Origin of the sequence: Marinobacterium sp. xm-a-127 (genome assembly GCF_013283425.1) — a bacterium.
Taxonomy (GTDB): domain Bacteria; phylum Pseudomonadota; class Gammaproteobacteria; order Pseudomonadales; family Balneatricaceae; genus Marinobacterium_E.
This window is the reverse complement of the sequence record NZ_WBYH01000003.1, coordinates 115,131-172,801: the sequence shown is the minus strand read 5'-3', so window position 1 is coordinate 172,801 and position 57,671 is coordinate 115,131. Positions and strand designations below refer to the sequence as shown.

Sequence of the window (57,671 nt, the reverse complement as noted above, 5' to 3'; positions counted from 1 at the left end):
TCTCTTTGAGATAGACCCGATTAATGAAAAAGTGCGACCATCTCCAACCTTACGAGAGATACTAGAGTTACCGGTTAGTGAATTTATCTCTATTAAGGGATTTTTAGGCCTCTTCGACGAAGGGAAGGATAGCGAATTTAAATCGACACTTTTGAATTTGTATACATTCAATGGTTCTAAACATTTTCACGTCACAATAGATAGTCAAAATGGTAAACGCTATTTTGATATTACAATGACCAGTCAGGGGCTATTGTCAGTTGACCGACAAATCCTAGGTAGCATGATCGAAACAACGGATCGACAGAGACTCATAGAGGAGTCAAAAGATCTCTTGCACCAATCAAACCTGTCGTTTGTTCAACTTCAGGAGCGCTTTGACAGTGAAAAACGGCTATTTGGCATTATTGCACATGAGATTAGAACCCCCGTCTCAGCCATAAAAATGATGCTTGAAGATGATAACGACCATAGTCTAGAGATCAATCAGAGTGTAAACCATCTATTGAATCTAATAGATGATCTTCGAAATGTTGTTAAACCTGAACAGCAAACTGCAAGACAGAGAAAAACCGGTCACATTTCGCAAACTTTGTTAGAAGTGTGTAACTCAATGCAAATCGCAGCCAAAGAGGCTCAAATTGATCTAGTTGTGTCAGAGTTGGACTGGGAAGACCCTGAAACCTATTTTGACACGACCTCTCTTAAACAGATGCTGATCAACTTTTTGCGCAACGCTTTTATTCATAGCGGTGCTAGTCAGGTCTCTGTTGATCTCTACAGACCGACGATCGACACCAACATCGTCAACTACACCATTAAAATAAGTGATAACGGACAGGGGATACCGAAGGAGTTTCAAGCCAATATATTTAATGCCTACTATCGCGGCGACTCAAAAGCGGATGGCAGTGGTATTGGCCTGTATCTCTGTATGCAAATTGCCCATGAATTGAGCGGCACTGTCCAATACGAAGATACCCCTGGTGGTGGCGCTACCTTCTTGATCAATCTAGCCGTGGATCTTATCTCAACGGACCCTAGCACTAGCGAGCCCGATTCACAGAAAACTTCAGAGCCAAACGAGTCAGCTCAATCAACTAAGGATTTGGACCTTACCAATAAGCGTGTTCTGGTCGCTGAAGACAATCTAATGATTCGCACGCTTACCAAAAAAATGATTGAGGGTCTTGGAGCCGAGGTGGTTGCTCAGGAAGATGGTCAGTTAGCTCTTGAGGCCGCTAAAGAGAACGACTTTGACCTAGTAGTGACGGATATTTTCATGCCAAACCTCGATGGATATGGCTTAGCATCAGCGCTTCGTGAGATCGGTTTCACCGGACCTATTGTCGGTGTGTCGGCTGCCACAATCGGTGAGGAGTGTGATCGATTAATCGAAGCCGGTGCTTCTGTGGCACTGGCAAAACCTATCTCTGTAGAAAAATTGACGGAAGCATTACAATCCATAGATCAACAAAACCAGAGTCTATGACATGTCGGACAGTTATCTATTTACGCCTCGCCCAGTCACCGCTTTAACGATTCGCGGTGACGAACGTCAATTTCCTGTGAATCGCATCTTTTGCGTTGGCCGAAGCTATCAAGCGCATGCGGCCGAGATGGGCGATAAGATTGATAAAACCACACAAGAGCCCTTCTACTTCATTAAAGACCTTAACGCCATTCAGGTGTCAGGAACCGATCTACCCTACCCTCCAGGAACCGAAGATCTACACTACGAGATGGAGTGGGTCGTCGCCATCGATCAGCCGGGCTTTGAGGTTGATGAATCCACAGCCGAATCAATGATCTTTGGCTACGCCTGTGGGTTAGATATGACACGCCGTGATCTGCAGCAGAAAGGCAAAGACAAACGTCGCCCTTGGGATCTAGGTAAAAACTTTGAAGGCGGTGCCATCATTACCGACCTGGTACCAAAATCGGTCACAGGAGTGCTTGAACGTGGCAGGATCGAACTGCGTGTGAATGGTGAAACCAAGCAGTCAGCTGACATCTCTGATCTGATCTGGTCACCCGCAGAGTTGGTCATGCACCTCTCTAAATATTACCACTTACAGCCGGGTGATCTTATCTACACGGGTACCCCTGAAGGAGTGGGCCCCGTTGTAAAAGGTGACCGTATCGAAGGCAGTATTGAAGCGGTGGGCTCAATTTCACTTAACATCGTATAACGAATTATTAAAACCCTCTCAAAAGGAGATAGTGATATGAAATGTAATGTCGGTGGAATGGATCGCGCTCTGCGCATTATTGTCGGTTTAATCCTGATTGGACTGGCCTTCACTGAGACAGTGGGTAGCTGGGGTTACATTGGTGTAATACCGCTGTTAACCGGTGTGTTTGGATTTTGTGGTGCTTACACACTGTTCGGACTGAACAGCTGTAAAACTAAGTAACACTTCATGGGTTGGAGCGGTCTTTCAAAGGCCGCGAATCTACTCCACGCAATCGCCTCATCTTCGATAAGGCTCCAACATCAATTCAAAGCTTTAAGCGTTGGAGCGGTCTTACAAAGGCCGCGATTATCGCCTCATCTTCGATAAGGCTCCAACATCAATTCAAAGCTTTAAGCGTTGGAGCGGTCTTTCAAAGGCCGCGATTATCGCCTCATCTTCGATAAGGCTCCAACAATTGAACTTAACTTGCCTAAACAACTTCGCCGGCGGCATTTCCCGATGCCCACGCCCACTGGAAATTATGCCCGCCCAAGTGCCCTGTCACATCCAACGATTCACCGATAAAGTAGAGACCTGGGACACTTTTTACTTCCATGGTTTTTTGCGAGATGGCTTGAGTGTCTACCCCGCCAATGGTCACTTCGGCTGTTCGATAGCCTTCGGTTCCAGAGGGTTTCACCCGCCATTGAGTCAGTTGCTTGGTGAGCGCTTCAATTTTCTCATTGGAGAAGTCACCCACTGCCCCAGCAAAGCCCCAGATTGAGCACAATACCTGAGCCAATCGCTTACTCATGTATTCACTGAGCACACGCTCAATGCTCTGTTTTGGAGTCGCTTGTCGAGCCTCTTTAAGTTGCTCGTCAATATCAATACCGGGAAGCAGATCAATTTCAACACTTTGACCTGGCTGCCAATAGCTCGAGATCTGAAGAACCCCAGGGCCGCTTATGCCTCGATGAGTAAACAGAATAGGTTCCAAAAAGCTCATACCCGCACAACTGACACGCGCATTTTGTGCAGTCCCAGAGAGCTCTTTGAGTGGTGTTAAAATGTCAGGCTGCAGCGTAAATGGGACCAGTGCGGCGCGGCGAGGGGTAACCGGTAGGTCAAACTGTTCGGCCACATCATAAGCAAAGCCGGTCGCACCACCATTAGGGATGGAGAGTCCGCCTGTTGCAATAACCAACGACTCACATTGAATTGAATCAGCCGAGGTTTCTACGAGAAAACCATGCTCATTTTGTGTAAGCGAATGGACACTCACCTCTGTCTCAATCTTTACACCCGCCCAATCGCACTCAGTGGTGAGCATCGTCAGAATCTCTTTACTGGATTCATTACAGAAGAGCTGGCCTGGGGTCTTCTCGTGGTACTCAATCCCATGACGATCGACCATATCGACAAAGTGTTGCGGTGTATAACGACTCAATGCCGATTTACAGAAGTGCGGGTTATTCGATAGAAAATTGGCCGGTGTTGAGTGAAGGTGGGTGAAGTTACAACGCCCTCCTCCAGACATTAAAATCTTACGGCCCACTTTTTTAGTGTGTTCCAACACCAGAACAGAACGGCCACGATAGCCAGCCGTTAATGCACACATCAGACCGGACGCACCGGCACCTATAATTAGGACATCAACCCTGCGTTTACTCATTCGCTGTCGCTGGTCTGCTCGCGGCTGTTATCGGCTTTTTCAGCGCTCTCTTTGTCAGCGTTGTATTGACGGATCTTATCCGCTAAGCGGCCACCCTTGCGCTCACCACGACGGCCGGCCTCGGTATCACGCTCAATTGCTGATTTAGTCGGTTTCGCATTAATACGTTTCTGATCAACCGACACATGCTTTTTCTTCTGTTTTTGCGCACGCTGTTTTCGGCTCTCATAGCTGTCGGGGTCGGCTAGACGCTCCTGCTTACGGGGCGTTTTATCCAGCACGATTTTGTTAGCCATGCGCTTCTGCTTTTTTAAACGGGTCACTTAGAACTCTCCTCTGCCTTGGCCGCTTCTTCGGCCTCTTGGGCAGCTAATTCAGCGGCAATACGATCTTTCTCTTGCCACTCTTCCACTGTTTCAAAACTGATGCGCCCTAGCTTACCACCGCGCATCTCGTTCATTAGTATCTCGGCCGCCTTGTGTATATCGACCACACCACCGGGTCGCAAGCAGCCTCGTTTACGGCCTATTTGATCCAATAAGCCTTCACCTAACTCCGGCAGCTCTTTCAGTTTATAACGCTCTACTAGTCGCTCAGGGTAAGCATTAAGGATGAAGTTAGCACCATAGACGGCCACCTGATCATAATCGATCGCAGTATCTTTAATTGCACCGCTGACCGCCAACCGGTATCCAGAGTCTTGGTCTTCAATTTTTGGCCACAAGATACCGGGAGTATCCGACAGAGCCATCCCCTGAAATACACTGTAGCGTTTATTCGCTTTAGTCACGGCAGGTTCATTACCCACTTTGGCAATGCGTCGGCCTAAAAGAGCATTGATCAGAGTCGACTTACCCACATTAGGAATGCCCATGATCATGGCACGCACTGGGCGATCTTTGTTAGCACGGGCAGGCACGGCATCTTTACAGATTTGCGGAATCGACTTGATGGTTCTCTTATCACTTGTCGTTAACTCGATGGCCGTAATGCCCTCTTGCGCATTGAACTCCTGCAACCAAGCCTTGGTTTTGTCGGGATCTGCCAGATCGGATTTATTCAGAATTTTAAGAACAGGTTTGCCTCGACGTAACGAGGTCACCAAGGGGTTCTCGCTTGAGCGAGGCAAGCGTGCATCCAACACTTCAATAACAATGTCGACCTCATCCATAAGTTGCGCAATCTCTTTACGCGCTTTGTGCATGTGACCGGGAAACCAGTTAATACGTTCCATAATGACCTATGCCTTTAAGTTGGGCGCATTATACCTGTTTATTAAGAATGAATCAGAGACAAAAAAACCGGAGCCCCTTTCGGTGACTCCGGTTTTTTACAAAAGAGTGATTACTCTTGTGGGAAAGCCTTAAGCGTACAATTAGTTATCTCACGCGCTAGACGGATAACCTGACAGCTGTAGCCGTACTCGTTATCGTACCAAACGTAGAGAACACAGCTCTTACCGCTTGAGATAGTGGCCAATGCATCGACAACACCTGCAGCACGTGAGCCGACAAAGTCGCTCGAAACCGCTTCAGGTGAGTTAGAGTAGTCAACCTGCTTCTGAAGATCAGAGTGCAACGCCACTTCACGAAGGTAGTCATTCAAAGACTCACGCTCAGTCTCTTTCTCTAGGTTCAGGTTAAGGATCGCCATAGAGACGTTCGGTGTCGGAACACGGATCGCGTTACCAGTTAGCTTACCTTCCAATTGTGGAAGCGCTTTAGAGACCGCCTTTGCTGCACCCGTTTCAGAGATAACCATGTTAAGCGCTGCTGCGCGGCCACGGCGATCACCTTTGTGGTAGTTATCGATCAAGTTCTGGTCGTTAGTGTATGAGTGAACGGTCTCAACGTGACCATTAGCAACACCGTACTTGTCATCAATCGCTTTAAGGACAGGCGTAATGGCGTTAGTGGTACACGAAGCAGCCGATAAGATTTTATCCGATGCATCGATGTCACCATGGTTAACACCCATAACGATGTTTTTGATGCCTTTACCTGGTGCTGTAAGGATAACGCGATCAACACCTTTAGATTGAAGGTGAAGCGCTAAGCCTTTGTCATCACGCCAGATACCGGTGTTATCAATCACAAGAGCGTTATTAATACCGTACTGCGTGTAATCAACTTGATCTGGGCCATCGGCGAAGATCACTTTGATCGCATTACCGTTAACGATCAGGGAGTTCGTTGCTTCATCAACTTGGATAGTGCCTTTGAACGAACCGTGAACTGAGTCACGACGCAACAAACTTGCACGCTTCTCTAGGTCGTTATCGGCTTTGCCCTTACGTACAACAATCGCGCGCAGACGCAGCGTGTGACCTGCACCCGAGCGGTTCAACATGAATCGAGCCAGTAGACGACCAATGCGACCGAAGCCGTATAGGACGACGTCTTGACCACCAGTATCTTCTGTTGATGCGCCAGCAAGTTCAGACTCTAAATAATCATTCAAATCCGCTGCACCCGATTTACGGAAATTAACAGCCAATTTACCGATGTCGATGTGTGCGTTGCGGATGCCCATTTGAGACACCTTCTCAAGTACTGGGAAGGTATCTACGACTGAAAGCTCTTCACCCTCAACCTGACGAACGTAACGGTGATCTTTAAGTAGATCGATCACAGATTTACGAACAGACAGTTGGCCGAAAACAGAAATTTCAACGTTTGATTCACGGTACAAACGACCAACCACAGGGACCATCGCTTCGGCGATCGATTCACGAGCATTCCACTCTGCTAGCATCAGTTCTTGAGACACAGCACACTCCTTTATAAAGGTTAAGTAACCCGTTAATTATGACACAGATTGAAATAAAGGATATACAACTTACTGTTCATAAGTTATTGATATAACTTGTAAAAAACCAACAAATGTCGACTACAAAACTACAAAACCCCTATTTTTTTGTGAAAATTACGTAACTATTACAAAAGTTAATTTTTACTTATTATTGAGTTAAAAAATCGTCATCAATTGATACTAAACCACCCCTGATATCGATGTGAGTTAGCTGAGTTACTCAATCAACTCTCCAGCGACTGAATGGCGGCCTGTATTACAGAGCTACTAAAGGGTTTTTCAACAACAGGAACATTTGCATGCTTCTTCTTAAAGCCATCTTTAACGGAGCTATAGCCAGTGGCAAAGATGAAAGGCACACTCTTATTCCGAAGACAATCTGCGACCGTTTCACTCGACTCATCGCCCAAGTTGATATCCAAAACCGCCAAACCTGGAATCTTTTTATTGATCGATTCATGCGCCTCTTGAACGGTTGCAGCTAACTCAATATTTTTGTAACCCATTGCCTGCAGCATTCTCTCCAACTCAAATCCGATGATCATATTATCTTCGACTATGAGAACACTCTCCTTATCCGGTTGCCCCTTGTGAATGATAGATACTGCCTCACTCGATGTAGAGTCGCTCTTATGCTCTGCTTCTGCAGTCTCAAAATGCATCGCAGGTATGACAAATTCTGCAACCACACCGGATCGTTGATACTCAATCTTGGCTACCCCGCCCAAATCATGAGGAATAGATCGATTGATAATGACCGACCCGAATCCAAACTGTGAGGGTGACTGTTCGATCGTTACACCTGATTCGCGCCAATATAAATGCAGTTCCCCTTGGTGAATCTGCCAGTTCAAATTTATTTGACCATTTTCAGATTTAGCCGCGCCGTATTTAACGGCATTGGTTAAAAGCTCATGAATCACCATGGTCATAGTCGTGAAGGCCTTAGGACTCAGTTTGACCTCAGGACCTGATCGTTTCATGAGATTAGTCTTCGCCACTAAAGCTCTCTCTTCATTGTCGAGAATCATTGTGAGCGGAGCGAAATTCCAATTTTTTTCAGTTAAATGCGTCTGTGCAATGGCTAAAGATTGCACACGTCCCCCTAAAATCGATTGAAAATCCTTAATTGATAAATCTTGTGTCGATGTCTGCGAGACAATCCCTGATATCAACCCAAGAATATTACGAACTCGGTGATTAAGTTCGTGTATGAGCATATCTTTTTGACTTTGCGCTTCACTGGCTATGCGGTTGTAATCATCTAAGTTACGTACAATTATTTCCAACAGTACGGTCTTGATCTGTTCAGCCAAGGCAATTTGTTGATCTGTCCAAGGGGCTGAATACCCCTTTCTCATTTCGATCCAAGCTTCGAAACTTTTTCTTGGTGTTAAACGAATACCGTTTGGGCCTAGCTCAACTGGCTTCTCAGGATTGCCAGCCCAGCTCACCTTTTGCGGCTCCTCTTTTCGAAGAAAAATAAGGAGATCCTTAGGCCTTCTAGACATCGGAACCACTAACATACCAGCAAAACGATCAGCGATTGTGAGATCATCATTGAGCCACTCTTGCAGTGACTCCACACTAAAAATACCGCTTTGTGATGAATGATTGAGTCGTTTTACAAGCAGTTGGATATCTTCAGAACTAATCGGATCTCCGGCCACTTGGTATTCACCTCCGACCACCAGCACCATGGAATCGGAGGGAATGAGTTTATGAATAAAATTGACATGCGATTTAAGGTTATCAAAGAGTGACAGATCATTGTTTAAGCTTGTCACCAATTTCATATGCAGCTGTCGGGAGAGCTCAGTATCACTGTGACTTTGGCTGTTAAGCTTTACTCTTAGCTCCAATGCCAAGGACTCAACATAGAGCTCTGCAATTGTTCTATCACACAGCGATACGTATTTATTTGAATAGTGGTGACACGCGAATAACCCCCAAAGTTCACCGTCAACAAGAATGCTAATAGACATAGACGCTGCAACACCCATGTTTTTTAGATACTCAAGGTGAACAGGCGATACAGAACGAGTTGAACTGATCGAAAGATCAATGGTGGCGTGTTGCGGATGGATCGGCACGCCCGTGTCATGTACATCAGCAATCAAACGGGTGAGGTTTCTTTTGTAAAGCGCTCTGGCTTGTCGTGGTATGTCCGATGCTGGGTATCTAAGACCCATAAAGGAATCGACGGATGCATTGCGATGCTCAGCGACAACCTCTCCGCTACCATCTCCATGGAATCGGTAGACCATGACTCTATCAAAGCCCGTTAACGTTGAGACGTGTTCGGCCGAAATTGAGAGCAAATCCTCTAAATTATCAGTGTCTGTTACTTTTCTGATCATCTGCTTGAGGACCTGAAGTTGATCTGAAGAACTATCAACACTCTTTTCAAGCTCAACCACTATGGTGCTGCCCGATAAATGGATCGCCAGATCGTATAGCTGACCTGTTTTAAACAGATCAATGTTTGTGAGTCTCTCAGAATGATCAGAGCCATTTATGCCGAGGAATGTGGCTTTAATCCTATTCACTTCAGTCTTATCGAATAGAGTCTCTAAATTTCGACCCAGCATCTTATCCACGGGTACCTTAAACAGCTCTGTGACATTTTCGGAAGCGGCAATGATGCCCCAATCTGAGTTGAACGCGATAAAATAACCAAAGCTCTGTACGCGTCCCAACAGGTGAATGGGTTCTTTTTCACAGGTACTCAAATCGTATTGTGTATTCAGTTTGACGACGTTAGACATAATGTTTTTGCTCGTTTTCATTAATCACGGGTTGGTATTGATTCAGGCGAACCTTATTAAGAACGGCTTCAATGGCAGTCATTCCCGCGGGTTTATTGAGTATCTCGTTAAATAGATGCGCCGTATTGGTGAGCTCAATAGATGAAGAATCCAGTGCCGTTAGACCAATAATGGGAAGGTCATACCCCTTATCCCTAAGTTGTTTAGTGGCTTCAGGTCCATCTAATATCGGCATATTGAAATCCATAAACACTAGGTGAAAGTCTTTCTCTGATTCCACTTTATCAACAGCCTCAGCACCATTTTTGGCCAAAACCACATCGACCTTTCCGATCTTTAATAACTGTGATTTAAGAAGGATTAGATTGGTCATGCTGTCGTCTACAACAAGCACCTTCAACATCAACTCTTGAGGGGGGCTCTCTGCTTTTAATTTAACCTGTTGAGCAACTGAATCACTTAAACCACTTTTTGCAAAAAAGTCGTGTAACAGGCTTGGCAAAATAGGCTCAAAAATTTCATCCGTTCGATCGACCAAGCCTGGTGGAAAAGCACTATTCTCAGATCGAATGATCGCTATTCGTCCCTCAAGGATTTTTAACGTCCAATCCCTACAGAGATGATTCTCTTGAATCGCAATTTTCTCTGAGACGACCAACGCATCAATGTTTGTCTTGGTTAGCTGTTTGAAAGACTGGACTCTGATGACCGAGGCACCCCAATCCCTTAAGAAGGTCTCAATGATTTCAAACTTAACTGATTTATCAGCAACAACCGCCACGATCGGGTCTGATCTAAATTTAAGGGGCGCTGAACCAGCTATTGACTGAGAGACAGGTAGCCTCAATTGAAAAGAGGCCTTAGTCCCCTTTCCTAAATCAGATCTCAGAACCAGGCTTCCACCCATTTTTTGGACTATGTCTAAACATATGCCCAAACCCAACCCTGAACCTAACGGCCTCCCCTTTTGAACATCAACCACTTGACCAAAGGGCGAAAGAATTTTTTGTATATCTTTTTGATCAATACCAATTCCGGTATCAATGACCGAGAAATGGATCTCTACTTCTGATCCAATCTGCCCCTTTAGTGCAGCCCAAAACTCAATCGAACCGCTATCGGTAAATTTGATCGCATTACCGATCAAATTGTTTAAAACTTGCTGAAGGTGAACACCATCGACCTCAACATTTTGTCTGAATAATTTCGGATCAATCATCAAACCGAGTTCAATTCCCTTACCCTCAGCAGCAATTGAGAAAGTCTTAACGGTCCTTTCAATAAGGTCCGTTATATCGGTTGTGACGGGATTGATGACAACAGCACCCGATTCACTTTTTGCCGCTTCGATCGCCTTGTTCAGTGAGTCAAGAAGCCCGTTCGACGCCACACTTATTTTATCAACATGCCGTTTCGCCATTGGAGACATCTGTTCCGATTGCAAGAGTTCAGCTAGGCCCATGATGGCATGCAGCGGCGTCCGTAGTTCATGACTTAATGTTGCTATGACTTTTAACTGTTCAGTACGTGATTGGCTTAGCTCTGATTCATTCAATTCTGTAGCAATTTCAGGCTCGACTTTAACGGTCTTTTTTTGACTAGCCATTTGCCACCTCATCCAATTTAAAATATGAGTGACTGACAATATCTAGAGAGTCACTCATGCTTAAAAATAGTTTTTTAGCTGATTCAACTGCCGTCTCAATTTGCTGGGGTTCAATGAGCTGAGAATCGAGTTCATATTGCGTCGCTTTCCAAAGCGCGAAGGTGTTATCTCTGTACCCGTTATAAAAGTGGGTCACATCATGTCTATTCATACTCCGCTCTATGAGCGGTGCTAACACCCTCCCCCCTAATGAAGCGCCTTCAAAGACATAAATCGCGCCTAGCACCTCAGATAGAGAGTTGTGATGAGTTTCAAAAGGTTCAGATTCAATAATGCAATCCAACGCATTCAGAGACTTAAGATCTTGAATTAACCAAGAGTAACGCTCAGAAACACGCTGTTTTAACGCTTCATTGGAATGATTCAAAAAGAGAGGTAGATGTTTTTTAATCCAATGTTCCAGTGCAACTAGAGCGAGAGTATATTCTCGCTCATTCAGAGTAGGTCGCACTAAAGATCTAAGGATAGGGTGAGCATCTAAGGATCTGTGAGATGCATTCGTAGACTGTTTCAAACATTCTGACGCATTAACATGGAGCATTGCTAAAGTCCTTCTGTTTTATATGTTACTTAAAGTTCCTGTACTGCTCGAAACTATTTTTATTGTCTGACTTAACCATAGATCAAAAATTTGCAAAGCCAGGTTTTTGTTGTTTATAAGCAAATTCGATGCCAAGTTTTCACATGCGGATTGATTTTTTAATAGAACAATCTGGCTAACAACTATCGACGTAAATGCTGAAATGAAATCTCTCTTTGCACCCTTACTGATGACTTTAAGCCTAACTAGCTGGGCTTCTAATATTCCTATTTTCGATACGCACGTTCACCACAACGATAAAACACAGGATGAATTTGATGATCGGAGAGTCGTCTCTCTTCTTCGTCAGTACGATATCCAGAAGGCCCTTGTTTCAAGCAGCGGTGATGACAACACTCAACGATTAAAGAGCTTGGCGCCTGATCTTGTGCTGCCAGCACTTCGCCCCTTTCGAAAAAGTGGTGAATTAAGAACCTGGATGCATGATGAGTCGGTCACTGAATATTTAGAGACACAGCTCAAACAGAACCATTACTTCGCCATTGGTGAGTTTCATGCGTTTGGCGATGAGATGCAGACACCCGTGTCAAAACGGTTAGTGGCTTTAGCCAAAGAGTACAACTTAGTGTTGCACCTGCATGGCGATCGTCAGGCGATGCAACAGATCTTTCTGCAGTGGCCCGAGGCTAAGGTACTCTGGGCACACGCTGGGTTTGAAGCCCCTAGTGATCTGGCTGGACTATTTGATCAATACCCAAACCTCTGGGCTGATCTATCCTTTAGACCAGAGATTGTTACCTGGGGAGGCTTCAACCCTGAGTGGGAAAAGGCTCTACTGGCTAACCCTAATCGATTCACCTTAGGAGCTGATACATTCAACCTGGATCAGTGGCAGAAGATGCCGCTTTACACTCTGGATACACGAGATTGGTTAAGTACACTGCCTTCAGAGGTGGCTAAAAAAATTGCTTACGAAAATGCGGAGAGGCTATTTGATGTTTCCATTTCAGATTAGACAACCGCGTTATCACTCACTGATACCTCTTATCACACTGGGACTAAGTTGCTCTTTATCTTCGCAAGCATTATTCGCCGATGTCACCACCGGTGTCATGTTGAATCAATTTCAGAGTCAATTTCCAACCATCTACCTACCCTCTGTCGGTGAGGTAGATCGTCGTCGTTTTAAGTTGCCAGATGCTACCTCAGGTGATCCCAGCTTGTACGTCAAAGGGTTTGAGTTTACCGGCGTAAGCAGCATCGATATCAAGTATCTGCATCAAGCATTCTCGCCCTTTGAGGAGAGAGCGTTCACCCCTAAGCAACTGCTTGAGCTGACGGATCTGATCACCGACACCTATCGTCAACATGACATTGCGGCTATGGCGCGCATCCCTCCACAGGATGCTAAAAACGGAACGATTGTTTTTGAGATACACGAGTCAAATTTTGTCGGGGCAATACTAGATCATGGTTTTGAAGATCATTTTAATGTCTCACTTGAGCGTGTCGAAGCAGTCGCCTCTCTTCCAGGGTCTGAAGGGGCACCGCTGATACTCTCTGAACGAGAGCGTCAGCAGTTACTGACCATAGATATGCATGGCATCAGCGTATCAGGCGGACTGCAAGCAAACGATGACGGGGATCAGGAGCTAGAACTCTGGATAGAAAACAGTGACAGATTCTCTGGATCCATTGATCTAAACAACCAGGGTCTGAATGGAACGGGTGAAGAGCAAGCCGTTTTAACATCGATGCTATCTAGCCCATTTCAACGGGGTGGTGCTGGCTACCTGAACGCCATTAATAGTACCCAGTCTCAATTTCTTAGTATGGCTTATAGAGGGCCCATTGGGCTTCGAGGAACGACGTTAGACCTGCAAGCAGGAAGGCTTTCGGCCGATACAGACAGCAAACGACATCAATCAATCTCCTACTCTTTAGGCGTTCGTCACCCACTGATTAGAACCCTTGGCAGCAATCTATTCCTATCAGGCATCGCAGAACAACGCTTGCTTGAGGAGAGCTCAATAATCAACAACTCTTCACTGACAGACAGCGATTACGAAGTAAACACATTGAGACTGACGCTCGATGGAAACCGCGCCTTACACAAAGATAGGCTCACGTATCGACTTCAAACCACCTTGGGTAACACTGACCTTGAGGGCTCACCCAACCGCGGTCATGACCTAGCAAATGCTAATACTGCGGGTGCATTCAAAACATTCAGTGGATTCTTAACCTATCGAAAACGGTTAGCCGATAACTGGCAAGTATTGACCCATTTACAAGGCCAAATGAGCCCTAACAACTTAGATGACAGTCAACGATTAATTGCAGGCGGGTCTCAGGGACTTCGGGGTTTCAGTGCTGACGAGTTGATTGTCGATCAAGGCGCGCTGGTTCGTGTAGATATTATTAAACGGCTGAACGATCATTGGCGATTTGGTGGTTTTATCGACTGGGCAAAACTGGAGAGACGCAGCAACAATACCGACATCAATGGTAGCCCATTGGAGTCCCATAACCGAATATCTGCTTATGATTGGGGCGTCGCCTCCAGCTATAGAGTCCATGAGTCACTTCAATTCGACTTATCTGTCGCTCAAGCACTATCGAATACTCAAGGGGTGAACACCGAACAGGGCGATTTAACCACACTACTGAATTTGAAATGGGAGTTTTAAAGCGTCACTCCCACTCCATCTCTTCAAAGACACGCTGTGCATTGCGCCCGTGGATCTCTTCGTAGACGTTCAAATAACTGAATGCACTCTGGTCAATGGATGACACACTCTGCATATCACCACCCTCTTCAATCAACTCACCCACTTGTTCACGCAGAAACCTGAGGTAATCAAGGGTATCAGCCTTAGCTTTTTCCAAGGTTGTTGGTGCTCCATGGCCCGGAACAATCACCTTAGGATTTAACAACTCAATCACCTCAAACGCCTCTATCCAGGTTAGATGTTGTGATTGGGAGGCCACACCAAGCATCCGATCAACAAACACCGTATCGCCTGTATAGAGAGCGGATACTTCAGGTAACCAGACAAAGTTTTCACCCGGAGTATGAGTATGACCGACCGGAATAAACTGAACCGATCGATCACCCAGTGTGAGGGTACTCTCTGAGTCTAAAAGCGTATTGGCGTAGACAGGTTTTGTGCCTTGATAGGCGTCACCAATCAAGTTAGTAATTCGCATGACCTGCTGAGCTTCACGAGCCCTCTGATCGGTTTGGGTCGCAGTGCTACTGATCAATTCAGCGCCCTGTTGCGCAAAATAGTCGTTGCCAAACCAGCGGTGATCTTGGCCACCGGTATTAATCACTTTAATGACCGGTTGATCGGTGACTGTTTTGATCGTAGCTTCGATTTTCTCAGCCCCTCTCCAGCTACCACCTGAGTCAATCAACAGAACCCCCTGGTCAGAGACTACAAAACCAAAGGTGGCATTGTTTCCGAAATTTTCGGGAGATCGATCGGTCAGCGGCCCCACAATAGAATAGGTATTTGGAGCCACCTCTATGACCTGTAACTCATCAGCTTGAACCAGAGATGTTATTGCTAAGGTTAAAATAGCGAGGAGTGGTTTAATCATTTAGGAACCCATTGGATTGAGTGGTTGGGGCCTTATCGTAGATGAGGCGATTTCCCATGGAGTGAGGGTCAGGCTGAAGGCCAGACCCTGATAAGGGTTTATGTGATCAGTTTGCAGCGGCTCGACAGATCGTCGCGAAGCTGTCAGCTTTAAGGGATGCACCACCGACCAATCCACCGTCAACGTCAGCCATAGCAAGTAGCTCTGCAGCATTTTTGTCGTTCATGCTACCACCGTAAAGAATGGTCACGCGATCAGCGATATCAGTGTTGTGTTTGGCTATCAAACTGCGAACAAAGGCATGAGCATCCTGAGCTTGTTGTGGTGTCGCAGTTTCGCCGGTACCAATCGCCCAGACTGGCTCATAGGCAATCACAATTTGTGCAAAAGTGTCTGCACCACATAGATCGACAACCGCATTGACCTGCTCTTCTAATACAGCATTCATTTGACCCGATTGACGCTCTTCCAGTGTTTCACCGATACAGAGAACCGGTACAAGGCCGAGCTCTAGTGCTTTAAGCGTTTTTTCTGCCACCAATTGACTGGTTTCACCATAGAGAGAGCGACGCTCAGAGTGCCCCGTCAGTACATAAGCACAGCCAAGATCACGGATCATTTCACCACTCACTTCACCGGTGAAAGCGCCTTTCTCTTGATCACTTAGGTTTTGCGCACCCACTTTTATGGCGGTGTCGGCGGTTAACTCCAGTGCTTGAGGAATATAAATGAAGGATGGACAGACCGCGATATCAACACCTTTTAGAGAAGCGACCTGATCGGCCAAACCAGTCAATAGAGATTCGTTGGTCATCAACGATCCATTCATTTTCCAGTTACCCATAATTAGGGGGCGTCTCATCACGTAACTCCTTAGATCCAAACAAAAAAGACAGCTTAATAAGCCTAGAGAGCCGGATCAACCATTAGTTGCCTAGAAGAGCATTTTATATCAATCTATCTTTCTTATAATTAAGAGTTTCTTTGCGGACCATTAAACAGGTTGGAGCTCTTTGTCGTAGTGCTTAATAAGATTAATGATTAAACAGGCAATCACTCAATGGGACTTCTAATCGACGGTCAGTGGTATGATCAGTGGTATGACACTAAATCATCCAATGGAAAATTTATTCGAACAGAGGCGCAATATCGAAACTGGGTTACCCCTGATGGTGCCGAAGGCCCAACGGGTGATGCAGGTTTTAAAGCTGAACCGGGTCGATACCACCTCTATGTCTCATTAGCCTGCCCCTGGGCACACCGAACTCTAATCGTCAGAGCACTCAAGGGTCTACAAGACCAGATCTCATTTGATGTGGTGCACCCCTTGATGCTTGAGCAAGGCTGGACTTTTGATTCAGACTTTCCAGCTGCAACCAGTGATCGTGTCAATCAGAAGCAGTTTATGCACCAGATCTATACCCAGTGCGATCCAGAGTACACCGGTCGGGTAACAGTTCCAGTACTTTGGGATAAACAGAATCAGACCATTGTTAGCAATGAGTCCTCAGAAATTATTCGTATGCTCAACTCAGGTTTTAACGAGATTGGCGCAAATGATCTGGATCTCTACCCTGAATCGCTCCAAGCGGAGATTGATCAGTGGAATGAGTTCATCTACGAACCCGTTAACAATGGTGTCTATAAAGCAGGCTTTGCAACGACTCAAGAAGCTTACGATGAAGCGGTGGTGAATCTCTTTAAGCATCTGGACAGACTGGAAGAGAGGCTAACCACTCGTCGTTACTTAGTGGGTCATCAGTTAACCGAGGCTGATATCAGACTCTTCACGACTTTGATTCGCTTTGACCCAGTATATGTTCAACACTTTAAGTGTGACCGTAAACGAATCGCAGAGTACCCGGCACTATCGAACTATATGCGTGACATCTACCAGCAGCTCGGAGTAGCAGAGACCTGTGACCTTGATCATATCAGACACCACTACTACCGCAGCCACCCGACTATAAATCCGCATGGCATCATCTCCTACGGTCCAGAGTTTGATCTGATGGCGCCACACGGACGCGAGTTTTTGTAGTTGTTGGAGCCTTATCTTAGATGAGGCGATTGGTTTGAAGTGCATCGCGGCCTTTTCAAGACCGCTCCAACAGCAAGCAGCTAACCATGTTGGAGCCTTATCGCAGATGAGGCGATTTTAAAGAGCATCGCGGCCTTTCAAGACCGCTCCAACATGCTGTCGGGTTAGGGAGCCCAGTAGATATCGACAGGGGTTTTGCTTTGGCGTAGAACAGCGCGCACAGGCATCTCTTCGGTGTCGCCCTCACCCATCGCTTGCTCAAGTACCGGCAGTTTTGAATCGCCACAAAGGTGAATAAAGATACGTTTAGCGTGCAACAACCTTTGCAAGGTCAATGTCATACGCAAATGGGGAGCGACGGGCGGAGTCACACCCATACAGGCTTTAAAACCATAAGGGTTTAACGCTGCCGTTAGCTCTGGTGCATTGGGAAAGAATGATGCGGTATGACCATCCTCGCCCATGCCTAAAATCACGGCATCAAACTCTTTTGGAAGTTCACTCAGAACCTCTTCTAGCTTGGTTTGACCAGAACAGGGATACTCAGCGTCATTAAAGTGAGGAATAAAATGCGCAGCCGCCGCTCGATTCTGTAGCAAGTGTGTTTTTACAGATAGAGCATTGCTGTCTTCATGGGTATCGGGAACCCAACGCTCATCAGCCAGAGTAATCCAAACCTTAGACCAATCGAGTTCTTGTACAGAGAGCGATTGGAATAGTGCCGCCGGTGTCCGACCACCCGATACGACCAGTGTCGCACGGCCACGCTCTTCAATTCCGGCTTTTAATAGCGCGACTATCTCTTCCGTTAAACGACATTCAAGTGACTCTCGTGTATCAAATTGAAACATATTGGACATCATTAAACCTCACTCGTGCCAAGAACGACCATCACGCTCGATCAGAGCGATTGAACCAATAGGTCCCCAGGTACCGGCGTTGTAAGGTTTCACTTCGTCACCGACATCTTTCCATGCCTGAATCAACTCGTCACACCAAGTCCAAGAGGCTTCAATCTCATCACGACGAACGAACAGTGACTGATCACCGACCATCGATTCTAGAAGCAGACGCTCGTAAGCATCCGGAGTTCGTTGGTTAGGATCACTTTCGCTGAAGTCCAGGTTGAGCGCACGGTTTTGTAGATCCATGCCTTGGTGCATGCCCAGCTGTTTAGTGACCACGTGAAGACGAATCCCCTCATCTGGCTGAAGACGAATAACCAGACGATTGTTGACGATGTCACGCTGCTTAGGATCAAAAATAAAGTGTGGGTTATTTTTATAAACCACCACGATCTCGGTCATCTTTTGCGGCATACGTTTACCGGTACGCAGGTAGAAGGGTACGCCGGCCCAACGCCAGTTATCGACATTGACTCGTAGAGAGACAAAGGTTTCAGTGTTGGACTTAGTCGCAGCACTGCCCTCCTCTTCACCATAGCCAACCACCGCTTGACCACCGATAGACCCGGCTGTGTATTGACCACGCACGGCACGTTTAGTGACATTGGAAGAGTTAATTGGGTGGAGGGCTTTCAAAATTCTGACTTTCTCATCGCGAATCGAGTCTGCATCCAGCTTGCTCGGCGGGTTCATTGCGACCATGCAGAGAAGTTGCAACAGGTGGTTTTGAACCATGTCACGCATCTGCCCCACTTTATCGTAGTAACTCCAACGCCCTTCAAGACCAACGGTTTCAGAAACCGTAATCTGAACGTGATCGATTGCCGAGTTGTTCCACTGTGAACCAAACAGGTTGTTGGCAAAGCGCAGGGCAATAAGGTTTTGAACCGTATCTTTACCTAGGTAGTGGTCAATGCGGTAGATACGGTTCTCATTAAAGTATTGAGCAACCGTATCGTTGATCACCTTAGAGCTCGCCAAATCGTGACCAATCGGCTTTTCCAATACGATACGCGTCGTCTCATTGATTAACTCTGCACTGCTGAGGTTTTTACAGATGTCGCCAAACACAGCAGGCGGTGTTGCAAGGTAGTTAACCATGATTCGACTGTCATCAAGTTTAGCTTTGATCTTCTTGAAATCATCGGCGGAGGTCATATCGACCTGAACGTAATCAAGACGCGCTGAGAAACGTTGCCACTCTTCAGAGCTCATCTCACCAGGCGCTAAAAATCGAACCAGTGTCGCTTCCACCGCTTCAACAAAGGCAGCCTGGTCCCAATCCGCACGTGCAACGCCGATGATCTTAGACTCAGGGTTCAGTAGCTTCGCTTTGTCGAGCTGGAATAGCGCAGGAAATAGCTTACGCATTGCCAGGTCACCCTTGGCACCGAACAGAACAAAATCACAGGCTTGATGCATTGCATCGTTCATGAGCTACACTCCTTTGGAGGTGGAAAGAGTAAATGTAAAAAATTTATGTAATTTTAGTACATTTTGTAGCAAATGATCTACAAAAGTGATGAGCTAATTTTATATTTAAATGCACTATACCCCTTTCATTTTGGTGATTAGAGCAGTAAAACCTACTATTTTCCTTGAAACTGATACACTTAACAGACTGTTAACTTTTTTGTAATTTTTATACGTAATCCAATATGAGCATCGATATTACCCGTTTCAAAGAGCAGCTAGACGCTGTTCAACTGACTTTCAAGAGTGACCTTGCCATCATCTCCCTTTCAGGAGGGCACATACTAAGCTATCAATCCAATGGCGAGGAGCGGCTCTGGATGAGCCCTAAAGCCAACTTAGAGGCGGGCAAGTCGATACGCGGTGGCATCCCAGTCTGTTGGCCTTGGTTTGGTGCACACCTAAGCGATGAGAGTAAACCAGCCCACGGCTTTGCGCGCACGTCAATCTGGACTCTGGTTGATGCTCAAGATCACGAGGAGTTTGCCTCTGTCACGCTTGGACTTGAGAACAGCGTTGCGAATCCCCTATTCCCATACGACTGCAGCCTAGCGATAAAGGTCACTCTGACCGACAAACTCAGCGTTGAACTGATTACTACCAATCTTGGCAATCAACCGATAGAGATCACACAGGCACTGCATACCTACCTCCCTATCTCTGATCTAGACAATGCCAGCATTGCGGGTCTGAAGGGAGTGGACTATGCCGATAAGCTAAAAGATTTCGTACGTGCAACGGAAGATCGAGATTCAGTCGATCTAAAAGAGCCAACGGATAGAGTCTATTTTGACGATTCAAATTGCCTGGTCTTGAATGACAAGAACCAAGAAACGCGAATATACAAACAGAACAGCGGTACCACAGTGGTTTGGAACCCGGGAAAAGAGACGGCTAACAATATGGCGGATATAGGCGCCGAGCACTACCGTGGCTTTTTATGTATTGAAGCGGCCAATGCGATGGAAGATAAGGTCCGCATCGAACCGGGTGAAAGTTTTACCCTAAGGCAAGGGATTTACGCAGCGTAGGAGCGGTATTGCAAAGGCCGCGATGATTTTCATAAGATAGTTGCTAACGGAACTGGTGTCTGGCTTTAGCCTGACATCCACTCTTTCCGCGTTTTCCAGATAGACTATAAAGTTGACCCGCGGATGACAGGCTGAAGGCCTGTCACCTTAGATCGCCTCATCTACGATAAGGCTCCAACGCCTGCTCCTTTCCATCCGTGGAACCGCAGGATACCGTCCGTCCTGGACATGCCCTGCTCCTGCGCGTCCTGCGCTCGCAGGATACCGTCCGTCCTGGACATAAAAAAGCCGCCCGGGATGGGGCGGCGAAAGGAGTGCAGATGCACTCAGTTTCCACGACCTTTAGGAAACAGGAGGTCTACAGTGCAGAGGCCTTAGCCACTGCGTCTGAAGCTAGTTTGGTAATACCGTCCCAATCTTTTGCATCGATCAGATCGGTTGGTACTACCCATGAACCGCCAACCACGTTAACGCTGGGCAGGCTCAAGTAATCGGTAAAGTTGTTTTCATTAATGCCACCCGTTGGGCAGAAACGAACCTGTGGGAATGGACCCGAAATCGCTTTAAGCATCTTAGGCCCACCCGCAGCTTCCGCTGGGAAGAACTTGAACGCCTCAAAACCAAATTCCATACCACGCATCATCTCGGCAACCGAGCTGATTGCTGGTAGGTAGGGCATATCAGATTCCAAGCCCGCCTTAAACAGAGCATCAGTTGCACCAGGGCTAATGGCAAACATGCCGCCAGCCTCTTGAACCTGTTGAAACTCTTCCGGTTTAGTCACCGTGCCCGCACCGACAATGACATCGTCGACTTTGTCAGCAATCTCTTTGATCACTTCAATCGCTGAATCGGTGCGCAAAGTCACTTCAAGAACCTTTAAACCACCCGCTTTTAATGCTTCTGCCAAGGGCACAGCATCTTCCACGCGTTCAATGACAAGAACGGGCATGACCGGAGAGGTGGTTAACAACGCATCAACATTAATGCTCATTATTCGAAATCCTTTTACTGTTTAGTTCCGAAGAAGATAGAGGCACCCTCTTCCGCACCTGATACTAGAGAACGCATGCCTGCAAACATCTCACGCCCCATACCGAACTGGTGGGCCGATAGATCCTGAGTCGCGCATTCACGTGCCGCCAACTCAGCCTCATCAACCAGCAGCGTCAGCTCACCGGTATGCGCATCAAGACGAATCAGGTCACCGTCTTGGATCTTAGCAATAGCACCACCGTGCAGAGCTTCTGGTGTTAGGTGAATCGCCGCTGGAATCTTGCCAGATGCACCTGACATGCGGCCATCTGTCACCAGAGCAACCTTGTACCCCTTGTCTTGCAGAGATCCTAAGAAGGGCGTCAGCTTGTGCAGTTCAGGCATACCGATAGCCGCAGGCCCCTGGAAGCGAACAACCACTACACAATCTTTATTGAGCTCACCCGCTTCATAGAGGGCTTTAAGATCATCCTGCTCGTGAAGCACCACAGCAGGCGCTTCCACGACGTAATTCTCTGTCGGTACTGCCGAAACCTTAATCACTGAGCGACCAAGGTTACCGCGCATCACTTTAACCCCACCGTTATTGGAGAACGGCGCTTTTGCAGTTGAGATAACCTCTGCATCCAAAGAGGCTTCAGGGCCTGATCGCCAAACCAATTTACCCTCTTCTAGGAAAGGCTCTTGGGTGTAGTCTTTTAGGCCATTACCCGTCACTGTCAGAACATCCTCGTGCAACAGACCTGCACTAAGCAGCTCACGGAATAGAAGAGACATGCCACCGGCCGCTTGGAAGTGGTTGATATCAGCAGAGCCGTTGGGATAGATACGGGTTAATAGAGGCACTACATCAGATAGATCAGACATATCGTCCCAGTTCACAATGACACCGGCTGCACGAGCCATCGCAATGATGTGCATGGTGTGGTTGGTAGATCCACCGGTAGCCAGTAGTGCCACAATACCGTTTACAATCGCCTTCTCATCAATCACCTGATAGAGCGGACGGTAATCAGAACCCAAAGAGGTAATACGACAGACCTGTTCAGCAGCGGCTTTCGTCAACTCGTCACGGAGCGGTGTGTAAGGGTTTATGAATGATGAACCCGGCAGATGAAGACCCATCGCCTCCATCAATAGCTGGTTTGAGTTCGCTGTACCATAGAATGTACAGGTGCCCGCACTGTGGTAAGAGTCTGATTCACACTGCAACAACGCATCTCGACCTACCTTACCCTCTGCATACTCCTGACGAATACGCGCTTTCTCTTTGTTAGGCAAACCACTCGGCATAGGACCTGCCGGTACAAAAATAACAGGAAGATGCCCAAAGCTAAGCGCACCAATCAACAGACCCGGTACAATCTTGTCACACACCCCTAAGCAAAGGGCAGCATCAAACATGTTGTGTGATAGACCAACCGCGGTAGCCATGGCGATGGTATCGCGACTGAATAGACTCAACTCCATGCCATCTTGACCCTGAGTCACACCATCACACATTGCAGGCACAGCACCCGCCACCTGTGCAACGCCACCCATGCCATTGACCGCTTGTTTAATCAGTTCAGGAAAGTGCTGGAAAGGCTGATGCGCCGAAACCATGTCGTTGTAAGCAGAGATAATGCCGACGTTGGCACTCTCCATCATCTTTAGGGTGTTTTTATCTTGCTCACCACAGGCGGCAAAGCCATGAGCAAGGTTGCCACAAGCGAGTGTAGAGCGAGTGACTTTAGAGCTTTTTGCTGCCTCCATACGAGCGACATAGTCAGCACGTGAAGCACGGCTCCTTTCAACTATACGTTCAGTAACTTCAGCTAACTTAGGATGTACCACTTCCCACTCCTCTGCACCTAAAGGCGTTCTTATATGTAATTTAATTACATTTTAGAGTGGAAGCATCTATCTAACAAGAAAAAATTAAATAAATTACGTAATAAAAATAAAAAGAGTCGCGGATGCGGCTATCAATACCCTATGATATTAGGCTTTCACGTAACGAAACCGAACAACGACACCTATCACTCCGATTAGAGTCAAAAGACCTGAGCCGGTCATGAGAGTATCTGCTAAGCGAGTTTCAGTGAGCTGTTCTGACAAAATGGAGATTGGCAGAACTTGAAAGGCTAGCAACACCCATAAGTAAACATCATTGGCCAGCTTAAGCGGCGTTTCACAGGATGGACAGTCAAATGCTGTTAGGTAGGATTGGCGCTTTCGTGAGTACTCAGGTCCTCTAAGGGACGTTTGGCAGACAGGACAACGGCGATTCATTATGACTCCTAGAAACCAGTATAGCGGCCCGGTTTATGATTGGTGGTCAGGACGAAATTCAATACGATGGCACCGAGTACAGAGACCGCCAAAAGCCATGGGGTGACTAACCACACACCAGCAATCACGATCAGTGAATCCAGTACCATCTGTAATTTACCAGCACGAATACCGTAGCGTTCTTGAATGAAGAGCACGAGAACATTCAATCCACCCAAGCTGGCTTGGTGTCTGAAGACTATCAGAAGGCCAATTCCAATTAGGAGGCCGCCACCGATACTGGCAAATAGAGGATCGATTCCCTCTATGACCAACCAGTTTGGAACCAATTCTGTCAGTAAGGAGACCAGTGCAACAGAGAGCATGGTTTTTAAGGTGAAAGCCCACCCCATCTGAACGATGGCCAGCAGGTAAAATGGCAGATTGGTTAGAAACAGTGTCAACCCAAAATTAAAACCGGTTGAGTAGTGAATTAAGATCGCTAACCCCGTGGTTCCCCCTGTTAATAGGCCCGCCTCTTTAAGAAAAAGAACACCCATGGCTACAGCAAGAGTACCCGTCACTATGGCTTGCAGATCTTCAAACAGTGTGTGCTTGGTCGGTTCTAATTTGAGTTTTTCCAAGGTTTCATCCCTGTAACTAAGGCACAATCGCCATCGGATCGTTTAATTCGTAGCGAAGATTGTACCTTAGGAATGGGTTGAGAGTTACTGGGTATACTGATCGATGAAACGCCAAGTTTCATCGAGTATCGTCTTGAGTTCTTCGATTAATAGATCAACATCTCCAAGACTTGGTGAGTTGTAGACATCCATCAACGCTTTAGCCTTGTGACTGATTGCTGGTAAACCCAATACCGCTGACGCCCCTTTTAACTTGTGTGCTAACTGTTCAGCTGCAACAGGGTCCAGTGTTTTTAGTTGTTCATCAACCGATTGATATTCCGATTGAAACCTAACCAAATAGCTCTTCAGTTTGGCCTCTGTTTTCCAGTATGAGAGTGCCTGCTCTCGGTTGAAAAATTCAGAATCAAACTCTTCAGCAGCGTTTGATTGTTCTGTAGAGATGTTTGCACTCTCTATTGAAAGCTCATCGACCTTTGATACATTTGACACCCATTTGTTAATAACTTCGATCGACCTATCGATATCAAAAGGTTTAGCGATAAAGTCGTTCATTCCAGAATCCAGAGCTGCCTGCTTATGCTGTTCAAAAGCGCCCGCAGTCAAAGCCACAATTGGAATATCCAGTTTCAACTCTTTGCGGATCGCCTCTGTTGCTTGATAACCATCCATGATGGGCATCTGCACATCCATTAAGATAAGATCGACTTCAGACGCATGACTCCTCAGCCAATTTACTGCCTCTTGCCCATCATTTAGGGTTATGACACTTGCCCCTTCAGATTCAAAAGAGAGAACCGCCACCTCACGGTTAAACTCATTATCGTCCACCACCAACAGTCGAATGTCTTGCAACGAGTGGGCCGCATGGCCTTTGTATTGAATTGCGTTAGGTTGAATCGTTTTTTGGTAGGCATCGTATAGATCTGATGCTGTGATCGGTTTTTCAAGAATTAGATCCACGTATTGACTGTCAGATGAGCTTTTAACTTGATCCATTCCGTAAGCGGTCACCATGACGATGATTGGCGTTTTATCGCTAGGCAAATGAGTTTTCAACTGCTTCGCAACCGTTAATCCATCCACATCCGGCATATCCCAATCTAACAGGATAATGTCTTTAATTTCTGCCCCCTTGATCACTTTATCAATGACCATAGCGCCACCATTGACCACATCTGAGCGCCAGCCAATCGAGTCGACAATGGATCGAATCGCTTCACGCGCCACCTCATGATCGTCTGCGATTAATACATCCAGTGAGCGGCTCTGGTGTCTAACGGACGCATCACCCAAAGGCATGATTAGAACAAATGAGAAAGCACTGCCCTTACCCTGCTGACTCTCAACTTTAAGTGTAGATCCCATCAAGTTAAGGAGTGATTGACTGATTGAGAGCCCTAAACCACTCCCCCCAAATTTTGAATGGGTGCCTGCCTCGCCCTGCTCGAAGGCTTCGAATATCAGATTTAAATTCTCTTCGGCGATGCCAATACCACTGTCTTTGACCGAGAAAAGCAGCTCAACAGAATCGGCCGTTTTACTGAGCGTAATGATCTCTAATTGGACGTAGCCCGACTCAGTAAACTTAATCGCATTGCCGATAAGATTCACTAAGACCTGTTGAATGCGAACTTCATCACCCACTACCTGATTTTCCAGATGGGTGGCATTGTTAATCACCAACTCAACCTGCGGTTTATTCAGTGCAGCGCTGTGCATAATCGCCGATAGGTTGTTAACCAATTTTTCTAAATCAAAAGTACTGGGCGATAAATCCAGTTTATGAACACCCAGTTTTGAGTAGTCCAAAATGTCATTAATCACCGCAAGTAGGGATTGTCCTGCGGCCATTAATCGAGCACCAATGTGTTCAGCATCTAACTCACTGCCTTTGCGCTGTAACATCTGTGACATGGCAATGATTGAGTTCAGAGGTGTGCGAATCTCATGACTCATATTGGTTAAAAATTCACTCTTAACCGCGGCGAGCCTTTCCGCCTCTTGCGAACGACTGATCAGCTCTTCGTTCGTTGCAGCCAATTCCATTGTGCGCTGTTCTACTGCTTGCTCTAGCTCTTCTCGATAGGCTTGAGCTTGGCTTTCCAGTTTATACTCAGCCGTCAAATCACGCAGGTTACCGACAAAATAGGGTTTCTCACCAATCCAGATCTGAGTCACGGCAATTTCGACTGGGAAGGTTTGCCCCTCTTTCGTCAGTGCAAAACTTTTTCGCGAGCTTTCGACTACATGTTTAACGCCGGTTCTTTTATAGCTGTCTAAATAGCCATCGTGATGTGACCTCATAGGATCCGGCATCAGCATTTTGACGTTTTGATTGAGCACCTCTGAGTGTGTATATCCAAAGAGCTTCTCGGCCGCCTGGTTAAACTCAACAATCAGTCCTTTATCGGTGATCAAAATGGTCGGAATCAGTGAATTACTGATGATTTTTTCACGTATCGCAGACTCTTTTTTTAAAGTATTTTCTGCAATCAACTCGTTAACGGCCGCGCGGCTCCATAACAGGCTCAATAACGCCAGGGTTAGTCCAACGCCAATGGGAATGGGTTGAAGCAACTCCTTTTGTACCAGCTTCGGAAGGTTGAGGGGCTCAAACTCGGAGATAAGATAAAGTGATCGGGGTGATTCAACGACCAGACTTCCGATAGAACGTGGGTATTGAAGCCTTAACACCGAGGCTTCCTCTATTTTATTGACCTGGTTATCGTTAGTGGCTTTGAGTGAGTACCAGATCGCCTGGTGAGTATCGGCAAAACTGCTTTGCCCCCCGAGTTGGCGACTCCAATTAAATTGACCTGTCTCATCAAAGATCCAGTAGCCCTCATCATCAACCAACTCAATATTCCCTGGGAGCGTTGCTGCCACATCCATCTCATGCAGAATGTTCTCAGCTAGATAGTTCAGTATTAATACACCCACCAGATCGCCGGCATCGTTTATCAGTTTGTGACTTAAACGAATCATCGGTTTATGGGGCTGTTCTATCTGACCATTCTCAACATTCAGGTCAAGCTGTGATGCATAACTCTCATTCGGACCTAGGTTTAACGCTTCGAAAAAATAGTAACGGTTGGATTTGTCTTGCAGAAGTTCAGTGGGAGTGATGACAGCCTCGCCTGAAGAGTAGTTCACTCGAACGGTTTCATACCCAAGATTTGAGAGGATTCGAACCTGATCGTAACGTCGACTGACCGTTGAAAGAAGCGCGAAGTAGTTTTCAACACCTTGTCTAGCCTCTTCGCTGGGGTTATTGGTGTACTCTATGATCTCTTTGGAGTTGATCAACGTCTCTAAATCTTGTGATAGAAAATCAAGATCCTCTTGGATAACGACCCCAACGGATTCAAGCAGGTCATCAGTAACTTGACGTTCACTGTCGTAACGCGCTGTCTCAGTCTCAATAATCGTGTAACTGTATAGCCCTATTGGAACTAACAGAACAATTAATAATCGTAAAAAGACATTGATGAATAGATTGCTACCAAGAGAGAACTGCATTTATAACTTCCGATAGAAAAGGGATTTGTCCTCATTTAAGAGCAGTCCATTTCTGGCATAATGAAACCAATGTTTTGGTTTTTTTCTTTCTACTTTGTAGCCTTTTCGGTTTAGAGATAAGCTCATTAAGATGACCCATTCAATCACTTCAGCCGAGTTAACCAACCCTCTCTATTACCTACAAAATGCACAGACACTAATCGGCTGGGTCGTTAAGGTTTATCAGGATCTTCTTACAGAAGAAGAGTTAGATAGACTGTCTCAATTTCAGTCATTGAGCGAGCCAGCGAAGGCACTGTTAATAAGAATGGTGATGCGCAGCCAATCTCAATTTTTGATGCGCCACATCGATCACTACCAAGAGATCATAGAGCCAACTGAAGCGCTAATTGATTCATTAGTAAGTGCCAAACTGATAGCACTCAACCAACCGCTATCCGTTCAAGAGTGTTTCAAACTGCTTAATCGGCAAGAGTTGTTGATGCTTCACAACCAACTGAGCTCAAAGCCATTGAGTAAAAGCAGTTCAAAACAGACCCTGTATGACTCACTGCAAAGGAGTAGCACTGCCCCCCTTCCCCTTCACCAGCATCTACCTGTGCTTGGTGATACTCTCCATCTTTTGTGTGATCCGCTGTTTGAGCGTCTCAAGTTGATGTTTTTTGGCAACCTGCATCAAAGCTGGAGTGAATTTGTCGTTACGGAGCTAGGTTACTTCAAATATGAGCCCGTTGAACTTAGCCTAGAGAGTCGAGCGTTTCATCGCAGAGAGGACCTTGATCAATACATCGAATTAGAGCATCTGTTGACCGGCGATAGTCTCTTATCGATTGAAGAGAGAGTCCTAGCCACCCAAAGAATCGAACCGATAAGCAGTTGGCTGGCAGGTCGCAAAGATCGCGTCCTCTATCTATTGGCGAGAGAGTTGGAGCGCGAGGAACAAACACAGGCGCTAAGGGTCTATCAGCAACTGAGTATTCAAGATGCTCACATACGCGAACTCCGCCTGTTAGAGCGCTTAGGGAAACTGGAAGAGTGTCATGAGCGGACACGGCTATTACAAAAGGACAACCCTACCCCGCTAACTCAACTTGCCTACCAGCGTCTGTTAAAACGTAGCAGTAAAAAACTGGGCGTTGAATACAGTGCGTCTACACTCCTAGCCCCGCCTCAACAGAGATTAACCCTGGATCAAATAGAGGGGGTATCCGTTGAACGACAGGTTGCAGAGCACTTAACGAGCGAAAACTCGCACAGCCATTACGTCGAAAACCACTTAATCAATGGACTCTTTGGCTTGCTCTTCTGGGATGTGATCTATGCCCCGGTTCCTGGCGCTTTTTTTAACCCCTTCCAATCCCGCCCAGCCGACCTCTACCGAAGTCACTTCAAAGAGAGACGCTACCCTCTCATCACTGAGGCGATGACTCAAATAGAAACGGGCCAGTATCGTGAAACCATTCGGCAACGATTTAGAGAGAAACAGGGTATAACAAACAGCTTCATCCATTGGTCTGTACTGACAGAGGAACTTGTTGAGCGGGCATTAAATTTTATCCCTGCAGATCATTTAAAAAGGATTTTTGAACGACTTTTGATGGATATTAGAACGCATCGTAGCGGTCTTCCTGATCTGATTCGATTTAACAGTGACGACGAGAGTTATGAACTGATCGAAGTGAAGGGGCCAGGCGATCGCATTCAAGACAACCAAAAACTCTGGCTCGATTTTTTTGTTCGTCATGACATCCCCTGCTCCGTCTACTGGATCGAGTGGAGCCACCCCGAATGAGAGCCCTCTCCGTTCGCACTTTATGTGAGTTTTGTGATCGATCTGGTGATATAGATCTAAGATATACGCCGGCCCCTACAGCGCTGGAGGGAATACAGGGGCATAAACGACTGCAAATGCGTCGTCCCAAGAGCTATATCCCAGAGTTCCCCCTGGCAGTGGATATCGAAGATTTCCAGCTAAAAGGCAGAGCCGATGGTTGGGACCCTAACCAGAATCGTGTTGAAGAGATAAAGACACACCGAGGGGATCTTGAACGCCAGTCAACGGGACAGCGACAGCTTCATATGGCACAACTTCGAAGCTATGGTGCCATGCTATGCATGAGTGAATCATTGCAAGAGATTCACTTGAGATTGAGCTACCTGGAGATCGCTTCCGACGAAGTTACACACTTCGACTTTACTGTGGATGCTGAACAGTTGATCGAAGAGCTCAAACAACGAGTGACTCACTATCAAACTTGGCAGAGCACTCTCGATCAACACCGAGCGGCTCGGCAAAGCCATATTGCGTCGCTCGCTTTCCCTTTTCCCCATTTCAGAAAAGGGCAACGGGAGCTGGCTGAAGCCGTCTACAAAGCGAACAACAGAGCTAAACAACTACTTATAGAGGCACCCACTGGCTCAGGAAAAACCTTGGGCACCCTGTTTCCAGCGATTAAGGCGCTTCAGACCGAGTCGTTGGACAGCCTCTACTATCTGACAACCCGAAATACAGCCCGTAGAGTGGCACTGGATGCCTTTGAGTTAATTCAAAGCGACTCACCCATTCCACTCACGCTCATTGAGATGACCTCAAAAGAGGCGGGCTGCATCGAACCTGACAAACTCTGCCAGGGCGATAGCTGCCCACTGGCAAAAGGCTTTTTTGATCGCCTACCGGCTGCTCGTGATGAAGCGTTTACAAAACAACTACAGACCTTTGATCAGACCGCTCTGCAAAGGCTCGCCAAGCAGCACTCTCTCTGCCCCTACTTTTTAGGGCAAGAACTGGCGCGCTGGGCGGATATTGTGGTGGCTGATATCAATCAATTTCTGGCATCTAGTGCTATTTTGTATGGCTACCTTGTTCAAGATGAGCGAAAGGTCTCGGCACTGGTGGATGAGTCTCACAATTTGATCAGCCGCTGTCGCGACCTCTACTCGCTGGAACTTCGCCAGATTGATTATCGTTTTGATACTAACAATCAGGATTTACAACGCGCCTTGGATTCTGTGCAACGCGCGTGGCAACAGCTGTTTAGTGATCGAACAGGTGAACAAGAATTTATTAACTACCTACCAGAGACATTAGAGAATGCACTGCAGAAACTCTGCTCAGTCATCGGTGAAGAGCTGGCCATGGACCCATCAAGCATGGAGCTGCAAAATCTACTCTTTGCCTCTTCGGCCTATTTAAAGTTGGCTGAACAGTTTGGCGAGCACTCCATTGCCCGAGTAGAGAAACGCCGTAGAGGCAGAGGCGAGTTAGCCATACTCAATATGGATCCATCGCTATTCCTAGTTGAGCGCTGGCAATCTCTTCACAGCTTGACGATGTTCTCTGCCACGCTAAAGCCGTTTGACTACTACCAACAACTGCTTGGTCTAAATGAACCCGTATCAGGGTCGCTGCCTTCACCCTTTGAACCTGACCAGATCCGATTAACCCTTCGCAGAGATATCGATACTCGTTATCAATTCAGAGCGCGTTCGATACAACCTATCGCAGAGTTACTGGTGGAGCTGTATCACCAAAATCCAGGCAACCACCTCTTCTTCTCCTCCAGCTTTAGTTATCTAAACGAGATTGAAAAGGCTGTTGCTGAGATGGACCCAGATATTGATCTGCATCCGCAAAGGCAGGCCATGTCCAATGCCGAGCGACAGGACTTTTTAGATGCTTTTTCACCAACGAGTCGAAAACTGGGTTTGGCTGTACTGGGTGGTCTTTTTTCGGAAGGGGTCGATCTTCCAGGAGATCGACTGATTGGCGTAACGGTTGCCACCTTGGGGCTACCGCCCTTTGATGAGTTTCATGATCTGATGCGAAACAGTTTTGATGAGCGTTTCGGAAAGGGATATGAGTACACCTACCTTTACCCAGGTTTGCAAAAGGTAATTCAAGCTTGTGGGCGTTTAATACGCACGGCTGAGGATCGAGGAACGCTGACGCTGATTGATCCTCGATTTGCATCGCGTGAGATACAGGCGATGCTACCGAGCTGGTGGCCATCGCCTCATCTTCGATAAGGCGCCAACACCAACTCGGCGAACGAACCGTTGGAGCGGTCTTATAAAGGCCGCGATGCACTGGTTAGGGTGACTGGCCTTCAGCCTGTCATCCGCTGCTTCAATTAACTATCCAACATCCCCTGATGCACGATGAAGTCGATGATATCTTGCAGCCCTTTTCCCTCTTTTAGATTGGTAAAGACCCAAGGTTTCTCGGGGCGCATTCGATTGGTATCCGACTCCATTACCGATAGATCTGCACCGACGTAAGGTGCCAAATCGATTTTGTTGATCACCAACAGATCCGATTTAGTGATTCCCGGTCCACCTTTACGAGGAATCTTTTCGCCCTCTGCCACATCGATGACGTAGATCGTAAGATCCGCCAACTCTGGACTGAAGGTTGCACTGAGGTTATCACCACCAGACTCAACAAAGACAAGATCCAGCGTTTTATGTCGTTTAGCCAGCTCTTCAACTGCCGCTAGATTCATTGAGGCATCTTCACGAATAGCGGTATGCGGGCAACCACCCGTTTCCACACCAATGATGCGATCAGGCTCTAGCGCTTCAGCGCGAGTCAAAATCTTTGCATCCTCTTGGGTGTAGATATCGTTGGTCACAACGGCAAGGTTGTAGTGATCCCGCATCGCTTTACACAACGCCTCGAGTAGTGCTGTTTTACCGGAACCTACTGGACCACCTACGCCAATTCGAAGTGGGGATTTATAGTCACTCATGACTGCTCCTAAGATCTAAATAATCGTGTGTATTGTGTTTCGTGTCGACTGCTTGCAATCGCTAATGCTGGCGTCACGCTACTGGGGTTTAATACCCCTTTGGAATGTTCAACTGACTGCTCTAATGAAGAGGCCATTCGTTGCAGCGTCTGCTGGCCTTGTGTCTGACCGAGCGGAATCAGCTTAACGCCAGCCATAACGGCATTCTCTAGCCAGCTCCACAGGTAACCAGCAAACAGTTTATCGCGAGGGATTTGCCATTGATGCGCGGCAATCGCGATCCCTGCTAATTGTGTTCGCTGGCAGGCCTCCAACAAGAGACCTTCTAGGTTTACATCCAACTGGGGAAGCAAGCGCGCTAACGCCGCCCCACGCTGCTTCTCTTCAAGACGGAGCTCTTTGGTTTCGCGCCAAGCGATCAACTCTTTTGTCAGTTGGTTAAATGCCTGTGCATCGGCTTCATATAAGGCGTTAAGCATTCGATCCAGCATCGGTAGCTCAAGTGTCGTTAGGGAGTGATTTAACTGTTCTGTTAACCAGGCTTCAAATCGCTCTTGAGAGTCTACCCAGCCCGCTTCAACCGCCAACTCCAACCCTTGCGAGTAGGTGAATGCACCGACCGGCAGTGACGGACTGATCAGCTGAAAAAGACGAAGATCACTTAGCACGTTGCGCCTGTGCTTTGGTTTTAATACGGGTCGCTAGGGCCAGTGTTGCTGCGATGGAGCCAACAACGGCCAAAGAGAGTGCAGCATGCTCAACTGAGGAGAAGGCATGCCCCAAAGCTGAAGCCAAATTAGAGTGATCACCCGTATGAGCAAAGGCCGCAGTTGGGGCGATCATAAGAAGCGACAATAATTTAATGTTCATTGTTTTATATTCCTGTTAAATACCTAATCTATAAAGAATTAATGTGAATGTTCATGATCATCTGAATGACTGTGTGAATGGCTGTGCGAGTGTCCGTGACTAGAACCACCATAGGCGCCAGCCTCAGGTTCAAACGGCAGTGACTCACAGGTCACTACACCACCCAATCCAACCACCATGTCGTCCAACACATGGTCATGTTGGTAGCTAACATACTCATCATTGATCTCAAGTGGCACGTGTCGGTTACCTAGGTGATAACAGATACGTGATTTTAGAAGTGGGTCACTGGTTCTAACCACTGACAGAGGTTCAGCCGCGGCCTGCACTGTCACAACCACCCCGTCATCATTCGTTAACTGTTCGCCCCCACGAAGTATCTCCCCGCGTGGTAGATCCAAACCGGCCTCTGTACCATTAGAGAGCGTTACTCTCAGACGGCTGCGTATGCGCTGATCAATGGTCAACTCAAGCGTCAGATCGGTTTCAACTGAATGGGACTCCAGCTTTTTATTCAGTTTAATCATCTCGTTACTGTCTTACTTAAAATAGGAAATAGCGCTGCGCCATCGGCAATATTTCGGCCGGTTCACAGGTTAACTTCATGCCATCTGCAGTGACCTCATAGGTTTGAGGATCCACCTGAATATCGGGCTGCCAATCGTTATGAACCATCTGATCTTTGGTGGCGGTTCTACACCCTTTTACAACGCCGATCATCGACTGCAGACCAAGCTCTTCAGCCACTCCAGCAGCGACAGCTGCTTGAGATAGGAAGGTCATTGACGTGCTTTGAGCCGCTTTACCAATGCTGGCAAACATTGGACGATAGTGAACAGGCTGAGGCGTTGGAATGGATGCATTAGGATCGCCCATAGGGGCCGTCGCGATCATACCCGCCTTCAACACCAGACTGGGTTTAGTGCCAAAGAAAGCCGGTTTCCATAACACCAGATCGGCCAGTTTGCCGACCTCAATTGACCCCACTACGTGTGAAATCCCGTGGGCGATGGCCGGGTTAATGGTGTATTTAGCAATGTAGCGTTTCAAACGATGGTTATCGTTGCGCTCAGAGTCCGCTTCTAAAGGGCCTCTCTGCACTTTCATCTTATGCGCAGTCTGCCAGGTACGAATGACAACTTCCCCAACTCGACCCATCGCTTGTGAATCTGATGAGATCATCGAAAAAGCGCCCAGATCGTGAAGGATATCCTCTGCAGCAATGGTTTCACGACGAATACGTGACTCTGCAAAGGCGACATCTTCAGCAATACTGGGATCTAAATGGTGACAAACCATCAGCATGTCGAGGTGCTCATCCACCGTATTAATGGTGTATGGGCGTGTTGGATTGGTCGACGAAGGCAGCACATTTTTAAGCCCTGCAGCCTTGATGATATCCGGTGCATGACCACCACCCGCTCCCTCTGTGTGGTAGGTGTGAATCACACGGTCACCGATCGCATCCAGAGTCGCTTCGACAAAGCCTGATTCATTTAATGTGTCAGTATGAATCGCTACCTGAACATCGTACTTCTCTGCAACGCTCAGGCAGTTATCGATCGAAGCGGGCGTAGTGCCCCAATCTTCATGCAATTTAAGCCCGATGGCACCCGCTTCAACCTGCTCGATTAACGGCTCGGGAAGACTGGCGTTACCCTTACCTAAAAAACCGAAGTTCATTGGTAAGGAGTCTACTGCCTCCAGCATTCGAGCAATGTTCCATGCACCCGGTGTACAGGTGGTTGCATTAGTACCGGTGGCTGGGCCTGTTCCACCCCCGATCATTGTGGTGACGCCTGAGCAGAGCGCTTCATCGACCTGCTGCGGACAGATAAAGTGAATGTGAGCATCAATCCCGCCAGCCGTTAGAATACTGCCCTCACCGGCAATCACTTCTGTACTGGGACCAACGACAATATCAACATTAGGTTGGATGTCAGGATTACCGGCTTTGCCGATCGCAAAGATACGACCATCGCGAACGGCAACATCGGCTTTTACTATCCCCCAATGATCAAGAATCAATGCATTGGTAATGACCAGATCCGGTGTATCAACGCGGCAGGCTTGGCTCTGACCCATACCATCACGGATAACCTTGCCGCCACCAAACTTAACCTCCTCACCGTAGGTCGTGTAATCCTTCTCGACCTCTAACCAGAGCTCGGTATCCGCTAAGCGAACACGGTCTCCTGTGGTTGGACCAAACATTTCTGCATACGCGGTGCGATCAATAACAGACATTCTGATCTCCTAATCCAATTGGCCACTGACTTTGGCTTGAAACCCATAAACAACGCGGTCACCCGTCAGTGCCACCAACTCGACCTCGCGCGACTGACCTGGTTCAAAACGGACCGCTGTTCCCGCGGCAATGTTTAGTCTAAAACCCCGTGCTTTTTCACGGTCAAAAATGAGGGCTTCATTGACCTCATAGAAGTGGTAATGAGAGCCAATCTGAACCGGACGATCACCGGTATTCGCGACGCTGACTTTGATGGTCTCTCGACCCTCATTGAGATTGATACTGCCCGCATCAACTTTGTATTCACCTGGAATCATTAAGCCACCTCTTAAACAATCGGTTCATGGACGGTGACCAATTTAGTCCCGTCAGGGAAGGTCGCCTCAACCTGAACGTCATGGATCATCTCAGGCACCCCCTCCATAACCTCTTCACGAGTCAGCAAGGTGCGGCCATAGTCCATCAATTCAGCAACCGTGCGACCATCGCGTGCCCCTTCCATCACTGCTGCACTGATGAGCGCAACCGCTTCGGGGTAGTTCAATTTCAAACCACGCTCTTTACGACGTTCAGCGAGCAGCGCTGCGGTGAATATCAGTAGTTTGTCTTTCTCTCTGGGTGTCAGTTCCATGATAGTTCCCTTAAGCGGTGTTCATGAGAGTTAATAAATTAGACTTAGCAAAATAGAGACCAGTTTTTATAAAAAGCCTAAAAAGCGAATAAAATCGAACAAATTGCAGACATCGTCTAGAAAAATCCAAAAATTGACAACAATCAGAATAACCCGGCTGGATTTTTGGCAAAAAAAACGCACCACTTAAGTGCGTTTAAGAATTAACTTGGTTCAGGTTGCCCAAATGCGGGGCGCCGCGGCCTCTTTTCCAAGAGATTGAGGTCGAATGAGACGCCAAACGCTAGAAAAGAGGAAAATAACCTCTTGGCTCTGCTCTGAAATGGTGCGAACAACCAGTAGACCATCCATCAGGGTCGCGCCTGAAAGCGGGTCATCTGACAGCAGCTGTTGAACCTGCTCTAACAGATCCTGATCATCAACGGTCGCGACCATCGACGCATAACCTGACACCCCTTTTAAACCGATCGAACTGTCGATCAGGGAAGCTCCATCGGTTGCAAATCGATCGAACATCACAGGTTCGCCGTCACGATAGATTCGCATCTCTGAACTTAACTGCCCGGTTTCAAAACGCTCTTCATTAGAGGGGCGACCAAAGCAGTTGATCTCCCAGCCGATAAAATGAGCGCCCGCCTCTAAATGCACTTCGGTGACAATATGGGATTGGGTGCCTGGGAAGAATATATTCTCCAGTGGCATCCACTCTAAAGAGCCGCCACCAGCGACCGTTAAGCGCTGAGAGACCTCCGCAACAGGGCCGATAGAGCGATAAAACTTAGTCGCCCCTGGTGTTGTCAGTAGAACCTTAGCATCCTTGGAGACCTGCAAATCGATATTGAGGTCATCACCGGCCACCACACCTCCGGGGGGATGTAGCAGGTAGGTGTGGCATACCTCGCCTTCAGGATAAAAGGCGCGCTGTACTGCCAATGGCCCCTCCCGTTTGGAGTCCACCAAGCGCGTCTTATCACCGCGCAGTTGATAACCAAGCGTCAGTTCAGCATGCCACCCTTGGCGGCCAGTCAGTGAGTTCACAATATCCCTTAAACCGTTAGATACTTTGAAACCAATGTATCATCAAGTTGATCCATTGAGCCAGCAGCAACATTGCGCCCACGATCTAGCAGTGTGAAGACATCTCCGACTTTGCGAGCAAAAGGGAGCTTCTGCTCAACGAGCAGAACGGTCAGCCCAAGCTCTTGGTTCAATTGTCGAATTATATCGCCGATCTGCTGGACAATATTGGGCTGAATACCCTCAGTAGGCTCATCCAGGATCAACAATTTAGGATTGACCACGAGTGCTCGAGCAATGGCTAACTGTTGCTGTTGTCCACCACTCAAATCCCCACCACGACGAGCCAACATCTCTTTTAAAACGGGGAATAGATCAAAAATATAGTCCGGTATTTTGCGTGCGCCGCGCGGCAATACAGGCAATCCAATCTGTAGATTCTCTTCAACGGTCATCAACGGAAAAATTTGACGACCCTGTGGCACATAACCAATACCAATATAGGGGCGCTTTTCAACGCTAAGCTTAGAGATATCCTCCCCCATGAAACGAATCTCACCCTGTTTGATCTTGTTGTGCCCCATTACACAGTCCAACAGAGTCGTTTTGCCAACACCATTGCGCCCCATTAAGACACTGCACTCACCCTCTTGAACAGCAAGATCAAGATCCCAAAGGGTGTGACTTTCACCGTAAAACTGATTCACTTTGTTAAGTTCAAGCATCCCACTACTCTCCAAGGTAGACCTGCTTCACGCGGTCGTCATTCTGAACTTGATCCATGGTACCCTCGGCTAACACCGAACCCTGATGCAGCACGCTCACGGTGCGACCACCTTCGGCTAGGTTTCGAACAAACTCCATATCGTGTTCAACCACCACCACTGAGTGTTTTCCGGCCAACGAGATCAGCAGCTCTGCGGTCTTGTCCATCTCTTGGTGAGTCATGCCCGCCACGGGTTCGTCCACCAGAAGAAGTCGTGGCCGCTGCATTAACAGCATGCCGATCTCTAACCACTGCTTCTGTCCGTGGGACAGAGCACCTGCCAGTTTAAAACTGTGCTCCGCCAAACCGATGAGCTGCTGCACGTCGGCAATTCGATCCGACTGTTCAGAGCTTAGCTTGGCAGTATAAAGCGAGATGAAATCTCGATTTTGTGCCATCGCCAACTCCAGGTTGGCAAACACCGATAGGTTCTCAAACACCGTCGGTTTCTGGAACTTGCGCCCTATTCCTGCCTCAGCAATGGCTGGTTCATCCATGTTGAGCAGATCAATCGTTTGACCAAAATAGGCGGTGCCTGTATCGGGTTTTGTTTTACCGGTAATAATATCCATCATGGTCGTTTTGCCAGCACCATTTGGCCCGATGATGCAGCGTAACTCCCCATCTCGTATGTAGAGATTGAGATCATTAATCGCCTTAAAGCCATCAAAGCTAACCGATAACCCTTCCAAATAGAGAAGAATCTGTTTGTCGACATTGAGTCGTTCGCTCTGTGCGGCATTCACAATATCGAACACCTGATCACGACGCATAAACTCTTGCAGTGAGAATCCAGACATTAGACGCTCTCCTTTTTACGAATCAGTCCCACTACCCCTTTGGGTAAAAAGAGCGTGACTAGTACAAATAGACCACCCAGAGCGAACAGCCAAACATCGGGCAACTCGACGGTGAAGTAAGATTTTGCATAGTTAATTAACAGCGCACCGATCACCGCGCCATAGAGCGAGGCACGACCACCCACCGCGACCCAGACCACGACCTCAATGGAGTTCAGAGGCGAAAATTCATTCGGGTTGATGATGCCCACTTGAGGCACGTAGAGTGCACCGGCGACGCCGGCAATCATGGCCGAGATAGTAAATACCCAGAGTTTTATGTTCTCCACACGGTAACCCATAAAGCGAGCACGCGATTCAGAATCTCGCACTGCGACACAGGCTCTGCCCGCGCGGCTTTCAGTTAACGCACGACTGATCAAATATCCGACCATTAAAGCCACAGCACTGGCAATAAAGAGTCCTATCTTGGTCGCATCATCAGACAGACTGAATCCGATAATGTCTTTAAAGTCGGTCAGGCCGTTGTTACCACCAAACCCCATCTCGTTGCGATAAAACGCCAACATTAATGCGTAGGTTAACGCTTGAGTGATGATCGACAGGTAGACCCCTGAAACGCGAGAACGAAAAGCCAGAGCGCCAAAGACATAAGCCAGCAACCCTGGTACCAATAGGACCATTAAGGCTGCGAACCAGAACTGATCAAAACCGCTCCAGAACCAGGGAAGCTCCTGCCAGTTTAGGAAGACCATAAAGTCCGGCAGATCGGGATTCCCATAGACACCTCGATCACCAATTTGACGCATTAGGTACATACCCATTGCGTATCCGCCCAACGCAAAGAATGCCGCATGCCCTAGAGTAAGGATGCCCAAATAGCCCCAAACCAGATCGACTGCAACCGCTAGAAGCGCCAGCGTCAGGTATTTACCCAGTAGAGAGATGGTATAAGTCGGCACATGAAGAGCTGAATCCGCTGGCAGACTGTTCAGCACCGGAACCGCAACAATCAGAGCGATCAAGAGGCCAATAAGCCAACGTCCGCCCTTATCATTTTTAAGAATCTGTAATAGAAACATCGAATTAACCCTCCGCTGCTCGACCGCGTTGTGGGAACAAGCCACGTGGACGTTTTTGGATAAAGAGGATGATGAACACAAGCACTAGAATTTTCGCTAACACTGCACCCGCCCAAGGCTCCATGACCTTGTTTGCCAGTCCTAAGCTCAAGCCTGCAACCAGGGTTCCCCAGAGGTTTCCGACACCACCAAAGACCACCACCATAAAGGAGTCGATGATGTAGGCCTGGCCTAAATTGGGCCCCACATTGGTCAGCTGTGAAAGCGCTACACCGGCCACACCGGCAACGCCCGACCCCAAACCAAAGGTCATCGCATCAACCCACTCAGAGCGAACGCCCATAGCACGAGCCATCGCACGGTTCTGTGATACCGCTCGTACCTGAAGACCCAAGCGGGTTCGCTTCATGACTAGCGACAGAGCAACAAAGACAAACAGACAGAAGAAGATGATGTAAAGACGACTCTCTGTTAGCGAGAGAAGTGGATTGATCTCTATAGAACCGGCCATCCATGAGGGTGTTTCAACACTTCGGTTCAGTGGTGAGAAGATCGAGCGCACGGCTTGTTGTAATACCAGTGAGATACCGAAGGTCGCCAACAGCGTTTCCAGCGGTCGACCGTATAAGAAGCGAATCACACCTCGTTCAATCGCAATACCTACCAGACCAGAGACAACAAACGCTGCTGGAATGGCGACAAATAGGGAGTACTCAATCGAGTTAGGCATCAATAGTTGCACGACATAGGTCGTGTAGGCGCCGATCATGATCAGCTCACCATGGGCCATATTAATAACCCCCATCACACCAAAGGTGATGGCCAAGCCAATTCCAGCAAGTACCAATACCGACCCCAAACTAAGTCCAAAGTAGACAGTCTCAACACCCGAGTAGAAAGAGGCCTGATCTTGGTGAGTCTGTATAGCCTTATTAGCAGCCGCAACAAGCACCTCATCACTGGAGCGCTCAACAAACTGTGTCAGTGCCGCCAGAGCCGCGGGCTCAAGGGTATCCGCAAGTGTTGTAATGGCTTTCGCTGCTCGTGTTGTGTTATCACCGTTTAGGTCCGCCACAGCTAGCACGATATTAAAGGCCTCTAGAACAGAGGAATCGGATTCAGACTTGATGAGCTCACGCAATTGACCCACCACCTCTGGAGTTGCGGTTCCAATCAAATCCAGGGCAGCACTGCGTCGATCCGCTGGACTCTCTGCAAGCAGAGCCGCGGTTGAAAGCAGCGCACCAAATTCAGAACGCAAAGTGTTATTGATACTGACACGTTTAAAGTGGCGCTTATTGTCGATCACAACCAAACTGCCATCACGCAGCCTGATTGCCTCAGCCCCCTTTTCAGCCTTCTCAACTCGATAGAGCTGCTTCTCTTTTTTGTGGTAGTAGAGTTGGCTGTCGAGCATCAGTTGAACTAAGGATAGGGCCTCGCCTGAATCGGTAGCCATCCAGTCGCTAATAATGCGTGATTTTTCAGTAAACTTTGCTTTTGTCAGCTTCTCTTCGTACTGATTAAACTCAGCCTCGCCTGCTAGAACTGGCAGAGCAAGCAGCGAGATGATCAGCATCAGAGAGCTTAGAAGCGATTTTCTAACAGATCGCATCATAATGAGATTCCTTACAGGTGGAAAAAAGGCGGCAGTATCTGCCGCCTGGTCTTTTCTTGTTAAGAAAGATTAGAAGTTCTGACCAGAACAGGTTGCGGTTTTCACGTTGTAGTTCCCGCAAGAGAGTGGCTGGCGCCAGTCTGAGATAAGGTCTTTAGAACCCTCTAGGAAATCAGACCATGCATCACCAACCACCAAACCTGAAGTTGAAGAGACCACTTCAAATTGACCATCATCTTGGATCTCACCGATCAGAACCGGTTTAGAGATGTGGTGGTTTGGCATCATAGTGGATAGGCCACCTGTAAGGTTTGGTACAGAGACACCGATGAGAGCATCTTGGACAGCCGATGGATCCGTTGTACCAGCTTTTTCAACCGCTTTAGCCCACATGTTGAAGCCGATGTAGTGCGCTTCCATTGGGTCATTGGTTACACGATCTTCGTTACCAATGAATGAGTGCCAGTTCTCGATAAACTCATCGTTCACTTCACTATCAACGCTCATGAAGTAGTTCCAAGCAGCTAGGTGACCTACAAGCGGTCCAGTATCCATACCAGATAGCTCCTCTTCACCGACAGAGAAAGCAACCACTGGAATATCTTCAGAGCTGATGCCCTGTGAACCTAGCTCTTTGTAGAAAGGTACGTTGGCATCGCCGTTAATGGTAGAGACAACCGCAGTCTTCTTACCCGCTGAACCGAACTTTTTAATGTCCGATACAATCGACTGCCAATCAGAGTGACCGAATGGCGTGTAGTTCACCATGATGTCCTCTTCAGCAACACCCGCCGCTTTTAGGTAAGCATCCAAGATTTTGTTAGTTGTACGTGGGTAGACATAGTCAGTACCGGCTAGCACCCAACGCTCAACACCCAACTCGTTCATTAGGTAATCAACCGCTGGAATCGCCTGCTGGTTTGGCGCAGCACCTGTGTAGAAGACGTTTTTAGACGACTCTTCACCTTCGTACTGAACTGGGTAGAACATGAGGCTGTCTAGCTCTTCAATAACCGGAAGAACCGATTTACGTGACACCGATGTCCAACAACCGAAGATCGCGTCCACCTTCTCTTTCTCAACTAGCTCACGTGCTTTCTCAGCAAACAGTGGCCAGTTAGACGCTGGGTCGACAACCACAGGCTCAAGTTGTTTACCTAGCAAACCGCCCTTCTTGTTCTGCTCTTCGATCAGCATCAGCATGGTGTCTTTCAGTGTTGTCTCACTGATCGCCATTGTGCCCGACAGTGAGTGAAGCACGCCCACTTTGATCGTATCAGCCGCCATTGCAAGATTCGTTGCAGAAACAGCTAAGGCTAGCGCAGCAGATTTAAACATAGTTGATTTAGACATCAGGGTCTTCTCCTTTGATTAGTAACCTAGATGTTTTTCTTATTGCAGAGTGCGTGCCAGTTTTTGAAATAGTCCGTAAATTAATTTTATTTATGTTTAAAAACAATAAGATAAACAATTAATATTATTCTATTTGACGCATATGAAGAGATTTTGCAGTGCACCATTAAGTGACATTTGCGACAGGAATGCGCACCAAAAGATCGCAAAAGTAAATTTTTAAGGGTATTTTGGTGCACTTGTTTGGGGTTGTGGGATTAGCCATATAGCGGCTGACAGGCGAGAACTCAACTACGGAGCTGCCGTGACTGGCTTCAGCCTGTCATCCGCAGTCAGAAACGATCGCCTCATCTTCGATAAGGCTCCAACATCAATTCAGCGTGCGAACCGTTGGAGCGGTCTTGAAAAGGCCGCGATTTTTACCGATATAAATCGCCTCATCTTCGATGAGGCTCCAACATCAATTCAGCGTGCGAACCGTTGGAGCGGTCTTAAAAAGGCCGCGATTTTTACCGATATAAATCGCCTCATCTGTGATAAGGCTCCAACATCAATTCAGCGTGCGAACCGTTGGAGCGGTCTTGAAAAGGCCGCGATGCGTGCTGATAAAAATCGCCTCATCTGTGATAAGGCTCCAACTGAAAAGGCCCCATAAGGGGCCTTTGATCGATTAGAAAGGTAAGTTAAAAACTTACTCCTCTTCCTTCTTAGGATGAGGCATAAACAGGTTGAGTACGATGGCGCAGACTGCTGCTGGTAGTAGACCTGTTGTTAAAAGCGCCTTAACTGTACCGTCTAGGTGCTGAAGCGCTTCTGGAACCTGCATTAGACCCAGGCCAAGTGATAGTGATACTGCAAAGATCACCATGTTACGGCTGTTCCAATCCACATCAGCCAGCATCTTCATACCTGAAGAGGCAACCATGCCGAACATCACGATAACACCACCACCCAATACTTCGATTGGCACAGTAGAGATGAGAGCACCCACTTTAGGGATCAGACCACAAACGATCAGGAAGATCGCACCAATGGTTGCCACGTGACGACTCATCATACGCGTCATTGCGATCAGACCAACGTTTTGCGAGAACGATGTATTTGGCAGTGCACCAGCTAGAGCAGATAGCGCTGTACCTAGACCGTCTGCATAAGTTGCGCCTTTGATCTCAGTATCAGTTGCTTCACGATCCGCACCACCTTTGGTGATACCCGATACGTCACCCACTGTCTCAATCGCAGAGATGAATGACATAAGTGCAATACCTATGATGGCACCTGCGCCGAACTCGATTCCGAATGGGAAGAGCTGTGGCAGCGCAAAGCTTGCAGCACGGCCGACGTTACCGAAGTTAACCATACCCATAAAGTAGGCCAGAACGTAACCTGCAATCAGACCGATCAATATAGCCGCTGAGCTGATCATGCCTTTACCGTAGAATTTCAGACCTAGGGTCACCACAATAACGGTACCAGCAACAGTCCAGTTCTCTAACGAACCAAACTCAGGCTTACCAATCGCCGGAACGCCACCTGCCGCGTACTGAATACCCACTTTAAGAAGTGACAAACCGATCATCAGCACGATCAGACCAGTTACCAATGGAGGCAAAGCAAAACGAAGGCGACCAATAAATGGCGCTAGCGCTGCTTGGAATAGACCACCGACTAGGACACCACCGGTCACCATAGCCATCGCTTCTACACCCTTACCCGCTACCAATGGGATAAGAATAGGAATGAATGCGAAACTGGTACCTTGCACAATCGGAAGACGTGCACCCACAGGGCCTGCACCAATTGTCTGAAGCAGTGTTGTAACACCCGCAAGGAGCATACACATCTGCATCATGTAGATCATGTTAGGGAAGTCAGGTGAATTTGAACCAAAGCCAAATCCCGCTGCACCCGCAACGATGATCGCTGGGGTTACGTTTGCGATAAACATCGCCAGTACGTGTTGAATGCCTAGCGGAATTGCTAGATGCATCGGTGGGGTGTAATTCGGGTCGCGCATCTGCGCTGCCGAAATCTTTTCATTGCTCATTATTGCCTCCAAACAACTGCTCAATGCAGCCTTCTTATTTTTGTTAGTACATCAAATGACAACTTCACTAACCCATTGATATAAATGAATAAATCATTAACCAATAGGTCAGAAACTTAAGCTGTTGCACCTTTAGTGTGCATCCAATTTAACTTGACGCACCATTATGCGCCAGCTTTTTCAGTTCGGCGCCCAAACACCTTAGCCAAATTTCGGTTACCCGGTGACTCATCCAGAGCCAAACGCTCTTCAATATGATCTAGGTGCTCACCCATTAAACGTTTCGCCTCCTCGGCATCACCGAGCTTCAGCGCATCCAGCAGACGACTGTGCTCATCAATGGCACAACGACTCCCCTCTTTGGCCTGATAGAGGGCGATAATTAACGAGGTTTGCGGTACCAGGGAGTGAAGAAACCCCTCCAGGGGTTTATTGCCCGAGAGTCTTGCTAACTCTAGGTGGAATTCACCCGACAAACGAATGGCCATGCCTTTGTCGGCAGCCGCACTGCTTTTATGCTCCTGCTCGATCAGATCATAGAGTTTCTTAAATTCACCTTTGATCGACGAGGCACGCTCTGCCACCCTCTCAACAATGGCTAACTCCATAAGACGACGAGCATCAAGAATCTGACGAGCATCCGAGACATCGGGTTCAGCAACAAAGGCACCACGGTTGGGTTCAAAAACTGCTACACGCTCGTGGGCTAAACGACTGAGCGTGCGTCGTATAATGGTTCTAGATACACCAAAGATTTCACCCAAGGACTCCTCTTTCAGGCGAGTACCGGGCCAGAGCCGTTGCTCTAAAATAGCGTCAAAAATCTCCTCGTAGATATGCTGATCTTGAGTCTTAGATTTTTGACGTGTGGATTTAGGCTCAACCACTGTGAAAACTCTTACTTAGCTACCGCGGTAAGTTGAGTAACTGTAGGGCGAAATCAGAAGTGGTACATGGTAGTGCGCTTCTTCGTCAGCAATACCGAAACGGATAACAACCTGATCCAAAAAAGCAGGCTCAGCGAGCTCAGTGCCGCGACGTCTAAAGTAATCACCCGCCATGAAGTGCAACTCATAGACCCCTTTGACACACTCCCCCTTAGGAAGAATTGGAGAATCAACACGACCGTCGTCATTCGTCACTGCAGAAACCACTTCGATTAATTGCCCCTCTTCAACCTTAAAAAGGGTTAGCTCAATCCCTTCACCAGGACAACCGTTGGCAGTGTCTAAAACATGAGTTGTTAGATAACCGTTCATATGAAATCCTCAATATTGATTAATTATGTATACCGATTTGTATACATAAAATCTAACAAATAGAGCAATAGTCGACTAAAGTCTATCGGATAATTGGCATTATCTGCATGATTAGAGCCTGTTTAATGCTTTTACGCTATTTACCTGACTGACAAATTGTATACAATCTGCTCATCAATATTGGAGTTTTAGGTATGAACAACTACCCTCGCGATCTGGTCGGTTACGGAAAGAATCCACCGCACGCAGCTTGGCCGAATGAATCGCGCATTGCTCTCTCATTTGTACTCAACTACGAAGAGGGAGGCGAGCGCTGCATTCTTCATGGCGACTCAGAGTCTGAAGCCTTTCTTTCGGAAATGCCTTCCGCTGTCCCCTTCCCAGGTCAACGCCATATGAGTATGGAGTCGATCTATGAGTACGGAAGTCGCGCCGGTGTATGGCGCTTATTAGATACCTTCCAAAAACGGGATATCCCTCTGACCATTTTTGGTGTTGCGACTGCATTGGAACGCCACCCTGATGTCACCCAAGCGTTCGTTGATGCTGGATATGAGATCTGTTCACACGCTCTAAAATGGATTACCTACCAAGAGATGCCGATGGAGCAAGAGCGTCAAGAGATGCAGGAAGCCATTGAGATCATCGAGCGAGTAACCGGACAACGCCCACTGGGTTGGTACACCGGTCGAGATAGCCCCAACACTCGTCAGTTAGTCATGGAGGAAGGTGGATTCCTTTACGACTCTGACTCCTACGCTGATGACCTGCCCTACTGGGTCGATGGACCGAAAGGCAAACATCTCGTTGTCCCCTACACACTGGATACCAACGATATGCGTTTTGCGCAGGTGCAAGGCTTTAATACCGGAGAGCACTTTTTCCAATACTTAAAAGACGCCTTTGATGTCCTCTACGCAGAAGGTGAGAGATCCCCTAAAATGCTATCGATCGGCATGCACTGTCGTCTACTGGGTCGCCCCGGACGCATTGCAGCACTGCAACGTTTCTTAGATTACGTACAAAGTCATGACAAGGTCTGGTACGCACGTCGCATCGATATTGCCCGCCACTGGCATCAACACCACAAACCTGAGGCTTAATGATGAGTGTCACCTTTGCATTTGGCTCACCTAGCGAGCTAACAAAACAGGAATTCGTTACCAAATTTGGTGGCATCTATGAGCACTCCGCTTGGATTGCTGAACAAGCATTTGATCAAGGGATCACAGCAGAGCACGATCTCATTGATGAGCTTCACCGATTAATGGCCGACTGTTTCTTGAGTGCTAGCCATGAGGAGCAGCTCGGTGTCATTATTGCCCACCCAGACTTAGCCGGAAAAGCGGCACGAGCAGGCAAACTAACGGCAGAATCGACGTCAGAACAGGCCAGCGCGGGCATCGATACACTAACCGACGAGGAGCTTGCTCGCTTTACCGAGCTCAATGATGCCTACAAAGCCAAATTCCAATTTCCATTTATCATGGCCGTTAAAGGGAGCAACAAACATGCAATCCTCTCTGGCTTTGAGGAGCGTATCAATAACTCGCCAGAGCAAGAGTTTGCTCAAGCGTTAGCCGAAATAAATAAAATTGCCGCATTCCGTCTGGCCGATTTGTGAGGTTGTATAGATGAACGAACAGAAACTGAAACGCTTAGTTAACCTTGCAGATGCTCGCCTAGGAGCCAAAGCGACCTTTGTTACCGATGACTGGTTCGCCGAAGTGAACCGCATGCTAAATCCTGAACCCCCTGTCTGGAAAGAGGGTGTTTACGATGATGCTGGTAAGTGGATGGATGGCTGGGAATCACGCCGCAAGCGTTTTGAAGGTTATGACTATGCAATCATTCGTCTTGGCGCACCGGGCATGATTCAAGCCATAGAGATCAACACAAACTTCTTTACCGGAAACTTTCCTCCGTCAGCTTCTGTCGATGTCTGTTACTCGCCAGATCAGGATCCAGATGATAAAACTAAGTGGTACACACTGCTTCCATCGGTCGATCTTCAGGGCGATAGCGAACACCTATTTGAAGTGAACAACGATCAGCCTTGGTCTCACGTTCGCCTAAACATCTACCCAGACGGTGGCATTGCGCGTTTCCGAGTCTATGGACGTCCGTTTATCGACTGGGATTCGGTCGACAACTCACAAAGCATCGATCTAGTCTCGGCACTGAATGGCGGTTGTGCCCTATCCTGTAGTGATGAGCATTTCGGGAAAATGGGCAACCTAACCAATCCTGGCCGTGGCGTTAATATGGGTGATGGCTGGGAGACAGCACGCCGCCGCTCACCAGGCTATGACTGGGTCATTCTGGCATTAGGTAGTCCAGGGGTTGCAGAGGAGATCGAGATCGATACTGCTCACTTTAAAGGCAACTTCCCTGACAGCTGTGACATTCAAGCGGCCTATGTTCGTGGCGGTTCACCTGAACAGATCGCCACTCAGAGCCTATTTTGGAAAACACTCTTACCTAACCAGAAGCTAAGCGCCGACTCGATTCACAAATTTTCTGTAGATCCTGAGTTTGGACCGATTACTCACGTTAAGCTCAACATCCACCCAGATGGTGGTGTGTCGCGCTTAAGAGTCTTTGGTAAACCAACCCTTTAATAGGAGTGAATGATGAGATCTCTGACCATTGAACCGTTAACAAAAGAGGCTTTTGAACCTTTTGGCCAAGTAATCGAGACGGAAGGCTCTGATCACTTTCCTATTAACAATGGCTCAACTCAGCGGTTTCATCAATTGGCAACGGTTGAACTGAATCGCCAAGAGGACCAAGCCATTATCAGTATCTTCAAGGCAGATACCTTAAGTTACCCGCTCGAAATCAAGATGCTTGAGCGCCACCCTCAGGGGAGTCAAGCCTTCATCCCGATGGAGCGCCAACGCTTTCTGATCGTCGTCGCGCCACCTGCAGATCAGCCTAACCCAAACGATATTCGCGCTTTTATTAGCAACGGGCGTCAGGGTCTGAACTACGGTAAAGGGGTGTGGCATCACCCTATCCTAGCGCTAGAGAACGGCAGTGATTTTCTGATCGTTGACCGCAAAGGCGAAGGTAATAACTGCGACGAACACTTTTTTGCTGACGGAGAGATCACTCTTCTTGATGCAGATATCAATCATTTAAACGCTTAGAGGTCGATATGGATCCGCACTACACAGAATGGCTCAACCTACTGGTCCGCTGGATACACATGATCGTTGGTATCGCGTGGATTGGTGCCTCTTTCTACTTTGTCTGGTTGGAGAACAACCTAAACCGTAAGAGTCCTAGAGAGGGTCTATCGGGCGATCTATGGGCCATCCACGGTGGTGGTATCTACCATCTAGAGAAGTACAAACTTGCCCCGCCACAGATGCCGGAAAACCTACACTGGTTTAAATGGGAAGCGTACACCACCTTCCTCTCTGGTTTTACCTTGTTGGCAGTTGTCTACTACCTAAATGCCGAACTCTACCTACTCGCCCCTGGCTCAGGCCTAACTGCATGGGAAGGCATTGCGATCAGTATCGCGTCACTGATCGCAGGTTGGTTTATTTATGATTTCTTGTGTGAATCACCCTTAGGTAAACAACCGGCACTGCTTGGATTGGTTCTACTGATGCTGCTGATTATTGCGGCCTGGGCCTTTACTCAGGTGTTCAGTGGTCGTGCTGCCTACATTCACATCGGCGCCATTACCGGCACCATGATGGTGGGTAACGTATTCCGCGTCATCATGCCGGGACAGCGTGATCTGGTTGCAGCAATTAAAGAGGGTCGCGAACCTGATCCAAAACAGCCCGCTCGTGCCCTGCTTCGCTCTCGCCACAACAACTACCTGACGCTGCCAGTGCTGTTCATTATGATCAGCAACCACTACCCAAGCACCTATGGCCATGAGTGGAACTGGGCCATTCTATTTGCGATTGCGTTGTTGAGTGTCGGTGTTCGCCACTACTTCAATACCCGCCACGAGAGTCAAAAATTTGCATGGACACTCCCCTTCGCGGCTCTGGGTATGATCTGCCTTGCTTATGTGACGCACCCTAATCGAGGTATGGAAGCTACCCTAAGCAGTAACAACGTCACCCTGGCGCAAGCGACTCAGATCGTCTATGAGCGCTGCACGAGCTGTCACGCTAAGAACCCAACCAGTGAGATGTTCACTGCTCCCCCTGCCGGTGTCATTCTGGAGACAGAAGAGGATGTTCTAATGAGCGCTGCACGCATTCATGCACAGTCTGTCGCGACTCAGGCGATGCCTTTAGGCAACCTAACGGGCATGCTACCGGAAGAGCGCGTCATGCTCGGGCAGTGGTTTAACGCTTTAGATAAATAGTCGAACAATGGGGTCAGACCGAAGGTCAGACCCCAATCGCCTCATCTTCGATAAGGCTCCAACAAAAGCATCCTGTTGGAGCAGTCTTGCAAAGGCCGCGATTCTCTGAAAAAAATCGCCTCATCTTCGATAAGGCTCCAACAAAAGCATCCTGTTGGAGCGGTCTTGCAAAGGCCGCGATACTCATCCATCCAATCACATTCGCTTCGGCTTCGCCTAGATTCTACAATAGGGACACCAACCTTATAGAGGCTCCCAGCTGTGAACCGTCGAATTGCCACTCTGATTGCGACTGCACGACCCAACTTCTTAATCCTTACCTTCGTCTGTGTCTTGTTAGGCATCGCAACGGCGAGCCAGGTCACATCCATAAATCTTGGATTAGCTGCACTAGTTCTTATCACTGCGCTATTGGCTCACATAAGCGTCAACATGCTCAATGAGTACCATGACTACTGCTCAGGCTTAGACTTAACCACTGATCGAACCCCCTTCAGTGGCGGCAGTGGTGCGCTTCCCAGCCATCCTGAGTCTGCTAAAGAGGTTAAAAGTGTCGCATTAACACTGCTTTCACTGTGCACGCTGTCTGGGCTCTATTTAATGCAACAGAACCTTGCTCTGTTAATGCCTTTGGGGATTTTGGGTCTCTTTATTGTTTTAACCTACACCCCGGTACTGAACAGACACCCAATCGCTTGCCTAATCTCTGCGGGAATTGGCTTTGGGCCGATCATGGTTTTGGGTACCCACATTAGCCTGACCGGCGGTCTGGCAGAGCAGGCTGTGCTGGCGTCCATCATTCCATTCTGTCTAGTGAACAATTTACTGCTATTGAATCAATACCCGGATATCGATGCAGACAGTGCCTCAGGCCGATACCACCTGCTCATCGCTTATGGACGCCATACCGGCGCCAAGGTATACACCCTATTTAACTCGGTTATGATCGCTGGGATGGTACTGCTTATTCAGACAATGGGAACAGATCTATTTGGGCTACTAGTTGGTGTGGTTGTTTCAACCGCCGCGATCAGGCTCTCTATTTTGGTTTTAAACAATGCCGCTAATCAGACGAAACTCAATCAATTGATGGGCCCCAATGTTGCGCTCACACTGGCTACACCTACGATGTTATCGATCTTAATGATGTGGAGTTAAGGCAAAAAAATGGGGCCAAAGGCCCCAAAGATCACTGCGAAAACGGTTAAATCATTCACAAGAAGAGAGTGATAAATCACGCTCTGGAAAGATGTAAGTATAATAGCACCATTATTACCAAAAACAATAACCTAATCACAAAATGTCATATAAAATTTTGGCACAAAAAAACCCGGCACAATAACCGGGTTTTTCAAGGGAAATGATTAGTTCAACGGAGGAACTGCATCAATCCAATGTTTCTCAGCGTAGTCACGCTGCTCTACACCCTTACGCGCTTGGTAGTGAGCACGAGCAGCAAGATCCATCGCTTTCTGGAATTCACCAGCAGCAATCGCCTCTTTAGACTCTTTCAAGTACTTTTTAGTATCACGCCAAGCAAAGCCTGCTTCTTGTGACTCTTTGTACTTAGCCTTAGCAGCATCGAATAGTGCTTGAGCATTTTCAGCGTTAGCTGGTTTCGATGCCAAAGCTTCTTCGATTGTCTGTGTGCTGTACTTCTTGCCGTTCCATTCAAATGTACCATTAGCACCTTGAAGGGCACGAGCTGCATCAAATGCTTCACTGAAGCTTTGAGCAGAAGCCATAGAGCTCAGTGTAAGTGCAGCAACAGCTGCGATCGAAATGATCTTTTTCATCTGTTTGCCCCTTACTTACGTGCGCCAGGACCGTTAACGATGAGACCGTTAGACATGTAAGTCTGGAAGTACTCAAGGTTACGGAAAGTTTCGCTTTGTGGCTTCAAGTACTCTGAACGAGAGTCACGGTGACAGCCTTCGTAACGACGGTGTAGTGTACCGATGTTACCCCATTTAGAACGTACTACAGGGAAGTGTGTAGTGTGTCCTAGCGCTGGGCTTGGAAGGTCGGCACGGACCAAACGGTTAGTACCAGTCAAGTGACAGTCAGCACATGATAGGTTCAACTGACCACGCTTAGAGTAGAAGAACTTCTTACCATCAAGGTAAGCTGCTTTCGCCTCATCATTTGGAATCTCAATTGCAAACTCGTTGCCGCGTGAAGTGTAGGCCATGTATGCAGAGATCTCTGCAATAGCACCCTTCTTCCAGCCTAGTGGCTTCTCACCGTTTGTCATACGACACTCGTTGATCGCCATCTCTAGAGTTACAACTGTTTTACGCTCGTCGTTCCAGTATGGGAAGTTTTGACGAATGCCAATACCACCGTTCTCGAAACAGTCAGCGTAACCTTTACCGTTTGCGAAAGGCGTATTGAATAGCTCTTCACCCTTTTCGAGGTCTAGCTCGTAAGGAGGGAACTCTTCAATCTCTTCCCACTGCGCACGAGACGCAGCGTCAACAGCATAGATACCGTTTACGTACTCACTCATTGGAGTGTCTGGGAAACGGTTTTTCATATATTCTTGCAGTGCAATGCGGTCAGCTTCTGGATCGACAGTTGCGACAGTAGCTCCCGTAGTTGCTGCCATTGCCATTTGGCTAGCAGCTGCAACACTCAAACCAAGTAGTGTGCTTTTTATTATATTCATGCGTCCTCCGTAAGCAGAGATCAATTACTTGATCTTTGCAGATTCGGTGCCAGTTGCGCCTGTGTTTTCAGACCAAGCAACAGATAGTTCTTCACCCTTAGCGCCACCTTCGAAAGTGAATGCTAGGTATGGGTTTTTAGAGATAGCTGTGTTTAGGTTCGCTTCAAACACGACTTTGCCGCCGTGAGAAACAGACACAGTATCCAGGAATTTAGCTGGGATAAGATTGCCATCTTTACCCTTCTGAAGACCTGTATCCATGTTGTGTTTAGCCATCATTTTAACGGTAGTTTTACCGCCACGTGCGCTAGCTTTAACTCGAAAAATCTTAGCCATTATACTTCTCCTAATCTAAACCGCTTATTAACCGCCACAGCCACCGATAGTGACTTTAACTTCTTTGGTAGCGCTGTAAGTCTTGCCACCAGCCTTAACAACTGCAGTTACGTTAGTTGTTTTACCCATGCGTACACGAGTAGACACGTCTGCAGCAGTACCAGCAGGGATACCGAACTCAGCCGCTAGAGGCGTTGGGTTCTGCTCTACAAAGATAGCCATTGATTCAACGTTAGCCAGCTTAGATTCAACTGATACAGGTACAACTGCACCGTTCTCAGCGATATCTGGAGCTTTCAACATTACGTCAGCACTTGCTTCTGCAGCGCTTCCGTATAGTGCGTTTAGCGCATCAGCTTGTGATTTTGCGTTAAATGCATCTTTATTCCATGCAGCAACTGCCACGCGTGGCATCATTGCACCTAGACCGATTAGCGCACCGCTTGCAGCGATCGCTTTTACAACTGTACGACGATTCATGCTCATTTTACTCCACCTAAATCGAGTCTAATTAGTACTGATAAATGTATTCTACGACTGCGTCGATTTCATCTTCTGTCAAAATATTATGCTTACCCATTGGTGGCATGATAGACAGAGGATTCTTCGCAGTAGCATCCCAAATTTGAGCACGAAGCTCAGCTTTATTTGGGTAGCGTGCTTTCATAGCAATAATCATAGGACCCTGGTTACCAGCTTGGTTGGTAATAGGATCTTGAATGTTGTGACAAGCAACACAGTTACCACGTGACTTACCGTGGTAGATTGCTTGGCCTTCTTTGATCATCGCTTCGCTATGTGAACCCGCGACTGCAGAACCGGTGAATGCTACACCTGCAACTGCTAGGGCTGAGATCAACTTTCGCATGGTCACTCCTTCAGTGATCGTGCACTTTCGTGCTTGTTATTATAAAAAACAGGGCGGCGTTAACCGCCCCGCCATCCGTCAATTATTGACTAGATTCTGCCATGTAGGCAACCGCATTAGCGACAGCTTCGTCAGATAGGTCCATACGACCACCTTTCGCTGGCATAATGCCGTTATCACCCTGGTAGCCATTGATCGCGTGGTCTACTAGGACATCCATACCTTGTGCGATACGTGCTTCCCATGCAGCCTGATCACCTAGCTTAGGTGCGCCTGCGATACCCATACCGTGACATGCGGCACAAGCACCTTCGTAAGTCGCCTTACCCTCTTTAGCAGAAGCTGATAGCTCAGCAGGCTTAGCAGAGTGAGACTCCTCTTCAACTTCAACACCCAGTGCTTTTAGACGCTCTTTCTCTTTCGCTTGCTCAAGAGCGTGTTGCTCTTCGTGAGAAGCGGCAGGACCGTCAGCACCTTCAACGAAGTGACCGACTGGGGTTACACCACCGATAGTACCGGTGATCATGATCGCATTAGGATCTTTACAGTCAGACATACAACGCGTGTTCTTAACATCAGGACGCGGATCTACGAAGAAATTCTCTTCGTTTGGCATCTTGATGTCAGCAAGGTTTTCATTTGTTAGTACGAAGTCATCTTCTACGATCTCGTTCATGTACAGAATGTACGCAGAGATTGCGTATGTCTCATTCGGAGTCAATGAACGTGGAGCCGTAAATGGCATCGCACGGTAGATGTAATCGTAAAGAGTCGAAGCGAAAGGCCAGTAAGAGCCTACAGTTTTAGTAGGACGGTCCTGAGCAAGAGTACCCTGACCACCTACAAGCACTGGCCAACGGCCTTCACCTTCACCAAATAGACCGTGACACACAGCACATTTAGCTTCGTAAAGACCTTCACCGTCTTCTACCGAACCTTCACCTACTGGAAGACCCATACCGTCAGGACGTACATCGATGTCCCAACCAGCGATCTCTTCAGCAGTCGCGGTACGACCGAAGCCGAATGATTCACCCGCGTTTACAGAACCAGCAACTAGTGAGCCGGCAACTGCAGCAGCAACTAGGGTTGGCTTAAGAGAGTTGAACATTCGAAACCTCCCCAGTGTTAGCAACTTTCCAAGTATGGATAGCGTTCTTGTGGTAGATAGACTCAACACCACGAACTTCACGAAGCTGCTTAAGTGTTGGCTGTACGTAACCTGTCTCATCGATCGCACGCGCTTGTAGCAACCATGGCTGACCATCCCACTTAGTCACAAGACTGAAGCGAGTCAGAGCTTTTTCAAGAACTAGACCTTTCAGGTTAGCTGGCGTCCAAGAGACACCGCCGTCGAACGAGATATCTACCTGTTTGATCTTACCACGACCAGACCATGCAAGACCTTCGATCTCGATCATGCCTGGGCTAAGGATTGGTTTTTCAGGACATGGGCTAGTGATAACCGAGTTAGTTTCCTGAACGAATGTAAAGCGACGCGCACGGCCATCAGCCATGAGGTCTGTGTACTTAGACGTCTCTTCACGGTGGTGCCAAGGCTTATCACCGACTTCAAGACGACGAAGCCATTTAATAGAGGTATTACCTTCCCAACCTGGGTTAAGAAGACGAACTGGGTAACCCTGTTCTGGACGAAGCATCTCACCGTTCTGTGCGTAAACAATCAGAGCATCATCAAGACACTTCTCGATTGGGATAGAACGAGACATGTGCGCACCGTCAGCACCTTCAGCAAGTACCCACTTACCTTCTGGTTTAACGCCCGCTTCTTCAAGAAGAACGCGTAGAGGAACACCTGTCCACTCACAGCAGCTTAGCATGCCGTGTGTAAACTGAAGCGCTTCCATCTGCGCACCACGCCACTCCATACCACCGTTCGCTGGACACTCAAGGAACTTGATGTGCGACTCAGATGGGAAGCGCATTAGATCTTCCATAGTGAAGATCAGTGGGCGCTCAACAAGGCCGTGGATGATTAGACGGTGCTCTTCAGGATTAATTGTTGGAACACCACCGTGGTAGCGCTCGAACACAAGTCCGTTTGGCGTAATGATACCTTTCAGCTCGTGAAGAGGTGTCATTGAGATTGAAGAGATAGACTCAGCTGTCAACCAAGGTACGGTACGACGAACAACATCACTTTCGAATTTCGAAGGGTTGCCGTACGGGTATTCAATAACACCGTGACCTAGCTGCTTACCCCAAGTTGGCTCATTTGGTGGCAAGTTGTTTGAGTTAAGTAGAGCATCAGATGCCGTTGCAGTGCCTGCGACACTAGCAGCAGCAACACCGCCTACAGCAGCGATACCCTTGCGGAGAAAATCACGACGATCGTTAGTAGAGAGTCCTTCTGACTCGCTCGCAAGCTGGGACATTAGCTCACGTGTCGTCGGCCCTTTGATGATTTTGGCCATCAATTGCCTCCCGGCTGTTTGTGAATTATCAAAATTAGTTCTAGCGGAACGAATTCTACGTTCCCAATCACCATATATGCAAATTAATTATAGCTATATAAAGCTTTTAGCTATAACGAATCGATATAAGTCGGTTTAGTGACAATAAAATGACAGCCAAACCCACGGAACTACAAGGATTAACCTACCACACAGGAAACTTATGACCATCAATAAGCTATCGGCATTAGCCTAAAGGACTAGTGCGGTGCAACATAATAAAAATCGGGATTTTAGAAGATTTGCAGCCTTTTACAGGGAGGTGATTTCTATCTTTTCGACCACTTGAACGGCCGACTGTTTGTCAACTGTATCGGCGTGTGATGTAGTCAATTTTAGAATGGTTGACTCATCCTCAATACCGTGAGCATATCCGGTTTTGAGGGATTTAAAATCAAACAGCTGCTCATCGGCCAGATGCGACGGAACGACATTGCA

At 47.6% G+C, this 57,671-nt stretch carries 56 protein-coding genes (2 of these 56 cut by a window edge); 16 read left to right on the top strand and 40 right to left on the bottom strand.

Annotation, left to right across the window (positions count from 1 at the left end; all coding sequences use genetic code 11):
• The 3 genes in view from XMA127_RS06780 to XMA127_RS06770 are tightly spaced (at most 36 nt apart) and all read left to right on the top strand, a layout consistent with a single transcriptional unit that may run on beyond the window.
• Positions 1 to 1,492, top strand: the 3' portion of a protein-coding gene (locus XMA127_RS06780) for an ATP-binding protein (RefSeq protein WP_173484021.1). It extends 590 nt beyond the left edge of the window; the window shows 1,492 of its 2,082 coding nt (coding positions 591–2,082); its start codon lies off the left edge, out of view; its stop codon occupies positions 1,490 to 1,492.
• 1 nt (position 1,493) lies between these two features.
• The gene (locus XMA127_RS06775; RefSeq protein WP_173484022.1) at positions 1,494 to 2,192 is read left to right on the top strand and encodes a fumarylacetoacetate hydrolase family protein; all 699 of its coding nucleotides are present in this window, start codon (positions 1,494 to 1,496) and stop codon (positions 2,190 to 2,192) included.
• A gap of 36 nt (positions 2,193 to 2,228) precedes the next feature.
• The gene (locus tag XMA127_RS06770) at positions 2,229 to 2,417 is read left to right on the top strand and encodes a DUF2892 domain-containing protein (protein WP_173484023.1); all 189 of its coding nucleotides are present in this window, start codon (positions 2,229 to 2,231) and stop codon (positions 2,415 to 2,417) included.
• A 250-nt stretch (positions 2,418 to 2,667) separates the two neighbouring features.
• Here the strand turns inward: XMA127_RS06770 and XMA127_RS06765 are convergent, their stop codons facing one another.
• The 7 genes from XMA127_RS06765 to XMA127_RS06735 all read right to left on the bottom strand — a co-directional run bounded on the left by XMA127_RS06765 (position 2,668) and on the right by XMA127_RS06735 (position 11,638).
• Positions 2,668 to 3,852 (bottom strand): NAD(P)/FAD-dependent oxidoreductase, encoded by a 1,185-nt coding sequence (locus XMA127_RS06765; RefSeq protein ID WP_173484024.1) that lies wholly within the window; start codon positions 3,850 to 3,852, stop codon positions 2,668 to 2,670.
• A complete protein-coding gene (locus tag XMA127_RS06760) occupies positions 3,849 to 4,175 on the bottom strand; it encodes a hypothetical protein (protein WP_173484025.1) in 327 nt (108 codons plus the stop codon). Before XMA127_RS06760 ends, XMA127_RS06765 begins: the two co-directional genes overlap by 4 nt.
• The gene (gene ylqF, locus XMA127_RS06755; protein ID WP_173481059.1) at positions 4,172 to 5,086 is read right to left on the bottom strand and encodes a ribosome biogenesis GTPase YlqF; all 915 of its coding nucleotides are present in this window, start codon (positions 5,084 to 5,086) and stop codon (positions 4,172 to 4,174) included. Before ylqF ends, XMA127_RS06760 begins: the two co-directional genes overlap by 4 nt.
• A gap of 110 nt (positions 5,087 to 5,196) precedes the next feature.
• A complete protein-coding gene (locus XMA127_RS06750) occupies positions 5,197 to 6,621 on the bottom strand; it encodes a glyceraldehyde-3-phosphate dehydrogenase (RefSeq protein WP_371731516.1) in 1,425 nt (474 codons plus the stop codon).
• A gap of 266 nt (positions 6,622 to 6,887) precedes the next feature.
• A complete protein-coding gene (locus XMA127_RS06745; protein ID WP_173484026.1) occupies positions 6,888 to 9,431 on the bottom strand; it encodes a GAF domain-containing protein in 2,544 nt (847 codons plus the stop codon).
• Positions 9,424 to 11,037: an ATP-binding protein gene (locus tag XMA127_RS06740; protein WP_173484027.1), complete on the bottom strand. Its 1,614-nt coding sequence runs from the start codon at positions 11,035 to 11,037 to the stop codon at positions 9,424 to 9,426. Before XMA127_RS06740 ends, XMA127_RS06745 begins: the two co-directional genes overlap by 8 nt.
• A complete protein-coding gene (locus XMA127_RS06735; protein WP_173484028.1) occupies positions 11,030 to 11,638 on the bottom strand; it encodes a biliverdin-producing heme oxygenase in 609 nt (202 codons plus the stop codon). Before XMA127_RS06735 ends, XMA127_RS06740 begins: the two co-directional genes overlap by 8 nt.
• A 202-nt stretch (positions 11,639 to 11,840) precedes the next feature.
• Here XMA127_RS06735 and XMA127_RS06730 point away from each other — a divergent pair, with 202 nt between their 5' ends.
• Positions 11,841 to 12,653, top strand: coding sequence for an amidohydrolase family protein (locus tag XMA127_RS06730; protein WP_173498570.1), 813 nt, complete (start codon positions 11,841 to 11,843; stop codon positions 12,651 to 12,653).
• Positions 12,634 to 14,328: a ShlB/FhaC/HecB family hemolysin secretion/activation protein gene (locus XMA127_RS06725; protein ID WP_173484030.1), complete on the top strand. Its 1,695-nt coding sequence runs from the start codon at positions 12,634 to 12,636 to the stop codon at positions 14,326 to 14,328. The genes XMA127_RS06730 and XMA127_RS06725 overlap by 20 nt, the downstream gene beginning before the upstream one ends.
• 4 nt (positions 14,329 to 14,332) lie before the next feature.
• Here the strand turns inward: XMA127_RS06725 and XMA127_RS06720 are convergent, their stop codons facing one another.
• Together XMA127_RS06720 and tpiA are read right to left on the bottom strand one after the other, a co-directional pair.
• Positions 14,333 to 15,244: an MBL fold metallo-hydrolase gene (locus XMA127_RS06720; protein ID WP_173484031.1), complete on the bottom strand. Its 912-nt coding sequence runs from the start codon at positions 15,242 to 15,244 to the stop codon at positions 14,333 to 14,335.
• A 106-nt stretch (positions 15,245 to 15,350) separates the two neighbouring features.
• Entirely contained in the window at positions 15,351 to 16,106 is a 756-nt protein-coding gene (tpiA, locus tag XMA127_RS06715; protein WP_173481066.1) for a triose-phosphate isomerase, read from the bottom strand.
• A 198-nt stretch (positions 16,107 to 16,304) separates the two neighbouring features.
• Between tpiA and XMA127_RS06710 the strand changes: the two genes are divergently transcribed.
• A complete protein-coding gene (locus tag XMA127_RS06710; RefSeq protein ID WP_173481067.1) occupies positions 16,305 to 17,285 on the top strand; it encodes a glutathione S-transferase family protein in 981 nt (326 codons plus the stop codon).
• Between the two features lie 164 nt (positions 17,286 to 17,449).
• On the opposite strand, the gene pgl is transcribed toward XMA127_RS06710, so the two are convergent.
• Both pgl and zwf read right to left on the bottom strand, forming a co-directional pair.
• On the bottom strand, positions 17,450 to 18,136 hold the full coding sequence (pgl, locus tag XMA127_RS06705) for a 6-phosphogluconolactonase (protein WP_217362056.1): 687 nt from the start codon (positions 18,134 to 18,136) through the stop codon (positions 17,450 to 17,452).
• 18 nt (positions 18,137 to 18,154) lie between these two features.
• Positions 18,155 to 19,624 carry a glucose-6-phosphate dehydrogenase gene (gene zwf, locus XMA127_RS06700; RefSeq protein WP_173484032.1) on the bottom strand — a complete coding sequence of 490 codons (1,470 nt, stop codon included), beginning with the start codon at positions 19,622 to 19,624 and terminating at the stop codon, positions 18,155 to 18,157.
• A gap of 224 nt (positions 19,625 to 19,848) precedes the next feature.
• On the opposite strand from zwf, the gene XMA127_RS06695 reads away from it, so the two are divergent.
• Entirely contained in the window at positions 19,849 to 20,694 is an 846-nt protein-coding gene (locus XMA127_RS06695; RefSeq protein WP_173484033.1) for a D-hexose-6-phosphate mutarotase, read from the top strand.
• A 358-nt stretch (positions 20,695 to 21,052) separates the two neighbouring features.
• Here the strand turns inward: XMA127_RS06695 and XMA127_RS06690 are convergent, their stop codons facing one another.
• From XMA127_RS06690 to XMA127_RS06670, 5 genes are all read right to left on the bottom strand, one after another.
• On the bottom strand, positions 21,053 to 21,688 hold the full coding sequence (locus tag XMA127_RS06690) for a bifunctional 4-hydroxy-2-oxoglutarate aldolase/2-dehydro-3-deoxy-phosphogluconate aldolase (protein WP_173481071.1): 636 nt from the start codon (positions 21,686 to 21,688) through the stop codon (positions 21,053 to 21,055).
• Between the two features lie 14 nt (positions 21,689 to 21,702).
• Complete coding sequence (gene edd / locus XMA127_RS06685; RefSeq protein WP_173481072.1) at positions 21,703 to 23,526, bottom strand: phosphogluconate dehydratase; 1,824 nt, start codon at positions 23,524 to 23,526, stop codon at positions 21,703 to 21,705.
• A 147-nt stretch (positions 23,527 to 23,673) separates the two neighbouring features.
• Positions 23,674 to 23,964: a hypothetical protein gene (locus XMA127_RS06680; protein ID WP_173481073.1), complete on the bottom strand. Its 291-nt coding sequence runs from the start codon at positions 23,962 to 23,964 to the stop codon at positions 23,674 to 23,676.
• Positions 23,965 to 23,972: 8 nt separating this feature from the next.
• Positions 23,973 to 24,587 carry a YitT family protein gene (locus XMA127_RS06675; protein WP_254442928.1) on the bottom strand — a complete coding sequence of 205 codons (615 nt, stop codon included), beginning with the start codon at positions 24,585 to 24,587 and terminating at the stop codon, positions 23,973 to 23,975.
• Between the two features lie 84 nt (positions 24,588 to 24,671).
• The gene (locus XMA127_RS06670) at positions 24,672 to 28,109 is read right to left on the bottom strand and encodes a response regulator (protein ID WP_173484034.1); all 3,438 of its coding nucleotides are present in this window, start codon (positions 28,107 to 28,109) and stop codon (positions 24,672 to 24,674) included.
• Between the two features lie 130 nt (positions 28,110 to 28,239).
• Here XMA127_RS06670 and XMA127_RS06665 point away from each other — a divergent pair, with 130 nt between their 5' ends.
• Positions 28,240 to 29,901: a VRR-NUC domain-containing protein gene (locus tag XMA127_RS06665; protein ID WP_173484035.1), complete on the top strand. Its 1,662-nt coding sequence runs from the start codon at positions 28,240 to 28,242 to the stop codon at positions 29,899 to 29,901.
• Positions 29,898 to 32,135, top strand: coding sequence for an ATP-dependent DNA helicase (locus XMA127_RS06660; protein ID WP_173484036.1), 2,238 nt, complete (start codon positions 29,898 to 29,900; stop codon positions 32,133 to 32,135). The genes XMA127_RS06665 and XMA127_RS06660 overlap by 4 nt, the downstream gene beginning before the upstream one ends.
• 104 nt (positions 32,136 to 32,239) lie before the next feature.
• Here XMA127_RS06660 and ureG read toward each other — a convergent pair whose 3' ends face one another.
• The 13 genes from ureG to urtA all read right to left on the bottom strand — a co-directional run bounded on the left by ureG (position 32,240) and on the right by urtA (position 43,242).
• Complete coding sequence (gene ureG, locus XMA127_RS06655) at positions 32,240 to 32,857, bottom strand: urease accessory protein UreG (RefSeq protein ID WP_173483655.1); 618 nt, start codon at positions 32,855 to 32,857, stop codon at positions 32,240 to 32,242.
• Positions 32,858 to 32,865: 8 nt separating this feature from the next.
• A complete protein-coding gene (locus tag XMA127_RS06650; RefSeq protein ID WP_173484037.1) occupies positions 32,866 to 33,525 on the bottom strand; it encodes an urease accessory UreF family protein in 660 nt (219 codons plus the stop codon).
• Positions 33,515 to 33,727 carry a hypothetical protein gene (locus tag XMA127_RS06645; protein ID WP_173484038.1) on the bottom strand — a complete coding sequence of 71 codons (213 nt, stop codon included), beginning with the start codon at positions 33,725 to 33,727 and terminating at the stop codon, positions 33,515 to 33,517. Before XMA127_RS06645 ends, XMA127_RS06650 begins: the two co-directional genes overlap by 11 nt.
• A 38-nt stretch (positions 33,728 to 33,765) precedes the next feature.
• Positions 33,766 to 34,254, bottom strand: coding sequence for an urease accessory protein UreE (gene ureE / locus XMA127_RS06640; protein ID WP_173484039.1), 489 nt, complete (start codon positions 34,252 to 34,254; stop codon positions 33,766 to 33,768).
• Between the two features lie 16 nt (positions 34,255 to 34,270).
• Complete coding sequence (gene ureC / locus XMA127_RS06635) at positions 34,271 to 35,974, bottom strand: urease subunit alpha (protein WP_173499067.1); 1,704 nt, start codon at positions 35,972 to 35,974, stop codon at positions 34,271 to 34,273.
• 9 nt (positions 35,975 to 35,983) lie between these two features.
• Entirely contained in the window at positions 35,984 to 36,292 is a 309-nt protein-coding gene (locus tag XMA127_RS06630) for an urease subunit beta (RefSeq protein WP_173484040.1), read from the bottom strand.
• A gap of 11 nt (positions 36,293 to 36,303) precedes the next feature.
• A complete protein-coding gene (gene ureA / locus XMA127_RS06625) occupies positions 36,304 to 36,606 on the bottom strand; it encodes an urease subunit gamma (RefSeq protein WP_173484041.1) in 303 nt (100 codons plus the stop codon).
• 213 nt (positions 36,607 to 36,819) lie between these two features.
• Complete coding sequence (locus XMA127_RS06620) at positions 36,820 to 37,644, bottom strand: urease accessory protein UreD (protein WP_173484042.1); 825 nt, start codon at positions 37,642 to 37,644, stop codon at positions 36,820 to 36,822.
• Between the two features lie 8 nt (positions 37,645 to 37,652).
• Positions 37,653 to 38,348 (bottom strand): urea ABC transporter ATP-binding subunit UrtE, encoded by a 696-nt coding sequence (gene urtE, locus XMA127_RS06615; protein WP_173484043.1) that lies wholly within the window; start codon positions 38,346 to 38,348, stop codon positions 37,653 to 37,655.
• 4 nt (positions 38,349 to 38,352) lie between these two features.
• Positions 38,353 to 39,189: an urea ABC transporter ATP-binding protein UrtD gene (urtD, locus tag XMA127_RS06610; protein ID WP_173484044.1), complete on the bottom strand. Its 837-nt coding sequence runs from the start codon at positions 39,187 to 39,189 to the stop codon at positions 38,353 to 38,355.
• Complete coding sequence (gene urtC / locus XMA127_RS06605) at positions 39,189 to 40,271, bottom strand: urea ABC transporter permease subunit UrtC (protein ID WP_173484045.1); 1,083 nt, start codon at positions 40,269 to 40,271, stop codon at positions 39,189 to 39,191. Before urtC ends, urtD begins: the two co-directional genes overlap by 1 nt.
• 4 nt (positions 40,272 to 40,275) lie before the next feature.
• Complete coding sequence (gene urtB, locus XMA127_RS06600) at positions 40,276 to 41,889, bottom strand: urea ABC transporter permease subunit UrtB (protein WP_254443043.1); 1,614 nt, start codon at positions 41,887 to 41,889, stop codon at positions 40,276 to 40,278.
• A 69-nt stretch (positions 41,890 to 41,958) separates the two neighbouring features.
• Positions 41,959 to 43,242, bottom strand: coding sequence for an urea ABC transporter substrate-binding protein (gene urtA, locus XMA127_RS06595; RefSeq protein WP_173483644.1), 1,284 nt, complete (start codon positions 43,240 to 43,242; stop codon positions 41,959 to 41,961).
• Between the two features lie 304 nt (positions 43,243 to 43,546).
• On the opposite strand from urtA, the gene XMA127_RS06590 reads away from it, so the two are divergent.
• A complete protein-coding gene (locus tag XMA127_RS06590) occupies positions 43,547 to 43,897 on the top strand; it encodes a hypothetical protein (RefSeq protein ID WP_173484046.1) in 351 nt (116 codons plus the stop codon).
• 36 nt (positions 43,898 to 43,933) lie between these two features.
• Here XMA127_RS06590 and XMA127_RS06585 read toward each other — a convergent pair whose 3' ends face one another.
• The 3 genes from XMA127_RS06585 to uraH all read right to left on the bottom strand — a co-directional run bounded on the left by XMA127_RS06585 (position 43,934) and on the right by uraH (position 46,548).
• Positions 43,934 to 45,289 (bottom strand): uracil-xanthine permease family protein, encoded by a 1,356-nt coding sequence (locus tag XMA127_RS06585; protein WP_173495519.1) that lies wholly within the window; start codon positions 45,287 to 45,289, stop codon positions 43,934 to 43,936.
• 164 nt (positions 45,290 to 45,453) lie between these two features.
• Positions 45,454 to 46,176 carry a GntR family transcriptional regulator gene (locus tag XMA127_RS11860; protein ID WP_173484048.1) on the bottom strand — a complete coding sequence of 241 codons (723 nt, stop codon included), beginning with the start codon at positions 46,174 to 46,176 and terminating at the stop codon, positions 45,454 to 45,456.
• 15 nt (positions 46,177 to 46,191) lie between these two features.
• The gene (gene uraH / locus XMA127_RS06575; protein WP_173481079.1) at positions 46,192 to 46,548 is read right to left on the bottom strand and encodes a hydroxyisourate hydrolase; all 357 of its coding nucleotides are present in this window, start codon (positions 46,546 to 46,548) and stop codon (positions 46,192 to 46,194) included.
• 194 nt (positions 46,549 to 46,742) lie between these two features.
• Here uraH and puuE point away from each other — a divergent pair, with 194 nt between their 5' ends.
• The 6 genes from puuE to XMA127_RS06545 all read left to right on the top strand — a co-directional run bounded on the left by puuE (position 46,743) and on the right by XMA127_RS06545 (position 52,045).
• The gene (puuE, locus tag XMA127_RS06570) at positions 46,743 to 47,651 is read left to right on the top strand and encodes an allantoinase PuuE (protein ID WP_173481080.1); all 909 of its coding nucleotides are present in this window, start codon (positions 46,743 to 46,745) and stop codon (positions 47,649 to 47,651) included.
• Positions 47,651 to 48,172: a 2-oxo-4-hydroxy-4-carboxy-5-ureidoimidazoline decarboxylase gene (uraD, locus tag XMA127_RS06565; RefSeq protein ID WP_217362055.1), complete on the top strand. Its 522-nt coding sequence runs from the start codon at positions 47,651 to 47,653 to the stop codon at positions 48,170 to 48,172. The genes puuE and uraD overlap by 1 nt, the downstream gene beginning before the upstream one ends.
• A gap of 10 nt (positions 48,173 to 48,182) precedes the next feature.
• Positions 48,183 to 49,169, top strand: coding sequence for an allantoicase (gene alc / locus XMA127_RS06560; protein WP_173481081.1), 987 nt, complete (start codon positions 48,183 to 48,185; stop codon positions 49,167 to 49,169).
• 12 nt (positions 49,170 to 49,181) lie between these two features.
• On the top strand, positions 49,182 to 49,700 hold the full coding sequence (locus tag XMA127_RS06555) for an ureidoglycolate lyase (RefSeq protein ID WP_173483639.1): 519 nt from the start codon (positions 49,182 to 49,184) through the stop codon (positions 49,698 to 49,700).
• Between the two features lie 8 nt (positions 49,701 to 49,708).
• Positions 49,709 to 50,887, top strand: coding sequence for a urate hydroxylase PuuD (locus XMA127_RS06550; RefSeq protein ID WP_173481083.1), 1,179 nt, complete (start codon positions 49,709 to 49,711; stop codon positions 50,885 to 50,887).
• A gap of 261 nt (positions 50,888 to 51,148) precedes the next feature.
• Positions 51,149 to 52,045, top strand: a complete 897-nt coding sequence (locus XMA127_RS06545; RefSeq protein WP_173484050.1) for a prenyltransferase — start codon at positions 51,149 to 51,151, stop codon at positions 52,043 to 52,045.
• 206 nt (positions 52,046 to 52,251) lie between these two features.
• On the opposite strand, the gene XMA127_RS06540 is transcribed toward XMA127_RS06545, so the two are convergent.
• The 8 genes from XMA127_RS06540 to ttcA all read right to left on the bottom strand — a co-directional run.
• Complete coding sequence (locus XMA127_RS06540; RefSeq protein ID WP_173481085.1) at positions 52,252 to 52,683, bottom strand: hypothetical protein; 432 nt, start codon at positions 52,681 to 52,683, stop codon at positions 52,252 to 52,254.
• Between the two features lie 11 nt (positions 52,684 to 52,694).
• Positions 52,695 to 53,555, bottom strand: coding sequence for a sulfur oxidation c-type cytochrome SoxA (gene soxA, locus XMA127_RS06535; protein WP_173481086.1), 861 nt, complete (start codon positions 53,553 to 53,555; stop codon positions 52,695 to 52,697).
• A 24-nt stretch (positions 53,556 to 53,579) separates the two neighbouring features.
• The gene (soxZ, locus tag XMA127_RS06530) at positions 53,580 to 53,891 is read right to left on the bottom strand and encodes a thiosulfate oxidation carrier complex protein SoxZ (RefSeq protein WP_173481087.1); all 312 of its coding nucleotides are present in this window, start codon (positions 53,889 to 53,891) and stop codon (positions 53,580 to 53,582) included.
• A gap of 27 nt (positions 53,892 to 53,918) precedes the next feature.
• Positions 53,919 to 54,371, bottom strand: coding sequence for a thiosulfate oxidation carrier protein SoxY (gene soxY, locus XMA127_RS06525; RefSeq protein WP_254442920.1), 453 nt, complete (start codon positions 54,369 to 54,371; stop codon positions 53,919 to 53,921).
• Positions 54,372 to 54,402: 31 nt separating this feature from the next.
• Positions 54,403 to 54,759, bottom strand: coding sequence for a sulfur oxidation c-type cytochrome SoxX (gene soxX, locus XMA127_RS06520; RefSeq protein ID WP_173481089.1), 357 nt, complete (start codon positions 54,757 to 54,759; stop codon positions 54,403 to 54,405).
• Positions 54,760 to 54,841: 82 nt separating this feature from the next.
• Positions 54,842 to 55,870 carry a c-type cytochrome gene (locus tag XMA127_RS06515; protein WP_173484051.1) on the bottom strand — a complete coding sequence of 343 codons (1,029 nt, stop codon included), beginning with the start codon at positions 55,868 to 55,870 and terminating at the stop codon, positions 54,842 to 54,844.
• Entirely contained in the window at positions 55,854 to 57,194 is a 1,341-nt protein-coding gene (gene soxC, locus XMA127_RS06510) for a sulfite dehydrogenase (RefSeq protein WP_173481091.1), read from the bottom strand. The genes XMA127_RS06515 and soxC overlap by 17 nt, the downstream gene beginning before the upstream one ends.
• Positions 57,195 to 57,485: 291 nt before the next feature.
• Positions 57,486 to 57,671, bottom strand: partial view of a tRNA 2-thiocytidine(32) synthetase TtcA gene (gene ttcA, locus XMA127_RS06505; protein WP_173481092.1) — the final stretch only. Its footprint extends 747 nt past the window's final position; 186 of the gene's 933 nt are visible here — the last part of the coding sequence; the start codon falls outside the window, past its right edge; its stop codon occupies positions 57,486 to 57,488.

Coding starts and splice junctions, on each gene's coding strand:
- XMA127_RS06775 (WP_173484022.1), top strand. CDS start 1,494: ATGTCGGACAGTTATCTATTTACGCCTCGCCCAGTCACCGCTTTAACG.
- ureG (WP_173483655.1), bottom strand. CDS start 32,857: ATGAGTGACTATAAATCCCCACTTCGAATTGGCGTAGGTGGTCCAGTA.
- XMA127_RS06745 (WP_173484026.1), bottom strand. CDS start 9,431: ATGTCTAACGTCGTCAAACTGAATACACAATACGATTTGAGTACCTGT.
- tpiA (WP_173481066.1), bottom strand. CDS start 16,106: ATGAGACGCCCCCTAATTATGGGTAACTGGAAAATGAATGGATCGTTG.
- XMA127_RS06550 (WP_173481083.1), top strand. CDS start 49,709: ATGGATCCGCACTACACAGAATGGCTCAACCTACTGGTCCGCTGGATA.
- XMA127_RS06725 (WP_173484030.1), top strand. CDS start 12,634: ATGTTTCCATTTCAGATTAGACAACCGCGTTATCACTCACTGATACCT.
- XMA127_RS06585 (WP_173495519.1), bottom strand. CDS start 45,289: ATGAGCAATGAAAAGATTTCGGCAGCGCAGATGCGCGACCCGAATTAC.
- ylqF (WP_173481059.1), bottom strand. CDS start 5,086: ATGGAACGTATTAACTGGTTTCCCGGTCACATGCACAAAGCGCGTAAA.
- soxY (WP_254442920.1), bottom strand. CDS start 54,371: ATGAATCGTCGTACAGTTGTAAAAGCGATCGCTGCAAGCGGTGCGCTA.
- XMA127_RS06555 (WP_173483639.1), top strand. CDS start 49,182: ATGAGATCTCTGACCATTGAACCGTTAACAAAAGAGGCTTTTGAACCT.
- urtB (WP_254443043.1), bottom strand. CDS start 41,889: ATGATGCGATCTGTTAGAAAATCGCTTCTAAGCTCTCTGATGCTGATC.
- soxC (WP_173481091.1), bottom strand. CDS start 57,194: ATGGCCAAAATCATCAAAGGGCCGACGACACGTGAGCTAATGTCCCAG.
- XMA127_RS06730 (WP_173498570.1), top strand. CDS start 11,841: ATGAAATCTCTCTTTGCACCCTTACTGATGACTTTAAGCCTAACTAGC.
- XMA127_RS06690 (WP_173481071.1), bottom strand. CDS start 21,688: ATGAGCATTAATGTTGATGCGTTGTTAACCACCTCTCCGGTCATGCCC.
- urtC (WP_173484045.1), bottom strand. CDS start 40,271: ATGTTTCTATTACAGATTCTTAAAAATGATAAGGGCGGACGTTGGCTT.
- XMA127_RS06740 (WP_173484027.1), bottom strand. CDS start 11,037: ATGGCTAGTCAAAAAAAGACCGTTAAAGTCGAGCCTGAAATTGCTACA.
- urtA (WP_173483644.1), bottom strand. CDS start 43,242: ATGTCTAAATCAACTATGTTTAAATCTGCTGCGCTAGCCTTAGCTGTT.
- XMA127_RS06645 (WP_173484038.1), bottom strand. CDS start 33,727: ATGAACATTAAATTATTGTCGCTTCTTATGATCGCCCCAACTGCGGCC.
- puuE (WP_173481080.1), top strand. CDS start 46,743: ATGAACAACTACCCTCGCGATCTGGTCGGTTACGGAAAGAATCCACCG.
- soxX (WP_173481089.1), bottom strand. CDS start 54,759: ATGCGAAAGTTGATCTCAGCCCTAGCAGTTGCAGGTGTAGCATTCACC.
- XMA127_RS06765 (WP_173484024.1), bottom strand. CDS start 3,852: ATGAGTAAACGCAGGGTTGATGTCCTAATTATAGGTGCCGGTGCGTCC.
- XMA127_RS06710 (WP_173481067.1), top strand. CDS start 16,305: ATGGGACTTCTAATCGACGGTCAGTGGTATGATCAGTGGTATGACACT.
- XMA127_RS06670 (WP_173484034.1), bottom strand. CDS start 28,109: ATGCAGTTCTCTCTTGGTAGCAATCTATTCATCAATGTCTTTTTACGA.
- XMA127_RS06540 (WP_173481085.1), bottom strand. CDS start 52,683: ATGAAAAAGATCATTTCGATCGCAGCTGTTGCTGCACTTACACTGAGC.
- XMA127_RS06720 (WP_173484031.1), bottom strand. CDS start 15,244: ATGATTAAACCACTCCTCGCTATTTTAACCTTAGCAATAACATCTCTG.
- XMA127_RS06770 (WP_173484023.1), top strand. CDS start 2,229: ATGAAATGTAATGTCGGTGGAATGGATCGCGCTCTGCGCATTATTGTC.
- uraH (WP_173481079.1), bottom strand. CDS start 46,548: ATGAACGGTTATCTAACAACTCATGTTTTAGACACTGCCAACGGTTGT.
- XMA127_RS06515 (WP_173484051.1), bottom strand. CDS start 55,870: ATGTTCAACTCTCTTAAGCCAACCCTAGTTGCTGCTGCAGTTGCCGGC.
- XMA127_RS06695 (WP_173484033.1), top strand. CDS start 19,849: ATGAGCATCGATATTACCCGTTTCAAAGAGCAGCTAGACGCTGTTCAA.
- uraD (WP_217362055.1), top strand. CDS start 47,651: ATGATGAGTGTCACCTTTGCATTTGGCTCACCTAGCGAGCTAACAAAA.
- XMA127_RS06665 (WP_173484035.1), top strand. CDS start 28,240: ATGACCCATTCAATCACTTCAGCCGAGTTAACCAACCCTCTCTATTAC.
- soxA (WP_173481086.1), bottom strand. CDS start 53,555: ATGAATATAATAAAAAGCACACTACTTGGTTTGAGTGTTGCAGCTGCT.
- soxZ (WP_173481087.1), bottom strand. CDS start 53,891: ATGGCTAAGATTTTTCGAGTTAAAGCTAGCGCACGTGGCGGTAAAACT.
- zwf (WP_173484032.1), bottom strand. CDS start 19,624: ATGAACGATGCAATGCATCAAGCCTGTGATTTTGTTCTGTTCGGTGCC.
- ureC (WP_173499067.1), bottom strand. CDS start 35,974: ATGTCTGTTATTGATCGCACCGCGTATGCAGAAATGTTTGGTCCAACC.
- XMA127_RS06680 (WP_173481073.1), bottom strand. CDS start 23,964: ATGAATCGCCGTTGTCCTGTCTGCCAAACGTCCCTTAGAGGACCTGAG.
- urtD (WP_173484044.1), bottom strand. CDS start 39,189: ATGTCTGGATTCTCACTGCAAGAGTTTATGCGTCGTGATCAGGTGTTC.
- urtE (WP_173484043.1), bottom strand. CDS start 38,348: ATGCTTGAACTTAACAAAGTGAATCAGTTTTACGGTGAAAGTCACACC.
- XMA127_RS06660 (WP_173484036.1), top strand. CDS start 29,898: ATGAGAGCCCTCTCCGTTCGCACTTTATGTGAGTTTTGTGATCGATCT.
- XMA127_RS06735 (WP_173484028.1), bottom strand. CDS start 11,638: ATGCTCCATGTTAATGCGTCAGAATGTTTGAAACAGTCTACGAATGCA.
- ureA (WP_173484041.1), bottom strand. CDS start 36,606: ATGGAACTGACACCCAGAGAGAAAGACAAACTACTGATATTCACCGCA.
- alc (WP_173481081.1), top strand. CDS start 48,183: ATGAACGAACAGAAACTGAAACGCTTAGTTAACCTTGCAGATGCTCGC.
- XMA127_RS06630 (WP_173484040.1), bottom strand. CDS start 36,292: ATGATTCCAGGTGAATACAAAGTTGATGCGGGCAGTATCAATCTCAAT.
- pgl (WP_217362056.1), bottom strand. CDS start 18,136: ATGTTTCAATTTGATACACGAGAGTCACTTGAATGTCGTTTAACGGAA.
- ureE (WP_173484039.1), bottom strand. CDS start 34,254: ATGATTAAACTGAATAAAAAGCTGGAGTCCCATTCAGTTGAAACCGAT.